The 56069-nt window shown below is 68.1% G+C and carries 52 protein-coding genes and 1 other RNA gene; 24 read left to right on the top strand and 29 right to left on the bottom strand.

Translation table 11 applies throughout. The annotated features are described in order from the left end of the window. Positions 1 to 26 precede the first annotated feature (26 nt). From AVHM3334_RS18115 to AVHM3334_RS18105, 3 genes are read left to right on the top strand one after another with little or no spacing between them, the layout of a single operon-like run. On the top strand, positions 27 to 1403 hold the full coding sequence (locus tag AVHM3334_RS18115) for an aspartate aminotransferase family protein (RefSeq protein ID WP_284414612.1): 1377 nt from the start codon (positions 27 to 29) through the stop codon (positions 1401 to 1403). Continuing rightward, a complete protein-coding gene (locus AVHM3334_RS18110) occupies positions 1403 to 2470 on the top strand; it encodes a GNAT family N-acetyltransferase (protein ID WP_284414610.1) in 1068 nt (355 codons plus the stop codon). Before AVHM3334_RS18115 ends, AVHM3334_RS18110 begins: the two co-directional genes overlap by 1 nt. Then, positions 2467 to 3378: an arginase family protein gene (locus tag AVHM3334_RS18105; RefSeq protein ID WP_284414607.1), complete on the top strand. Its 912-nt coding sequence runs from the start codon at positions 2467 to 2469 to the stop codon at positions 3376 to 3378. The genes AVHM3334_RS18110 and AVHM3334_RS18105 overlap by 4 nt, the downstream gene beginning before the upstream one ends. Here the strand turns inward: AVHM3334_RS18105 and AVHM3334_RS18100 are convergent. From AVHM3334_RS18100 to AVHM3334_RS18060, 9 genes are all read right to left on the bottom strand, one after another. Then, positions 3335 to 4630 carry a DegT/DnrJ/EryC1/StrS family aminotransferase gene (locus AVHM3334_RS18100; RefSeq protein WP_284414605.1) on the bottom strand — a complete coding sequence of 432 codons (1296 nt, stop codon included), beginning with the start codon at positions 4628 to 4630 and terminating at the stop codon, positions 3335 to 3337. The genes AVHM3334_RS18105 and AVHM3334_RS18100 overlap by 44 nt on opposite strands. Then, positions 4620 to 5045, bottom strand: coding sequence for a DMT family transporter (locus tag AVHM3334_RS18095; protein ID WP_284414603.1), 426 nt, complete (start codon positions 5043 to 5045; stop codon positions 4620 to 4622). The genes AVHM3334_RS18100 and AVHM3334_RS18095 overlap by 11 nt, the downstream gene beginning before the upstream one ends. Beyond that, a complete protein-coding gene (locus tag AVHM3334_RS18090) occupies positions 5042 to 5368 on the bottom strand; it encodes an EamA family transporter (RefSeq protein WP_284414621.1) in 327 nt (108 codons plus the stop codon). The genes AVHM3334_RS18095 and AVHM3334_RS18090 overlap by 4 nt, the downstream gene beginning before the upstream one ends. A gap of 59 nt (positions 5369 to 5427) precedes the next feature. Next, complete coding sequence (locus tag AVHM3334_RS18085) at positions 5428 to 6321, bottom strand: alpha/beta hydrolase (RefSeq protein ID WP_284414619.1); 894 nt, start codon at positions 6319 to 6321, stop codon at positions 5428 to 5430. A gap of 11 nt (positions 6322 to 6332) precedes the next feature. Further along, positions 6333 to 6986 (bottom strand): MtnX-like HAD-IB family phosphatase, encoded by a 654-nt coding sequence (locus tag AVHM3334_RS18080; protein ID WP_284414617.1) that lies wholly within the window; start codon positions 6984 to 6986, stop codon positions 6333 to 6335. A gap of 67 nt (positions 6987 to 7053) precedes the next feature. Next, on the bottom strand, positions 7054 to 7983 hold the full coding sequence (locus AVHM3334_RS18075) for an efflux RND transporter periplasmic adaptor subunit (protein ID WP_284414601.1): 930 nt from the start codon (positions 7981 to 7983) through the stop codon (positions 7054 to 7056). After that, positions 7980 to 8744: an ABC transporter ATP-binding protein gene (locus tag AVHM3334_RS18070; RefSeq protein WP_284414599.1), complete on the bottom strand. Its 765-nt coding sequence runs from the start codon at positions 8742 to 8744 to the stop codon at positions 7980 to 7982. The genes AVHM3334_RS18075 and AVHM3334_RS18070 overlap by 4 nt, the downstream gene beginning before the upstream one ends. After that, positions 8741 to 9877: an ABC transporter permease gene (locus AVHM3334_RS18065; RefSeq protein ID WP_284414597.1), complete on the bottom strand. Its 1137-nt coding sequence runs from the start codon at positions 9875 to 9877 to the stop codon at positions 8741 to 8743. The genes AVHM3334_RS18070 and AVHM3334_RS18065 overlap by 4 nt, the downstream gene beginning before the upstream one ends. Beyond that, a complete protein-coding gene (locus AVHM3334_RS18060; protein ID WP_284414595.1) occupies positions 9874 to 11325 on the bottom strand; it encodes an efflux transporter outer membrane subunit in 1452 nt (483 codons plus the stop codon). Before AVHM3334_RS18060 ends, AVHM3334_RS18065 begins: the two co-directional genes overlap by 4 nt. Positions 11326 to 11552: 227 nt before the next feature. Here AVHM3334_RS18060 and AVHM3334_RS18055 point away from each other — a divergent pair, with 227 nt between their 5' ends. The 9 genes from AVHM3334_RS18055 (at position 11553) to AVHM3334_RS18015 (ending at position 20493) form a co-directional block, all read left to right on the top strand. Next, on the top strand, positions 11553 to 12284 hold the full coding sequence (locus tag AVHM3334_RS18055; protein ID WP_284414593.1) for a response regulator: 732 nt from the start codon (positions 11553 to 11555) through the stop codon (positions 12282 to 12284). 15 nt (positions 12285 to 12299) lie between these two features. Beyond that, entirely contained in the window at positions 12300 to 13457 is a 1158-nt protein-coding gene (locus AVHM3334_RS18050) for a sensor histidine kinase (protein ID WP_284414591.1), read from the top strand. 203 nt (positions 13458 to 13660) lie between these two features. After that, a complete protein-coding gene (locus AVHM3334_RS18045) occupies positions 13661 to 14161 on the top strand; it encodes a hypothetical protein (RefSeq protein ID WP_284414590.1) in 501 nt (166 codons plus the stop codon). A 113-nt stretch (positions 14162 to 14274) separates the two neighbouring features. Continuing rightward, positions 14275 to 15324 carry a dihydroorotase gene (pyrC, locus tag AVHM3334_RS18040; protein WP_284414588.1) on the top strand — a complete coding sequence of 350 codons (1050 nt, stop codon included), beginning with the start codon at positions 14275 to 14277 and terminating at the stop codon, positions 15322 to 15324. 70 nt (positions 15325 to 15394) lie between these two features. Further along, a complete protein-coding gene (locus AVHM3334_RS18035) occupies positions 15395 to 16282 on the top strand; it encodes an NYN domain-containing protein (protein WP_284414586.1) in 888 nt (295 codons plus the stop codon). A gap of 4 nt (positions 16283 to 16286) precedes the next feature. Then, entirely contained in the window at positions 16287 to 17024 is a 738-nt protein-coding gene (locus tag AVHM3334_RS18030; RefSeq protein WP_502869935.1) for a DUF3025 domain-containing protein, read from the top strand. A gap of 134 nt (positions 17025 to 17158) precedes the next feature. Then, entirely contained in the window at positions 17159 to 18031 is an 873-nt protein-coding gene (htpX, locus tag AVHM3334_RS18025) for a protease HtpX (RefSeq protein ID WP_284414584.1), read from the top strand. A gap of 197 nt (positions 18032 to 18228) precedes the next feature. Next, on the top strand, positions 18229 to 19803 hold the full coding sequence (locus tag AVHM3334_RS18020; protein ID WP_284414582.1) for a methyl-accepting chemotaxis protein: 1575 nt from the start codon (positions 18229 to 18231) through the stop codon (positions 19801 to 19803). Positions 19804 to 20058: 255 nt separating this feature from the next. Continuing rightward, positions 20059 to 20493 (top strand): YXWGXW repeat-containing protein, encoded by a 435-nt coding sequence (locus AVHM3334_RS18015; protein ID WP_284414580.1) that lies wholly within the window; start codon positions 20059 to 20061, stop codon positions 20491 to 20493. A gap of 73 nt (positions 20494 to 20566) precedes the next feature. Here AVHM3334_RS18015 and AVHM3334_RS18010 read toward each other — a convergent pair whose 3' ends face one another. The 13 genes from AVHM3334_RS18010 to AVHM3334_RS17950 form a co-directional block, all read right to left on the bottom strand. Then, positions 20567 to 22282: an NAD(P)/FAD-dependent oxidoreductase gene (locus tag AVHM3334_RS18010; RefSeq protein WP_284414578.1), complete on the bottom strand. Its 1716-nt coding sequence runs from the start codon at positions 22280 to 22282 to the stop codon at positions 20567 to 20569. Positions 22283 to 22622: 340 nt separating this feature from the next. After that, positions 22623 to 23423 carry an amino acid ABC transporter permease gene (locus AVHM3334_RS18005; protein WP_284414576.1) on the bottom strand — a complete coding sequence of 267 codons (801 nt, stop codon included), beginning with the start codon at positions 23421 to 23423 and terminating at the stop codon, positions 22623 to 22625. Next, the gene (locus AVHM3334_RS18000; protein WP_284414574.1) at positions 23420 to 24082 is read right to left on the bottom strand and encodes an ABC transporter permease subunit; all 663 of its coding nucleotides are present in this window, start codon (positions 24080 to 24082) and stop codon (positions 23420 to 23422) included. Before AVHM3334_RS18000 ends, AVHM3334_RS18005 begins: the two co-directional genes overlap by 4 nt. A 6-nt stretch (positions 24083 to 24088) precedes the next feature. Continuing rightward, the gene (locus AVHM3334_RS17995) at positions 24089 to 24991 is read right to left on the bottom strand and encodes a glutamate ABC transporter substrate-binding protein (RefSeq protein ID WP_284414572.1); all 903 of its coding nucleotides are present in this window, start codon (positions 24989 to 24991) and stop codon (positions 24089 to 24091) included. Between the two features lie 176 nt (positions 24992 to 25167). After that, positions 25168 to 26307 carry a lysylphosphatidylglycerol synthase transmembrane domain-containing protein gene (locus tag AVHM3334_RS17990; protein ID WP_502869934.1) on the bottom strand — a complete coding sequence of 380 codons (1140 nt, stop codon included), beginning with the start codon at positions 26305 to 26307 and terminating at the stop codon, positions 25168 to 25170. 3 nt (positions 26308 to 26310) lie between these two features. Beyond that, a complete protein-coding gene (gene clsB / locus AVHM3334_RS17985; protein ID WP_284414570.1) occupies positions 26311 to 27552 on the bottom strand; it encodes a cardiolipin synthase ClsB in 1242 nt (413 codons plus the stop codon). Beyond that, complete coding sequence (locus tag AVHM3334_RS17980; protein WP_284414568.1) at positions 27549 to 28313, bottom strand: endonuclease/exonuclease/phosphatase family protein; 765 nt, start codon at positions 28311 to 28313, stop codon at positions 27549 to 27551. The genes clsB and AVHM3334_RS17980 overlap by 4 nt, the downstream gene beginning before the upstream one ends. Positions 28314 to 28638: 325 nt before the next feature. Next, positions 28639 to 29556 (bottom strand): cysteine synthase A, encoded by a 918-nt coding sequence (cysK, locus tag AVHM3334_RS17975; RefSeq protein ID WP_284414566.1) that lies wholly within the window; start codon positions 29554 to 29556, stop codon positions 28639 to 28641. Between the two features lie 77 nt (positions 29557 to 29633). Then, on the bottom strand, positions 29634 to 30314 hold the full coding sequence (locus AVHM3334_RS17970) for an RNA 3'-terminal phosphate cyclase (RefSeq protein WP_284414564.1): 681 nt from the start codon (positions 30312 to 30314) through the stop codon (positions 29634 to 29636). Positions 30315 to 30388: 74 nt separating this feature from the next. Continuing rightward, positions 30389 to 30952, bottom strand: coding sequence for a hypothetical protein (locus AVHM3334_RS17965; RefSeq protein WP_284414562.1), 564 nt, complete (start codon positions 30950 to 30952; stop codon positions 30389 to 30391). Positions 30953 to 30970: 18 nt separating this feature from the next. Next, positions 30971 to 32188: an RtcB family protein gene (locus AVHM3334_RS17960; RefSeq protein WP_284414560.1), complete on the bottom strand. Its 1218-nt coding sequence runs from the start codon at positions 32186 to 32188 to the stop codon at positions 30971 to 30973. A 70-nt stretch (positions 32189 to 32258) separates the two neighbouring features. Continuing rightward, a complete protein-coding gene (locus AVHM3334_RS17955) occupies positions 32259 to 33065 on the bottom strand; it encodes a hypothetical protein (protein WP_284414559.1) in 807 nt (268 codons plus the stop codon). A 472-nt stretch (positions 33066 to 33537) separates the two neighbouring features. Next, positions 33538 to 35091 carry a vWA domain-containing protein gene (locus AVHM3334_RS17950; RefSeq protein WP_284414557.1) on the bottom strand — a complete coding sequence of 518 codons (1554 nt, stop codon included), beginning with the start codon at positions 35089 to 35091 and terminating at the stop codon, positions 33538 to 33540. Positions 35092 to 35305: 214 nt separating this feature from the next. On the opposite strand from AVHM3334_RS17950, the gene rtcR reads away from it, so the two are divergent. Together rtcR and rnpB are read left to right on the top strand one after the other, a co-directional pair. Continuing rightward, complete coding sequence (gene rtcR, locus AVHM3334_RS17945; RefSeq protein WP_284414556.1) at positions 35306 to 36937, top strand: RNA repair transcriptional activator RtcR; 1632 nt, start codon at positions 35306 to 35308, stop codon at positions 36935 to 36937. Positions 36938 to 36947: 10 nt separating this feature from the next. Then, positions 36948 to 37387: RNase P RNA component class A (gene rnpB, locus AVHM3334_RS17940), an RNA gene on the top strand. Between the two features lie 285 nt (positions 37388 to 37672). Here rnpB and AVHM3334_RS17935 read toward each other — a convergent pair. After that, the gene (locus tag AVHM3334_RS17935; protein ID WP_284414554.1) at positions 37673 to 37846 is read right to left on the bottom strand and encodes a hypothetical protein; all 174 of its coding nucleotides are present in this window, start codon (positions 37844 to 37846) and stop codon (positions 37673 to 37675) included. Between the two features lie 14 nt (positions 37847 to 37860). Between AVHM3334_RS17935 and AVHM3334_RS17930 the strand changes: the two genes are divergently transcribed. The 8 genes from AVHM3334_RS17930 to AVHM3334_RS17895 are packed head-to-tail and all read left to right on the top strand — an operon-like array spanning position 37861 to position 47404. Beyond that, a complete protein-coding gene (locus tag AVHM3334_RS17930; protein WP_284414552.1) occupies positions 37861 to 38499 on the top strand; it encodes a hypothetical protein in 639 nt (212 codons plus the stop codon). Continuing rightward, on the top strand, positions 38496 to 39125 hold the full coding sequence (locus AVHM3334_RS17925; RefSeq protein ID WP_284414550.1) for a C39 family peptidase: 630 nt from the start codon (positions 38496 to 38498) through the stop codon (positions 39123 to 39125). The genes AVHM3334_RS17930 and AVHM3334_RS17925 overlap by 4 nt, the downstream gene beginning before the upstream one ends. Continuing rightward, positions 39118 to 40041: a hypothetical protein gene (locus AVHM3334_RS17920; RefSeq protein ID WP_284414548.1), complete on the top strand. Its 924-nt coding sequence runs from the start codon at positions 39118 to 39120 to the stop codon at positions 40039 to 40041. Before AVHM3334_RS17925 ends, AVHM3334_RS17920 begins: the two co-directional genes overlap by 8 nt. A 14-nt stretch (positions 40042 to 40055) precedes the next feature. After that, on the top strand, positions 40056 to 40454 hold the full coding sequence (locus tag AVHM3334_RS17915; protein WP_284414547.1) for a hypothetical protein: 399 nt from the start codon (positions 40056 to 40058) through the stop codon (positions 40452 to 40454). Positions 40455 to 40505: 51 nt separating this feature from the next. Next, the gene (locus tag AVHM3334_RS17910; protein WP_284414546.1) at positions 40506 to 41903 is read left to right on the top strand and encodes a hypothetical protein; all 1398 of its coding nucleotides are present in this window, start codon (positions 40506 to 40508) and stop codon (positions 41901 to 41903) included. Further along, positions 41900 to 42922: a polyprenyl synthetase family protein gene (locus AVHM3334_RS17905; RefSeq protein ID WP_284414545.1), complete on the top strand. Its 1023-nt coding sequence runs from the start codon at positions 41900 to 41902 to the stop codon at positions 42920 to 42922. Before AVHM3334_RS17910 ends, AVHM3334_RS17905 begins: the two co-directional genes overlap by 4 nt. Before the next feature lie 32 nt (positions 42923 to 42954). Continuing rightward, on the top strand, positions 42955 to 44838 hold the full coding sequence (locus AVHM3334_RS17900; protein WP_284414544.1) for a hypothetical protein: 1884 nt from the start codon (positions 42955 to 42957) through the stop codon (positions 44836 to 44838). A gap of 7 nt (positions 44839 to 44845) precedes the next feature. After that, positions 44846 to 47404 carry a CBM20 domain-containing protein gene (locus AVHM3334_RS17895; protein WP_284414543.1) on the top strand — a complete coding sequence of 853 codons (2559 nt, stop codon included), beginning with the start codon at positions 44846 to 44848 and terminating at the stop codon, positions 47402 to 47404. Positions 47405 to 47514: 110 nt separating this feature from the next. Here AVHM3334_RS17895 and AVHM3334_RS17890 read toward each other — a convergent pair whose 3' ends face one another. The 5 genes from AVHM3334_RS17890 to AVHM3334_RS17870 form a co-directional block, all read right to left on the bottom strand. Continuing rightward, positions 47515 to 48753 carry a M48 family metallopeptidase gene (locus AVHM3334_RS17890; protein ID WP_284414542.1) on the bottom strand — a complete coding sequence of 413 codons (1239 nt, stop codon included), beginning with the start codon at positions 48751 to 48753 and terminating at the stop codon, positions 47515 to 47517. Between the two features lie 25 nt (positions 48754 to 48778). After that, positions 48779 to 50020, bottom strand: coding sequence for a YjgN family protein (locus AVHM3334_RS17885; RefSeq protein WP_284414540.1), 1242 nt, complete (start codon positions 50018 to 50020; stop codon positions 48779 to 48781). 155 nt (positions 50021 to 50175) lie between these two features. After that, on the bottom strand, positions 50176 to 50979 hold the full coding sequence (locus AVHM3334_RS17880; protein ID WP_284414538.1) for an rRNA pseudouridine synthase: 804 nt from the start codon (positions 50977 to 50979) through the stop codon (positions 50176 to 50178). After that, positions 50972 to 52675, bottom strand: coding sequence for an MBL fold metallo-hydrolase (locus tag AVHM3334_RS17875; RefSeq protein WP_284414536.1), 1704 nt, complete (start codon positions 52673 to 52675; stop codon positions 50972 to 50974). The genes AVHM3334_RS17880 and AVHM3334_RS17875 overlap by 8 nt, the downstream gene beginning before the upstream one ends. Positions 52676 to 52779: 104 nt before the next feature. After that, positions 52780 to 54072 (bottom strand): flavin-dependent oxidoreductase, encoded by a 1293-nt coding sequence (locus AVHM3334_RS17870; RefSeq protein WP_284414534.1) that lies wholly within the window; start codon positions 54070 to 54072, stop codon positions 52780 to 52782. 60 nt (positions 54073 to 54132) lie between these two features. Between AVHM3334_RS17870 and AVHM3334_RS17865 the strand changes: the two genes are divergently transcribed. Further along, positions 54133 to 54681 (top strand): MarR family winged helix-turn-helix transcriptional regulator, encoded by a 549-nt coding sequence (locus AVHM3334_RS17865; RefSeq protein WP_284414532.1) that lies wholly within the window; start codon positions 54133 to 54135, stop codon positions 54679 to 54681. An 80-nt stretch (positions 54682 to 54761) separates the two neighbouring features. Beyond that, complete coding sequence (locus tag AVHM3334_RS17860; protein WP_284414531.1) at positions 54762 to 55745, top strand: Bug family tripartite tricarboxylate transporter substrate binding protein; 984 nt, start codon at positions 54762 to 54764, stop codon at positions 55743 to 55745. Between the two features lie 131 nt (positions 55746 to 55876). Here the strand turns inward: AVHM3334_RS17860 and AVHM3334_RS17855 are convergent. Next, positions 55877 to 56069 (bottom strand): hypothetical protein (locus AVHM3334_RS17855; RefSeq protein ID WP_284414529.1); only part of this gene is annotated, 193 nt, incomplete at its 5' end.

The raw sequence follows: 56069 nt of genomic DNA, 5'->3' as shown, positions 1-56069 counted from the left end.
GCCAACCCTCTGGAGCCCCTTCCGACATGAGCCAAGACAACGCCCAACTTCTGGCCGACGAAGCAAAGTACTGCTCGTTCGGCGATACCGTCCACTACGTCAATCCGCCCAAGATCTTCGACGGCTGCGACGGCAGCTACATGTACGACGGCGAAGGCACCCCGTACCTCGACCTGCAGATGTGGTACTCGGCCGTGAACTTCGGCTACAAGAACAAGCGGCTGGAAGAGGTCATGATCCGCCAGCTGCAGACGCTGCCTCAGGTCGCCAGCCAGTATCTGCACCCCACGAAGATCGAGCTGGCGAAGTTCATCGCGCAGGACGCCGAAGCCAAGTGGGGCAACGCGGGCCGCGTGCACTTCAACGTGGGCGGCGCGCAGGCCATCGAAGATTCGCTCAAGGTGGTGCGCAACGCCACCGGCGGCAAGAGCCTGATGTTCGCCTTCGAGGGCGGCTACCACGGCCGCACGCTGGGCGCCTCCAGCATCACATCGAGCTACCGCTACCGCCGCCGCTTCGGCCACTTCGGAGACCGTGCGCAGTTTTTGCCGTTCCCCTACCCCTTCCGCCGCCCCAAGGGCATGACGGCCGAGGAATACTCCGAATCGCTGGTCAAGGAGTTCGCGCGCAAGTTCGAAAACGAATACCACGCCGTGTGGGACCCCAAGACGCGCCAGTGCGAATACGCCGCCTTCTACATCGAGCCCATCCAGGGCACGGGCGGCTACGTGGTGCCCCCGGCCAATTTCTTCAAGGGCCTGAAAAAGGTGCTGGACGACCATGGCGTGCTGCTGGTGGTGGACGAGATCCAGATGGGCTTTTGGCGCACCGGCACGCTGTGGTCGGTGGAGAACTTCGGCGTGAAGCCCGACGTGCTGGTGTTCGCCAAGGCGCTGACCAACGGGCTCAACGCGCTGTCGGGCCTGTGGGCGCGCGAAGAACTGATCAACCCCACGATCTTCCCGCCGGGCTCGACGCACTCCACCTTCGCCTCCAACCCGCTGGGCACGGCGCTCGGCCTGGAAGTGATGAAGATGACGCACGAGATGGACTTCGGCGCCCAGGTGCGTACCAGCGGCGCGTACTTCCTGGACGGTTTGAAGGACCTGCAAAAGCGCCACAAGGAGATCGGCGACGTGGACGGCCTGGGCCTGGCGCTGCGCGCCGAGATCTGCACCGAAGACGGCTTCACGCCCAACCGGGCGCTGCTGGACAAGATGGTGGACATCGGCCTGGAGGGCAACCTCGAATACAAGGGCCAGAAGCGCGGCCTGGTGCTGGACGTGGGCGGCTACTACAAGAATGTGATCACGCTGGCGCCTTCGCTCATGATCACGCGCCCCGAGATCGACGAGGCCCTGGTGCTGCTGGAGCAGCTTCTCACGCGCGCCAAGCGCAGCTGATGCCCTGGCGCAACCAGCTCGAGCCGCAGGCGCTGGCCGGGCACTTCGCCGCGCACCCGCCGCAGGGCTTCGCGGTGCTTCAGGGCCTGCCGGTGCCGGCCTTCTCGGCGCCGCTGGACCTGCTGACAACGGCGGACGAGTCTCTCAAGGCGCGCGTGCGGGCCTTGCCGCTCTTTGCGCGCTGGTCCCGCTGGCTGCGGGTGCGAACGGGGTTCGTCGGCACCACGGTGACCGAATACGCCTTGCTGCCTGTCGCGGGCGCCACGCCCCAGGCCCTGGCGCAGGCCGTGCGGACCGGGCCGGGCCGGCGTTTTGCGCTGGCCATCATCAAGGATCTCCCGCAGCAGTCTCCGTTGCTGCCGGAGGCCGACAACGTTTATGCCCAGGCGGTGGCACAGGCCTGCGAGGCGCAGGGTTTCGTGCTGGTCGAAGGCCAGGCACTGGCGTATGTGCCCATCGACTTTTCCAGCATCGCCGAGTACCTGGCCCGCCTGTCCGCGAGCCGCCGCCAGAACCTGCGACGCAAGCTGCGCAGCCGCGATGGCCTCGTGGTGCGCCATGTGGCCACGGGCGAGGCGTTCGCGCAGGACGCGGTGGTGGATGCCTATTACGCGCTGTACGACGCCGTCTATGCGCAGAGCGAGGTGCACTTCGACCGGCTCACGCGCGGGTTTTTCGCGGCCGTGCTGCGCGATGCGTCCAGCGGCGGCATCGCCTTCGAGTACCGCCACGCCGGCACGGGCGAGCTGCTGGGCTGGAACCTGTGCTACGTGCACGGAGGCCGCCTGGTGGACAAGTACATCGGGCTGGCCTACCCGGCCGCCCGCGAGGCCAACCTGTATTTTGTGAGCTGGATGGAAAACCTCGAATACGCCCTGGCACAGGGGCTGACCCATTACGTCGCCGGCTGGACCGACCCGGAGGTCAAGCGCAGCCTGGGCGCCCGGTTCACCTTCACACGCCATGCGGTGTACGTGCGCCAGCCCGTGCTGCGGGCGCTGGCAAGGCGCTTTGCCGGCCGCTTCGAAAGCGATCGCCAATGGCGCGATCAGGCGGGTGCCGCATGAAAACGACCGCACTGCCGCCGGTCGTGCTCGATCTGGACGGCGCCGTGGGCCGCTTGCCGGACGAGTTGCGCATCGACCTCGGCAGCGACTGGCACGAGGCGCTGCGGTTCGGCTGCGGCCTGGGGCGCATGAACGACTTCCGCGCGCTGCTCGATGCGCAACTGCCCGCAGCGGCCGGCCATGGTCCCGTGTTCATGGGCAGCGGAGATTTCCACCACCTCAGCTGGCCGCTGATCGCGCGGTGCATCGCGGCACGCGGCTACACGGCCGCGCGGCCGCTGCGCGTGGTGGTGCTGGACAACCATCCGGACAACATGCGCTTTCCCTTCGGGGTGCACTGCGGTTCGTGGGTGCGCCGCGTGGCGATGCTGCCGCAGGTGTCGCACGTGCACGTGGTCGGCATCACGTCGGGCGACATCGGCCTGGGCCATGCGTGGGAAAACTACCTCGCGCCGCTGCGCGCCGGGCGGCTGACCTACTGGAGCGTGGGGGTCGATACGCACTGGGCGCGCTGGCTGGGCCTGGAGGCGCGGTTTCGCAGCCTGCCCAATGCCGATGCGCTGGCGGCCACGCTGTACCGCCTGCTGTCGGCGCACCGCCAGCCCACCTACCTCAGCATCGACAAGGACGTGTTCGATCCGTCCGTCGTGCGCACCAACTGGGACCAGGGCGTGCTGGGCGCCCACCATGGCGCCGCGGTGATCTCGGCACTGCGCGGGCAACTGGTGGGCAGCGACGTGACGGGCGAGGTCTCGGTGCACCGCTACCGCACGGCGTGGAAGCGCTGGCTGAGCGCGGGCGACGGCCAGCAGACGGAACTGGCCGACGAGGCCTTGCCGCAGTGGCAAGCCGTGCAGGCGGCGTTCAACCGCGTGCTGCTGGGGCAGCTGGACCGGGCGTTGGACTGATCGGTGGCTTGAGCGGCGGATTGCGCGGGCCGCAGGCGGCCCGTTCGAGCAGCCCGCAGATCTGGGCGAAGCCCGCGTCGTCCAGCCACGGGCTGTTGCCGATGGACAGCACCCGGGCCGCGAAACTGCGCGCATGGGGCAACTCCGCGCTCCGGTCTTCCACCGCCACCAGGTCTGCGTAGCGGGGATAGTCGGGCAGCACGTGCACGAACGGCAGGCTCACGCCCAGCCCAGCGCCCCACAGGGCGGCCAGCGCGGTTTCGCGAGCGGCGGCATCCGGCAGCAGCACCAGGAACGAAGGCCAGGTGCCCTCGGCCCCGTCCACGGCGGGGCTGTCGTCCAGCACCGTCAACCCGGGAATGCGGCGCAACCGGGCGAGCCGCGGCGCAGCCCGCGCCTGTCCCGCCGCGAGCCAATCCGGCAGCCGCGCCAGCGCGCGCACGCCCACCGACTGCCGCCAGCGGCCCACGCGGTGCAGCGGAATGCGCGCTGAAAAATCGTCTCCCGCCGCGCCCACGCGGTCGCCACGCGCCAGCGCGCGTCGCAGCGGCGCACCGTAGGCCCAGGGCAGGGCCGACGGGCGGTAGAGCGCTGCATAGGCCAGCAGTTCGGCGCAGCGGCGCAGTTCCCAGAACGCATGGCGCGGCACGTTGTTGCGGCTGGCGCGCGCGCAGGCGGCCCGCAGCAAAGGGTTGGCGGCAATGAGCGCACCGCCTTCGAAGAGGGTGAGGCCCTTGCCCACGGCCAGGCTGAAGAACGCGAGGTCGCTGCCGCTTCCCACGCTGGCGCCGGCCGTGCGGGCCCCCAGGGCCTGGGCCGCGTCTTCGATCACCCACGCGCCCGCCGCACGGGCCAGGGACCGCACGTTGCCGGTGTCCACCACGCGGCCTGCCAGATGGGTCGGCAGTACCGCCAGCGTCCGGTGCCCGCACAGGGGCGCGAGGTCGGGCAGGTCCAGGTCCAAAGAGTCGGGGGCCAGATCGCACAGCCGCAACCGCAGGCCGCAATGCGCCACGGCCAGCGCTACCAGCGGGCAGGTGTAAGCCGGCGCCACGACTTCGTCGCGTTCGGGGGCCAGGCTGCGCAGCGCGGTGAGGGCCACCATCAGGGCTGCGGTGCCTGAGCATTCGACCTGCACGGTGGGCACGGCGAGGAAGCGAGCGAGCGCACCGCCCAGGTCGGCATCGCCGCCGGGCAGCAGGTCCGCCATGCCCAGCGGCAGGCCCGCGGTGGGCGGGGCTTCACGCGCCATCGGGGTTGGGCGTGCCTGCGGAGCCGTTCGATGGCGCGGCCGCTTCAGGGTCGGCCTCGCTGCGCGCCAGGCAGGCGATGCCAGCGAGGATGAGGGCGGCTCCCGCCACCTGCGGCCAGCCGATGGGTTCAGCGAACAGGTAGGCCGACAGCGCCAGCACGGTGACGACTTCCAGGTGCGACGCGGCGAAGGCCGGCCCGATGGGCGCATGCTCCAGCAGCGTCATCCAGGTGAAGAACGCTCCCAGATAGCCCACGAAGGCGCCATAGATCCAAACGTGGCCGAACACCCGTGCGAGCCAGCCCACCGAAAACTCCAGCGGCAGCGCATGCTCGCCCGCGAGCTTGAAGCTGATCTGCGCCAGCGTGTCGAACGCCACCAGTGCGAAAAACCCGAGGGCATAAAAGCGCTTCATCCGTGCAGCCCCACCACCGCCACGCCGGCTGACACGAGCAGGATGCCCGCCACGCGCAGGCGCGAGAGTCTTTCGCGAAACAGCCACCGGCCCGCCACCATGACGGCGACGATGTTGATGGAGCCCAGCAGGACGCCGTCCGACAGCGGCACCAGGGACAGAAAGGCGAGCCACACCAGGAATTCGGCCACATAGCAGCCCACGCCGATCCACAGCCACGGCCGGCGCGCCATCCACGCCCACCGGGCCAGCCCGGTGCCGGCACGCTCATCGGCGGTGGCCGCGGCCTTGAAGGCCAGTTGCCCGCCGGTGTCCACCAGCATGTTCAATGCCCAGAGCCCGGCCACGAGGGGCGTGATGCCGCTGTCGGCCCCGGCAAGGCTCACGGCGCGGTCCCCCGGGCGATCTGCTCCGCGAAGGCGACGGTGCGTGCCACGACGGTGCGGCGCTCCCGGTCGATGGTGATCATGTGGTAGCTGTCGTCCAGCAATACGAGTTCCACCGGCGCATGCCGCACGCCTTGCACGATCGCCCGGGCATTGGCGGCCGAAGCGATGTCGTCGTTGCGCGCATGGAGCACCAGGCAGGGCGAACGTACTTTGCCCAGCCGGCTGCGCACGTGCGCCGCCAGGGCGCGCATTTCGATCACCGACCACCACGGGTTGCCCGGCAGGCCCGCAGCGGCGCTGTCGCCGGACTGCATCTGCGCCACCACGCGTTCGCGCAGCGCCGCATCCTTGATGCCGTAGGGCGGCTGCTCCATGAACACGCTGCGCCGCCCGATGCCCAGGGCGCGGAACAGCGGCAGCAGAAACGACAGCCGCGTGTACGCCGGCATGCTCCAGCCGTCATAGCGGAAGGTGGGCGACAGGGCCACCACGCCGGCGACCTGGCCGGGGCGGTCTTGGGCCAGCGCCAGCGCCAGCACGGCGCCCATCGACAGGCCGCACACCACCAGTCGGCCGCCCGTGGCCTGGGCCAGCCGGTCGGCGCCGCGCTGTACGCTGGCGTGCCAGTCCTGCCAGCGCGTGGCGACCAGGTCGTCCTGCGTGCCGCAGTGGCCGGCCAGCTGCACGGCCAGCACGGTGAAGCCGGCGCGGTGCAGCCCCTTGGCCAGCAGGCGCATTTCGTTGGGCGTGCCGGTCAGGCCGTGGATCAGCAGCACGCCGGTGGTCGCGTTCGTACCGTGCCCGCGCAGCAGGTATTCGTGGCGGGTGTCGGCGCTGCTGGCGCTGGCAACGGCCTCGCCGTGCGCCGTGGCGGATTCTCGGGGCATCACGGCGGCATTCATGCCGCCAACTCCATCGCCATCGGCTGTGGCAGCAGGGCCACGGCCTGTGAAAAATCGGTGAACGCCGCGTGGGCGATGCCGTGGTCCACGCAGTGCTTGATGAGCTTGTACTTGGCCAGCACGAAGTCCGCCTTGCCGGACACGCAGAAGTCCGAGGTGCTGTCGCCCACGTACAGCACGTGGCCATGCCGTTCGCGTTGTTCGGCCAGCCGCTCGCATTTGCAGTTGCCGCTGGCGCGCGCGCAGGCGGCGCTGGCCCATGGCGACTGCAGCTGCCAACTGCGCGGGCCGGTCTGCACCAGCCGGTTGGCGATCACCGGCAGGTCGCCCAGGCCATGGCGCTGCAGCACGGCATGGATGGCGTAGTCGATGCCGTCGCTCACGACCTGCACCGGCATGCCGCGCTCGCGTGCCGCGTGTACGAAGGCGCCGAAGTGCGGGTCCACGGCGATGGTGGCCAGATGGCTGTCGAGTTCGTCGCGGTCCATGTCGAGCAAGGCCACCTGGCCTTTCATGCATTCGCGCGAGCCGATCTCGCCGCGCTCCCAGGCGGCCTCCAGCGCTTCCCAGCCGTCGCGGCCGAAACGCTGCAGCAGCGAGTCGGTCACGTCTTCGGTGCTGATGGTGCCGTCGAAATCGCACTGCACCATCCATCCGGCGCCGAGGGCCGGCTGCCGGGTGTGGCGGGCGTCTATCAGGGGCAGGTATCCGTTGGCGTCATTCATGGAAGCTCACTCTCACGTTCTGTCCGACGCGGGCCGTGGGCGCCTGGTCGAACTCCAACAGACATTCGACGATCCGTACGGGGCCGCGCTGCAGGTCGTCCTGCAGCCTTCCGGTGCCCAGGACGGGACTCACGCGCACCACGTGCGCCGGGGGCAGCGATGTGGAGACGGTGTCGCCATCGGTCGTGACCGAGGCGCGCTGGCCCACATGGACCTGGGCCGCATAGCTTTCGTTGAGCTCGGCCCGCACGACCAGCGTTCTGCGCGGCAGCAGCGTGACGGCGGCGCCGCCGTTGGATGCCAGCGGTGCACGCTGGCCGGCCTGGGTGCCCACGCGGACCACGGTGCCGTCTTCCGGCGCATGCAGTTCGAGGCGAGACCGCTGGCCCTGCACCTGGGCCAGCCGGCTGCGGGCCACGTCGGCCTCGGCTTGGGAGATGGCGAGTTCGGACTCGGCATCGCGAACGGCCTGCTGGGCTTCCTCGGCGCGCTGAGGCTCCGCAGCACCGGCCGCCACGGCTTCGGCCAAGCGCGCTGCGGTGCGCCGCAGGGCCGGCAGGCGCTGTGCGCGCGCCTGGTGGCGGGCCTGCGCCAGGCGCAGTTCGGATTCCGCCACCGCCGCCTCGGCGCCCGTGGCCTCGCCGGCCAGGCGCAGCAACAGCTGGCCGCGCCGCACTTCCTGCCCTTCCTGCACGGCCACGGTCTGCACCATGCCTTCCTGTGCCGGCGAAAGTTCCAGCAGCCCGCCCGGCACTTCGATCTTGCCCCGGGCGACGGCCACCTGGGCCGCGCTGGCGCGCTCGGCCGCAGCCGCGGCGGGCAGGGGCAAGGGCTTTTCGTTGCAGGCCGAAAGCATCAAAGCCGCGGCGAGCGTCGCCAGAGGGACGAGCCAGGTGGAAGGCGTGAAGGGAGTGCGCATCATGAGGTCGTCGTGGTCGGGGGCGCGTCGGGCTGGCGCCAGTCGCTGCGGATGGCGCCGTCCTCCATGCCCAGCACCCGGTCGGCATGGCGCACCAGCCGGGGGTCGTGGCTCACGCACAGCACGGTGGTGCCGTGCACGTGGGCGATGCGGTGCAGGATGTTGATCACGCGCTGGCCGCTGTCGGCATCCAGCGCACTGGTGGGTTCGTCGGCAAAGAGAAGCTGGGGTTCCTTGGCGATGGCCCGCGCGATGGCAACGCGCTGCTTCTCGCCGCCCGACAGCTGTGCGGGGCGCATGTTCGCCCGGTGCGACAGGTCCACTTCGTCCAGGGCGCGGCGGGCGCGTTGCTCGCTCTCGCGGTCGCTCATGCCAAGATAGCCCAGCGGCAATTGCACCTGCTCCAGCGCCGTCAGCGCCGGAAACAGGTTGAATCCCTGGAAGACGAAGCCCGTGTGGTGCAGCCGAAAGCGCTCCAGGGCCCGAACGCTCAGAGCGCCCAGGTTTTCGCCCAGCGCGATCGCGTGGCCTGCATCGGCCTGCTGCAGGCCGGACAGCAGCGATAGCAGCGTGCTCTTGCCGCAGCCCGACGGGCCGGAAATGAGCGTGAGTTCGGCCGGGTACACGGCCAGCGTGAGGCCTTCGATCACCTGCACCCGCACCACGCCCGACACGAAGGATTTGTGCACCTGCACGGCCTGCAGGTTGGGCGTGAGGCCATGGGCCGCAGCGGTGGCGGCAGGGGTCGCAGCAGCGTTCTTCATCGCAAAAGCAGGGCCGGGTCGGCCCGCAGCAAGCCGCGGATGGCGAAAAAGCCCGAGAACAGCGCCACGATGCCCACCAGCACGGCGCAGGCGGCGGCCACCCGGGGCGTCATGGCGACCGGCACGCCATAGGCAGCGGCCAGCCCCAGCAGCGCGGCGCTGGTGGCCCCGGCGAGCAGCAGGCCCAGCCCTCCGATCCAGCAGGCCTGCTCCACCACGAGCCGGCCCAAGGCGCCTCGGCTGGCGCCCAGGGCGTTGAGCACCGCGTATTCGCGCGCCGTGCCGGCCACCACGCCCATGAGCGATTGGCTGGTGACCACGGTGCCCACGAGGCAGACCACGATCACCATGAACAGCACGGCCACGCCGGCACCCGTGTCGAACATCCAGTAAAGCTGCGAGCGCCGGGCGAACTGCCTGGCCGACCATACCTCGAACGGGCCGAAGCCGGGGCCGCCTTGCGACAGGCGCGCCTGGGCGGCAGAAGCGTCTGCCGGGCTGCGGGTGCGCGCCACCACATAGGTCGCGCCCGATGCCGCGTCGTTGCCCGCGATCTCGCGCGCGGTGTCCAGCGAGGCCAGTACGTTCACGCCGCCCAGGCCGCGAATCCCGTCCACCGCGGCCACCACGCGCACTGGCCGGCTGTTGATCCAGGCGGTCTGGCCGACCTGCACGCCCAGGGTGTCCAGATCGGCGCGGTCCACGATCACCGCACCCGGCTCGCGCAGCGATTCACGCTGCCACGGCGCGATCAGGCGCGCGAAAAGCATGCCGTCCGGCGCGCTGCGGATGCCCGAGACGTAAACCGACACGCCGCCCGCGCCGGCCTCGGCGCTGCGCCAGTCGCCATCCACCCAGAGGTAGGACTCGGCAGCGGTGACGGCAGGGTCCATGCGGACCCTGCTTTCCACGTCGCGGCCGATGGCGCGGCCGAAGTTCACGCTCTGCGTGCCGGGGTAGCCGGCCCAGAGGTCGGCCGTGGAAGCCCGCACGTACACGGCCGCGCTGCCGAAGATGCCCAGCACCAGCGCGGCCTGCACCATCAGCAGCAGGCCGGAAAAGCCCACGGCGAACACGGCCGGCACGAACCGCCGCCACTCGTAGACCAGCGTCTTGCGTGCCAATGGAATCATGGCGCGCTCCCTGCGGCCGTTGCCAGGGTGGCGGCGGATGCGCCTGCCGCCATCGTGTCCGCCGCCGGAGGTAGCGGGGCGCCGCCCAGTGCCTTGTAAAGCGCCACGAAGGCCAGAGCGCGTGCATCCTGCGCCGTCCCGCGCTCGGCAGCGGCCTGCAGCGCGGCGCGCTGCTGCGGCAGACCGTCGTACTCGCTGGCCAGTCCCAGGCGGCGCTGCGTCTGCCCGGTGGCGATGCGCTCCTGCAGCAGGCCCGATGCCTGGGCGAGCGCATCGGCACGCGCCTGATGGGCGGCAAGGGCCGACAGGGCGCCTTCGGCTTCGGCCACGCCGTTGTTCACCGCGCGCTGGTAGCCGATGAGGGCCGCATTCAGCGTTTCCTGCCGGGCATCGACCTGCAGCTGCCGGCGGCCCCAGTCGAACAGCGGAATGTCGATGACCGGGCCGAGCGCGGGCGCGTTCTCGCTGCGCGTGCGGAAGTGTTGGGTGATGTTGTATGAATAAAGCAGCGAGCCCATGAGCGCGATGCGTGGGTACATCTCGGAGCGTGCCAGCCCCAGCGCCGCAGCAGCCTTGTGGACCTCGGCTTCGGCGGCGTGCACATCGGGCCGCGTGCGCAGCAGGTCGGCTGGCAACTCAGCCAGCGCGAAGGGGGGCAGCTTCGGCCCGTTGCCGCGTTGTGGCGCGCTCCAGGCCGGGTCGGGCGAAGAACGGCCCAGCAGCACGGCCAGGGCCTGGGCGGCGCGGGCGCCCGCTTCGCGCGGAGTGGATTGCGTTGCACGGGTTTGTGCGGCCCGCACGCGGGCTTGCGTGATCTCGTCGGCCGGGCCCAGCCGCGTGCGCAGGCGCACCTCGGCCAGGCTGGCGCTGCGGTCGTCCAGCGCCGCCATGTCGGCCAGCCACTGAACTTGCCGGCGGGACGCCTGAAGATCGAGGTAGTTGCGCACCACATCGGCCACCACGGCCACGCGGATGCCCTGCGCATCGGCGCTGGCCGAGTCCAGCTCGGCTTCGCCGGCGCGCCGGGTGCTTTCGGCAGCACCGAACAGGCCCAGCTCCCACACCATGTCGATGCTGGCGTGAAAGTACGTGTCGGTGGCGGAAATGTCCTGCAGCGAGCGGGCGCTGGCGCTGAGCGATGGCCGGAACTGCAGGGCCGCGCGCCCCGATTGCAGCCGCGCCTCGCGCAGCCGGCTGGCCGCCTGCGCCAGATCGAGGTTGCGGGCCAATGCCTCATCCACCAGGGCATCGAGCGCCGGATCGCCGAAGGCCTTCCACCAAGACCGCAGGTCGGCGGGCGCAGCACCGGCCGGCACCGGCTGGGTCCAGGTGGCAGGCACCGGCGCCACGCCCTGCAGCGAGGGGGCGTCGGCGCCCCCCAGCCCTGCGCACCCCGCCATCAGAAACGACAGGGCAGCGCATGGCAGGAGGCGGGTGGAGCGGTTCACGCGGACGGGCAAGGCAAGGGAGAGGGGGGAGGGCGGGAAGAAAAGGCCGTCAGGGGGCCCGATGCAGGCATTGGGCGCGCCAAAATTCGCGCGGCCGTGAATACCGTGTGGAGAAAACGTGGAGACGAATGCGGCCCTTCGCCGCTGGCGGCGCATGGATAATTGCCCCGCGATGCGCCGCCCTGGCCCCTTCGGGACCTTCGGCCGTTGCCTTTGCCCCTGCTGCCATGAACAGTCCCGCTCCCTTGCCCGGTCCGCTTGTCCTCGTGGTCGAGGACGAGCCCGCAATCGCCAGCATTCTCACGGCCTATCTTCAGCGCGATGGCCTGCGTGCGCAGCAGGCCGGCAACGGGCTCGATGCCCTGCGGCTGTTTCGGCAATTGCGGCCCGACATGGTGCTGCTGGACATTCACCTGCCAGGCATGGACGGCCTGGATGTGCTGCGGGCCATCCGCGAAGACGGCCAGACCCCGGTCATCATGGTCACGGCCCTGGCGGACGACATCGACAAGCTGCTCGGCCTGCGGCTGGGCGCCGACGACTATGTCGTGAAGCCGTTCAGCCCTCCGGAAGTGGTCGCCCGCGTGCGCGCCGTGCTGCGCCGCACACGGTCGCAGGAGGCACCCACGGCCACGCCGATCCGCGTCGGCCGGATCGAGATCGACCAGCAGGCGCACGCCGCGCTGGCCTACGGCGAGGACGGCCGTGCGGTGCCGCTGCCGCTCACGTTGACCGAGTTCCGGCTGCTGGCCTGCCTGGCGGCGCAGCCCAAGCGCTGCTTCTCGCGCGGCCACCTGATCGAAAACTGCCTGCCCGAGAGCGATGCGCTCGACCGGGTGATCGACTCCCACCTGTCCAAGCTGCGCCGCAAGCTGCAGCAGGCCGGGCAGGGGGAATTGATCGAGACGGTGCGGGGCATCGGCTACCGGCTCTGGCCCGGTGAATCCCACGAAGGCTGAGCCCTGCGCCGCGCCATGCAAGGCTCCATCCTCGATCGCATCTGGGTCCGCTTCGGGCTGTACATCGCCGGGACGCTGCTCGCCACCATGGGCCTGCTGGCGGCCAGCGTGGCGGTGTTTTCCGAAATCCAGTACCGCGACTTCTACCGCAGCCTGCCGGCCAGCGTGCAGCAGGAGCTGGACGAACTCAACGACAACGACCAGGAGGACAGCCCGAAGGCCATGGCGATCTATGGGCAGTACTGGCGCGGCGACCTGCTGTTCGGCGAGAAGTGGTCGCTGGTCGTCGGGCTGGTGGTGTGCCTGCCCTTCGGGCTGGCGGTGGGGTTCTGGGTGTCGCGCCTGGTGACGCAGCCCGTCGCTTCCATGGCCGAAGCGGCCACGCGCGTGGCCATGGGCGACTTCACCGTGCGCGCCCGTCCGGGGCGCTACAAGGGCGAGATGGCCGAGATGGTGGGCCACTTCAACCAGATGACCGACGCGCTGGAGGACATGGCGCGCGAGCGCCGCGCCACGGCCGCCTCCATCTCGCACGAGTTGCGCACGCCCCTGACCGTGCTGCGCGCCCGCCTGCACGCGATCTGCGACGGCGTCATCGAGGCCGATGCGGCCGAGTCCCGCGCCTTGCTCGAACAGGTCGAATACCTGGGGCGGCTGGTGGGCGATCTGCACACCCTCTCCATGGCCGAGGCGGGCCAGCTTTCGCTCAAGATGGGGCCGCAGGATCTGGCCGAACTGGTACGCGAGGCGCTGGCCAGCCATGCCAGCCGCATCGCCGAACACGGCGTGGTGCTCGATCTGCAGGTGCCGTCCACGCCACGCGCGGCCATGGTCAACGCCGATCCCGACCGCCTGCGCCAGGTGCTGTTCAACCTGGTCGAAAACGCACTGCGGCATGCGGGCGACGGTGGCTGGCTCGGCGTGGTGGTCGAGGCGACTTCGGCGGGCGTGGTGCTCCAGGTGAGCGACGCGGGCGCTGGCCTGTCGTCTGAAATGCTGGCGCGGCCCTTCCGCCGCTTTCCGCATGCGCCGGGACACGGTGGGGAGGGCTCGGGGCTGGGGCTGTCCATCGTCCATGCGCTGGTGGCCCGCCAGGGCGGCACGGTGGACGTGGAGAACCGGCCCGAGGGCGGCTCCCGATTCACCGTGCGGTTTCCGCCCTCAACGGCTTAGCACGCACGGGCAGGGCTGGATTGCGCCGTCGGGCAGGCCGCCGGGCCGTGTCAGATTGCCAAGAATCTGTCCTACGGCCCGCGTTGCCAACCGCCCACAAAACCCGCTGCAGGCCCTTCCTAGGATCGGTGCTCGTTGCAAAAGGCCGGCGAATACCGCCGGGCTGCCACATCCCTTATTGACCCGATCTGTCTGCACGCACCATGAATGCTTTCTTGAAGACCTGTTCCGCCGTCGCCTGCACCGCCGTGCTGCTCACCGCCTGTGGCGGGGGCAATGACGATGATCCAACCCCGAGCGACCAGCCGGGCGTGCTCACGGTGAGCAACGCCACCGTTTCGGGCCTGAACGGCGTGTATGGCGACGGCACCATCAACCTGACCGACGTGGAAAAGAAGAATCCCGTGGGCTCCTCGCCCGAAGTCTGCAGCTTCCGCTTCGACGGCGCCAAGAAGGTCGGCGCGAGCGACCAGGCCTCCGGCGACGTGCGCTACCAGCCCAATGCCGGCAACCTGTACGTGGCCTTCCTCACGTTCTCGCAACGCGAATTCAGCGCTCCCGACTGGAGCGACACCACCGTATCGCGCGACTCCGACCGGGTGCGCATTCTCAACAAGACGCTCACCGCGACCGACGGCTCGGGCGACCGCATCACCGTCTCGGGCATCGTGCCGATGCGCGGCAGCCGGCCTTCGGGCTGCTGACCCCGGGGCTGACCCAGCAACCCCCTCGCCCCAAGTTTTTGGGGTTTACCCTGTCCACCTTCGCGGGTGGGCAGGGTTTTTTCATGGGCCGGTGCGATGGGAGAATGGCGCCCATGACCGCTGCCCAATCCCCCGACATCCTCACGATCACCCGCCCGGACGACTGGCACCTGCACGTGCGCGATGGCGAAGCGCTGCTCACCGTCGTGCCGCACACCGCGGCCCAGTTCGGGCGGGCCGTCATCATGCCCAACCTGCGCCCGCCCGTGACCACCGCGGACCTGGCCACCGCCTACCAGGCGCGCATCCAGGCGGCCGTGCCGCCAGGCGCCAGCTTCGAGCCGCTGATGACGCTGTACCTCACCGACAACCTGGCGCCCGAGGAAATCGTGCGCGCCAAGGAAGCGGGCGTGGTCGCGCTCAAGCTCTACCCCGCAGGCGCCACCACCAACAGCGATGCAGGCGTGACCGACCTGCGCAAGACCTACAAGACGCTGGAGGCCATGCAGAAAGCCGGCCTTTTGTTGCTGGTGCACGGCGAAGTGACCAGTAGCGACATCGACCTGTTCGACCGCGAGGCCGCGTTCATCGAGCAGCAGCTCATCCCGCTGCGCCGCGACTTCCCGGAGCTGAAGATCGTCTTCGAGCACATCACCACCAAAGACGCCGCGCAGTACGTGCAGCAGGCCGATCGCTTCACCGCAGCCACCATCACGGCGCACCATTTGCTCTACAACCGCAACGCGATCTTCACCGGCGGCATCCGTCCCCACTACTACTGCCTGCCCGTGCTCAAACGCGAGACGCACCGTGTGGCGCTGGTCGAGGCCGCCACCAGCGGCAGCGACAAGTTCTTTCTGGGCACCGACAGCGCACCGCACCCCGCGCACCTGAAAGAGCACGCGAGCGGCTGCGCCGGCTGCTACACCGCGCATGCGGCCATCGAGATGTATGCCGAGGCGTTCGACAACGCGGGCGCGCTGGACCAGCTGGAAGGCTTCGCCAGCTTCCATGGACCCGCCTTCTACGGCCTGCCGCGCAACCAGGGCACCATCACCCTGCGCCGCGAATCCTGGACGCCCCCGGACAGCTTCGCGTTCGGCGAAGCCGTACTCAAGCCGCTGCGGTCGGGCGAGGCGCTGCCGTGGCGGGTGGTGGGGTGACCGCCACCGCGTACCCGGTGTGCTCGTCCGCCTTGGCGGCCGTGCTGCGGTATTTCCTGCGAGGCCACGCATGACCGCCTTTTTCATCGACGCCGACAACCTGTGCGCGCCCGCCTGGGTGGAGGAAGCCTTTCGCACCTTGGAGCAGCATGAGGGCAGCGTGTCCCTGCGCCGCGCGTACGGCAGCGCCGACAAGCTCAAGGGGCTCGGGGAGGTGCTGCGCACCCGCATGATCCGGCCCTACATGAACCTGTCGCTGACCAAGAACACGACGGACGTGGCCCTGGCGGTCGATGTGATGGAGCTGTCCTATGCGCCATCGTGCCCGTCCACCATCGCGATCGGGTCGGGCGATGCCGACTTCGTGCCTCTGGTGCTGCGATTGCGCGAGCGCGGGTTCCGGGTGGTGTGCCTGTCCGACCGGGGCAAGATGGCGCCCGAGGCCGTCAATGCCTACGACCAAGTGTTCCTGGTCGGGCAGGAGACCGAGCCGGTGACCGAGGCCCCCACCGCCATGGCGGTGGCTGCACCGCCAGCCCCCCAAGCCCCAGCAGCCAAGAAAACGCCCGCGCGTAAAACCACCCCCCGCAAGGCCGCTGCGCCCAAGGCGGCGGAGCAGGCGGCCCCAGCCAAGAAGGCGCCTGCCAAAAAAGCCGCTGCCAAGAAAGCGACTTCTGCCACGGCGACCAAAGCAACGGGTGGGACCGCGGCTGGCCGCAATGCTGCGGGCTCAAGCGCTGGCAAGTCCGTCAGCGTCCGGCAAATCCTGGACCACGCCCCAGCCCTGAAGGCCGGGCAGTGGCAGCCGCTGGGCGCCATCGTGAAGCTGCTGCACGACGCCAAGCTGCTGGGCAAGAACACGGCATCGACCAAGCTGTTCAAGAAATTCCCCGACCAGTTCGAGCTGAGTCCCCAGACGCAGCCCAACGCGGTCCGCTACCTGTCTGAGGGCCGCTGAATCCGTGGACCCTGGCGCGTTCGGCGCGGCAGCGCCCTGGCTGCAGCCATTCGAAGGACTGGGCCCCGAGGTCCGGGCCGCATGGCAGGGCGGAACGCCCCTGCCGGACGCCCTGAACCGCATGCCCGGAGCTGCCGTGCGGTTCGTGCCGCATTCGGCGTTGCCGGCAGACGTCGCCTACGAGCAATTCATCTTCGACACCGGCACCGTTCCCACGCGCGACAACCTGCACGACTGCTTCAACGGCCTGGTCTGGTTGCGCTATCCGCAGGCCAAGCGCCGGCTCAATGCCTTGCAGGCCCTGGCCATCGCTGACACCGGGGTGGGGGCGGTGCGCGGGCCGCTGCGCGATGCGATCACGCTGTTCGATGAAAACGGCGCCATGCTGTTCGCCCCCGCGCCGCTGCGGGAGGCGCTCGCGGCGCGGGACTGGCGGCGGCTGTTCGTGGATCTGCGGCCCTTGTGGCAGCAGGCGCAGCTGGTGCTGTTCGGCCACGCGCTGCTGGAAAAACTCGAATCGCCACGAAAACCGATCACGGCGCATGTCTATCAAGCGCAGCATGCTATTGATTCGGTAGCAGATGTGGATGCATGGCTGGCGGGTGCGCTCGATCCGTCGCACCTGGCGACCAAGCCCTTCCTGCCGCTGCCGGTGCTGGGAGTGCCCGGCTGGTGGCCCGAGAACGAGAACTTTTGCTTCTATGATGACTCCCTCGTATTCCGCAGCGCGCGCCCCGCATAAGAATCCACACCAGGGCCATCGCACCGCTGCGAACACGGCTTGAACGCCTGCGCATCACCCCCACTTTCCGGTTTGTGACAGCGCGTTCCAGCCGCTGGTCACACCCCCCGTATCCCTTCGTGGAGAACCCTTCGATGAAACGAATCGCGCTTTTCTTGTTGACCAACGTCGCCGTCGTGGTGGTGCTGGGCATCGTCGCCAGCCTGCTCGGCGTCAACCGCTTCCTCACCGCCAATGGCCTGAACCTGGGGGCGCTGCTGGGCTTTGCCTTCATCATGGGGTTCGGCGGCGCCATCATCTCGCTGCTGATCAGCAAGCCCGTCGCCAAGTGGAGCGCGGGCGTGCAGATCATCGACGGCACCGGCTCCGCCGATGAAGCCTGGATCGTCGAGACCGTGCGCAAGTTCGCCGACAAGGCCGGCATCGGCATGCCCGAGGTCGGCATTTTCCCCGGCGACCCCAACGCGTTCGCCACCGGCGCCTTCAAGAACAACGCGCTGGTGGCCGTGTCCACCGGGCTGCTGCAGGGCATGACGCGTGAAGAGGTCGAGGCCGTGATCGGCCATGAGGTGGCCCACATCGCCAACGGCGACATGGTCACCATGACGCTGATCCAGGGCGTGATGAACACCTTCGTGGTGTTCCTGTCCCGCGTGATCGGCTATGCGGTGGACAGCTTCCTGCGCAAGAACGACGAGAACAGCTCGGGCCCCGGCATCGGTTATTACGTGACCACCATCGTGCTGGACATCGCCCTGGGATTCCTGGCCTCGATCATCGTGGCCTGGTTCAGCCGCCAGCGCGAGTTCCGCGCCGACGCCGGTGCCGCGCAGCTGATGGGCCGCAAGCAGCCCATGATCGACGCCCTGGCGCGCCTGGGCGGTGCCCACCCTGCCGAACTGCCCAAGAACATGGCGGCCCTGGGCATTGCCGGCGGCATCGGCAAGCTGTTCAGCACCCACCCGCCCATCGAAGAGCGCATCGCCGCGCTGCAGTCGAAGGCCTGAGTCCGCGGGTTCGGCTGCAGCCCTCGGGGCTGCCGGCCGCTGCCAATGCCATGAAAAGCCGCTGGAGCGATCCGGCGGCTTTTTTTTTGCCGTTGTATCAAGTTGTCAGATTCGACGCCGATACTGGGAAACAAACTCCACGCGCGTCGGCGGCCACTGGCTGCCCGCTGGTGGCTTCGCTCTCACCGGTAACTGCCATGACCTTTCAAAATGCCCGCCTTTCCCTGCGCCTTGCCCTGGCTTTCGGGGTCATCTGCCTGGTCATGTCGCTGGCCGCTGCGGTGGGCATCTGGCGCCTGATGGAGTTGCAGGACATCGCGGACGGCCTGGGCGGCCCCTCGGCGGAGCGCGCGCTGCTGGCTCGGGAACTGCATGCGATCGTCGTCCTGAGCTCGGCACGCGCCGAAACGTTGCTTGAAATCGACAATCCCGCCTATGCCGCGCGCATCGATGCCGACCGCAAGGCGACGTCCGCCCGCTCCACCGAAGTGCGCAAGCGACTGGAAGAACTGGCGGTGGACAGCGAGTCCAAACGCATCTTCGAGGCCATCGACGCGGCGGGCAACGCCTTTCGCGGCGCGCGCGACGATCTGGTGAAGCGGCGCAAAGCCGGCGAGACGCTGCCGCCCGATGCCGTCGGCAAGCAACTGCGTCCGGCGGCCGACCGGTACGCCGCGGCGGTGAACGACATGGCCGACTACCAGCGCAAGCAGGTGGAGGAAGACCGCGCCGCTGCGGCCGCCAGCGAGCGCCAGGGCATCGTGCTGCTGGTGAGCGGGTCGGTGCTGGGGCTGCTGCTGGCGCTGGTGTGCGCCGTGGCGCTGTCGCGCTCCATCCTCAAGCCGCTGTCGCATGCGTCCACGGTGGCCGACCGCATCGCCGAGGGCGATCTGACCTCCGCCGTGCCGCCCGTCGAGCCCGGCAACCGCGACGAAGTGCGTGCCATGCTGGCGAGGCTCGATGGCATGCAGGCGCGCCTGGCGGGGCTGGTGATCGGCATGCGGCAGGCCAGCACGTCGGTCGCCGGGGCCAGCGCCGAGATCGCGGCCGGCAATTCGGACCTCTCCGCCCGCACCGAGCAGACCGCCTCCAACCTGGAGGAGATCGCCGCCAGCATGGAAGAACTGCTGTCCACCGTGCGCCACAGCGCCGATGCGGCCCAGCAGGCCACGCACCTGGCGGTTTCGGCCAGCGAAGTGGCGCGCAAGGGGCGCGATGCGGTGGAGCGCGTCGTGGGCACCATGGACGGCATCGCCCAGTCCTCGCGCCGCATTGCCGACATCACCAGCGTGATCGACGGCATCGCGTTCCAGACCAACATCCTGGCGCTGAATGCCGCAGTGGAAGCGGCCCGCGCCGGCGAGCAGGGCCGGGGCTTCGCGGTGGTGGCGAGCGAAGTGCGGAGCCTGGCACAGCGCTCGGCGACTGCGGCCAAGGAAATCGGCGGGCTCATCGGCGACAGCGTGCGCCAAGTGGGAGAGGGCTCCCAACTGGTGCATGCGGCAGGCGGCACGATGGGCGAAATCGTCGATTCGGTCCAGCAGGTGGCCACGATCATCGGCGAGATCAGCACCGCCACGCGCGAGCAAAGCACGGGCCTGGGCCAGGTCGGCGAAGCCGTGAACCAGCTCGATCAGATGACGCAGCAAAACGCCGCGCTGGTGGAAGAATCGTCCGCGGCCGCGCAGGGGCTGCGGGTGCAGGCCGAACAACTGGCCCAACTGGTGGAAGCCTTCCGCCTGCCCGCGGGCACGTCGCTCACGGTGCGTTGACCGCAGGCGCCGGGCAGGCAGGGCCGCTGCGGCGGCGGCGACTGGCTGCATCGCTGCCTGCCTGCGGCGCATGCCGGGGTCTGGCCTGCAGGTCTGCTGTCCTGCGAGGAGATCAGGGCCACCCGGTTGATGGGGTGCTTGCCCTCGTGTCAATCGGGTGCAGGCGCTTTACCGGGCGTTTACCGCCAGGCGTCAACATGCCCCCGGGCCACGGGCGTTGAGCACGCATCTTTCACTCTTCCCGGATGGGTGCCCATGCCTTCCGTTTCGCGTCCTTCTTCTTGTCTTTCACCCAGGCCCGCCGTCGGCGGCCTGCTGGCTGCCCTGGCGGCAGCCGCTTCCCTGTCGGGCTGCGTGGTGGCTCCGCCGCCCCGCCACGTGGTGGTGGAGCCCCGCGCCGTCGTCGTGGAGCCGCCACCGCCGGCCCGTGCCGTTCTGGTGGAGCCCGCGCCCACCGTGATCGTCGCGCCCACCGCGCCGCCCGCGCCGTATGCCGAGACCCTCACCGTCGCGCCTTCTTCGGCGCATGTGTGGGTGGCCGGTTTCTGGGAATGGGGCGGCGGGCGCTACGTCTGGCGGCCCGGCCACTGGACCACGCCGCCACGCCCGGGCGTGGTGTGGATTCCGCACCATTGGGAGGCAGGCCCCGGCGGCTGGCACTTCCGCCCCGGGCGCTGGGCGGTGCGCTGACCGCGGTGGCGATGCTGGCTGGCCGGTGCCTCGACGGGGCACGCACTGGCGCGCAGCGGCCGAATCGGGCCGATCAGCCGAGCAGCGCGCGCGCCACGGCTTCGCCGACCTTGATGCCGTCCACCCCGGCCGAGAGAATCCCGCCCGCGTAGCTCGCGCCTTCGCCAGCGGGGTACAGGCCGGCGGTGTTCAGGCTCTGATAGGCCTCGTTGCGCCCGATCTTGAGGGGCGACGAGGTGCGCGTTTCCACCCCCGTCAGCACCGCATCGTGCATGTCGAAACCCTTGATCTTCTTGCCGAAGGCCGGCAGCGCCTCGCGCAGCGCCTGGGTGGCGTAGCCGGGCAGGGCGGCGTCCAGGTCGGTCAGCGTGACGCCGGGCTTGTAGGAGGGCTCCACGGTGCCCAGCGCCTGCGATGCGCGGCGTGCGAGAAAGTCGCCCACCAGTTGCGCGGGGGCGTTGTAGTTGCTGCCGCCCAGCACGTAGGCGTTCGACTCCAGCTGGCGCTGCAGCACGATCCCCGACAGCGGGTGGGGCGTGCCGCCGCTCGCCAGGGCCTGCACCCCGTAGGTGCCGCCCAGTGCGGCGTCGAACGCGGCCGGGTCGTGCGGATAGTCGTGCGGGTCGATGGCGACCACCATGCCGGCATTGGCGTTGCGCTCGTTGCGCGAATACTGGCTCATGCCGTTGGTGACCACGCGGTTCGGCTCGCTGGTGGCGGCCACCACGGTGCCGCCCGGGCACATGCAGAAGCTGTACACCGCGCGGCCGTTGCCGGCGTGGTGCACCAGCTTGTAGTCGGCCGCGCCCAGCAGCGGGTGGCCGGCGTGCCGTCCCCAGCGTGCGCGGTCGATGAGCCCTTGCGGGTGCTCGATGCGAAAGCCCACCGAGAACGGCTTGGCCTCCATGTGCACTCCGCGCTCGTACAGCATGGCGAAGGTGTCGCGCGAGCTGTGGCCCAGCGCCATCACCACATGGTCGGCCCGCAGCGCATGGGACTGGCCCGTGGCCTGGTCCAGCACCTGCAGGCCGCGCAGGTGGCGCTGGCCGGCCGCGTCCCGCTCGATCACCACGTCGGTCACGCGCTGCTGAAAGCGCACCTCGCCGCCCAGCGCGATGATCTGCTCGCGCAGCGTTTCCACCACTTTCACGAGCTTGAACGTGCCGATGTGCGGGTGCGCCACCGAGAGGATCTCGGGCGGCGCGCCGGCCTGCACGAACTCCTCCATGACCTTGCGGCCCAGGTGGCGCGGGTCCTTGATCTGGCTGTAGAGCTTGCCGTCGCTGAACGTGCCGGCGCCGCCTTCGCCGAACTGCACGTTCGACTCGGCCTGCAGTTCGCGCCGCCGCCAAAGGCCCCAGGTGTCCTGCGTGCGCTCGCGCACCGCGCGGCCGCGCTCCAGCACGATGGGCTTGAACCCCATCTGCGCCAGCACCAGCGCCGCGAAGATGCCGCAGGGCCCGAAACCCACCACCACGGGCCGGTGCGCCAGCCCCGCTGGCGCCTGGCCCACCGGCCGCCAGGCCATGTCGGGCGTCGGCTGGATGTGGGGATGGCCGGCATGGCCCGCCAGCAGCGCGGCCTCCTGCGCCGGGTCGGCCAGGGTGATGTCGATGATGTACACCGCCAGCAACTCGGCCTTGCGCGCATCGAAGCTGCGCTTGAAGACGTGGACGTGGGCGATGCCCTCGGGCGGCACGGCGAGAATGCGGGCGGCCGCTGCATGCAGCGCGGGCTCGGGGGTTTCGGCTGCGCCGAGCGGCAGCTTGATTTCTGACAGGCGGATCATGGCTTGCGGGCCCGTGTCGATCGGGCGAAGGGCAATGTCGTGGGGACCGGGATGATAAGGGAGGCCTGCGACGCCGGGCAGGCAGGGCGCAGGCGCCCTGGGCAGGCTGTCGAGATGGTTGCTATTAAAAGAATAGCAATACCCCCTAGTTTTGATTGCGCTGGAGGCCTTTTTGGCTGGTATCCCTGGACGCCGGGCCAGCATGGCTCCGAGGTGCATGGGTTCGGAGCGGGCCGGTCGCCGCAGGTCTGCCGATGGCCGGATCCGGCACCCTTCGGAAAGCCCGTCTTTTGGCTTTCGCCAAAGCCGCTTTACCGGCGACCGGGACGCCGGCCGGCGGTCAATGCACGGGCCGGCCGAGCCGCTGGCTGGCCTTGGAGATCGCGTAATTCACGAGGCAGTAAAGCGCGGCGACCACCAGATAGACAGGCACCAGGGAGTGGTAGTTGGCGATGAGCACCTTGGCGTTCTGCATGAGTTCGCCATAGGTGACGACGTAGCCGAACGTGGTGTCCTTGACCACGATGACCAGTTGCGCGACCAGTGCCGGAACGATGTAGCGAAGGGCCTGGGGAAAGACGACGACGGAAAAGACCTGGGCTTCGGTCAGCCCCAGGCTTCGGGCCGCATCGGTCTGGCCGCGGGGAACGGCGAGCACGCCCGCGCGGTACACCTCGGCCACCACGGCGGCGGTGCTGAGGCCGATGGGCAGGGTCAACATCCAGTACGTGCTCAGCTTGATCCCGGCCGACGGAAGCACCAGAAAACACACGTAGATGAGCAGCAGCGTCGGCGTGCCGCGCAGGAACTCGATGACCGCGATGCTCGGCCAGCGCACCAGGCGCGAGCGCGCCAGGCGCCCCACCAGCAGCACCAGCCCGAAAACCAGCGCGATGAGGGCAGCCATCGCCGCCGAAGCCAGCGTGCCGAGCAGCCCTTTGGCCAGGAAGGTCCAGGTCGTGGGCCAGGCGAAGAAGTTCCAGAACCGGGCATCGAGCTGCCCTGCTAAGTGGAACCGGAACACGACCGCTGCCGCCAGCACGAGCAGCAGGGCCGCTGCCGCCACGCTCACCACCCGCGTCACGGCCCGGGCCCGGGGGCTGGGCGCACCGAACAGGATCTCTTCCAGGGGACGGCTCATCGCAGGATCCGCACCTTCTTTTCCAAGGCGGCGCCTGCCCAGGCGATGAGCAGTCCGGTCGCCACGTACATCGCGGCGGCCACCGCGAATGCGGCCATGCCGGCGGCGGAGTCGGTGGCGATCTTCGATACGAGCGTGGTGAGTTCCCGGCCCGGAAACGGCACCTGCGACGCCAGCGAGGTGGACAGCATCAGCGCGATCAGCAGCGAGGTCATCGGCTGCACCACCGCACGCAGCGCCTGCGGCAGGATCACCGCCGTGATGACGCGCATCGGCCCCATGCCCAGGCTGAGCGCCGCCTCCGCCTGGCCGCCGGCGACGGTGTTGATGCCGGTGCGCAGGTAGTCCGCCGTGAAGGCGGAGCACACCAGCGTCAGCGTCAGGATGACGGCGGGCTCATAGTCGATCAGGACATTGAGATCGGGCAGCGCGAACACGATGAAGATCAGCAGCGCGACGCTGGGAATGTTGCGGAACACCTCGACGTACACGGTCAGGCCCAAGCGCAGCGGCGGCAGCGGCAGGAGCCGAAGCACCGTCACGACCATCCCCAGAAGGAAGCCGGGCACGAACGACAGGACCGTGAGCTTCCAGGTCAGAAAAAGGGCCTGCCCGAAGGCAGGCCCATGGTCGGCCAGCAGCCTGGAAACCTCGCCCATCGTCGATCAGGGCAGGGCGGGCGGCGTCGGCACGGCGGTGCTGCCGGTGCGCTGGCCGATGGAGACGGTCCAGAGCTTGGCCCAGGTGCCGTCGGCTTCGATCTTCTTCAGGAAGGCATTGATGAAGGCCACGCCGTCCGAGCCCTTGGGCAGGCCGATGCCGTAGGGGTCCTGCGCACCGAAGGGCGCGCCCGCCAGCTTCGCGTCGCCGGTGCCCAGGCTCAGGGCGTTGAGCAGCAGCGTGTGGTCGGTCACGTAGGCATCCACGCGTCCCTGGCGCAGCGAGTCGAGGGCTTCCTGGTGCGTCTGGAACTCCTGCACGGTCGCCTTGGGCGCGAATTGCGCCAAGATTGCCGGCCCCGTGGAGCCCGCCTGCGTGGCGGTCTTCTTGCCCGCCAGATCGTCGTGCGACTGGATCGCCTTGTTGTTGGCCTTGACCAGCACCCCGGCCTGCGAGGTGTAGTAAGGCCCTGCAAACGAGATCTTCTCGGCGCGCGCAGGGGTGATGGAGTAGGTGGCGAGCACCATGTCCACCTGATCGTTCAGGAGCACCTGCTCGCGCGTGGACGAATTCACCTGCGTGAACTGCACCTTGGCCGCATCGCCCAGGATGTAGCGCGTCAGAAGCTGGGCCACGCCTGCGTCGAAGCCGCGCATCTTGCCGTCTTTCTCGTTGAGCAGCGAGAACAGATTCGAGGTCTGCGTGCCGCCCAGGCGCAGCGTGCCGGCCTGCTTGATCTTGCTGGCCCAGGTGCTCGACGCGATGGTCGCCGCATCGGCGACGGGGCCTTGCGCCACCAGGGCGTCGAACGCCGCTGCATTGATGGGCGTGCCCTGTGCGAAAAGCGAACCGCTGGTGACGATTGCCAGTGCCACCACGGTGGATTTCAGAAGGGATTTGATCGGCATGCGGTCCTCTTGAATGGTGTGTTGCATCCGTCGATGTATAGCACGGTTGGAAGGCGCGACCGGGCTGCGGCTCGCCCTCGCATTCGTTCGGCTGTCGGGGTCGAGCGCTGGTGCAGCCTGTCGAAAAACGACGTGGGGTACTTCTCGATTTGCTACTTTATTCATAGCAATATGCCCTAGTATTGATTGCGCTGGAGGCCTTTTTGAGCCTTGGCCTTCGCAGGGGCCGCTGCCGCAGCACCCGCCCGGCGCCTGCCCAGCAATTCCACCCCGCCGAACGCCAGCGCGGCCAGTCCCAGCGGCAGGAAGAAGTACAGCGTGCGGTACGTCAGCACCGAGGCCAGCGCCTGCGGTGCGGGCAGGTAGGCGGACAGCACCGCCACGCCCACGGCCTCCAGCACGCCCAGCCCGGCAGGAATGCGCGAGATGAGGCCCGCCACCGCGCCCAGCAGCACCGTGGCCAGCGCGGCCGCATAGGGCACCCGCTGCTGGGTCAGGGCCCACAGCGCCGCGCCCATCACCATCCAGTTCAGCGCCGACACCGCCACCTGCAGCAGGCCCACGCGCCAGTCGGGCATGGCGAACTTCTGCCCGCGCACCTGCAGCGGCTGGCCCCGGCGCAGCAGGCAGGCCAGCACGTACAGGAGGCTGATCGCCGCCAGCGCCGTGCCGATCCAGCGCAGGTGCTCCGGCCCGACGTGCCAACCCTCGGGCAACTGCGGTGACCACAGCCAGAACACCGCGCCCGCGAGCACGAAATAGCCCAGCCAGTTGGTGAGGATGCTCATCCCGATGACCTGCCCGATCGCCGCGACCGATACGCCCTGCTGCGAATACAGCCGGTAGCGCACCGTCACGCCGCCGATGATCGACCCCAGGTTGAGCGTGAACGGATACGCGATCAGCGTGATGCCGACCGTGCGCGGCACCGGCAGCCCGTGCCGGGTGTAGAAGCGTCCGAACAGGTCGAAGGTGCTGTACAGCAGGTGGCTGGCCAGGGCCAGCGCGCCGCCCAGCAGCAGCACCGGCACCGGCAGCGCCAGGAACGAAGCCCACACGGCTTGCCAATCCACCGTGCGCGCCTGCCGCACCAGCAGCGTGATCACGAAGACGATGAAGGCAATGCTCACCGCCGTCATCGCCCAGGGCCACCATCGGTGGCTGGTCAGGCGCCTCCAGCGGCTCGCGGGGGGCTTGCGGTCGGTGGCGAAGGCGGAAGGCGGGTCACCGCTGCCGCCTGGCGATGCCGTCCTGGCGGCCTCCTGGCCGGCAGGGTAGCCACCGGGCACGGACAGCGGGGACGGCGCGGCGGCCATGGCTCAGGTGGCCGATGGCCGGTGGTTCGCGTCGGGCGATGGCGATGCCGGGTCTTCGGCGCCTACCAGGGAGATCTTGGGCTCGTGGCGTGGCAGCCACCCGGCCCACGACGGAAACCAGCGCATCAGGTGAAAGAGGAAGTAGCTGCGCAGCAGGCGCAAGCCATCCCAGCGCGAGGGGGGCGTCGCTTCGACCTGGCGGCAGCTGTGCTGCATCAGGTGATCGAGGCGCTCGTACAGCGTCGCGTTGAAGTCCTTGTCGCGGATCACCACATTGGCTTCGAGATTGAGCGACAGGCTCAAGGGGTCGAGGTTGCTGGAGCCGACGGTGGACCATTCTTTGTCCACCAGCGCGACCTTGCCGTGCAGTGGCCGGTCGCAGTATTCGTAGATGCGAACGCCGCCGCGCAGCAGGTGGTCGTAGAGCATGCTGGCGGCGGTCCGCACGATGGGCATGTCGGGCTGGCCCTGCAGGATGAGCCGCACGTCCACGCCGCGCCGCGCGGCACGGCGCATTTCACGGATGAAGCGGTAGCCGGGGAAGAAATAGGCGTTGGCGATCACCACGCGCTCGCGCGCGGCGCGCAGCGCCACGCGGTAGTGCCGCTCGATGTCGTTGGTGTGGTTGTGGTTGTCGCGCGTGACGAAGATGGCGTCCGCCGTGCCGGCACGCGGCAGCTCTGGGGGGCTGTCCGCACCTTGGCGGCGGCGGCGCGCCTTGGGCGGCATGACCGCATCGCGCGCGAAGCGCAGCATGTGGGCCACGACCGGGCCGCGCACCTCGACCGAATAGTCCTGCTTGGCCTCGGGCCCGAAATCGGCCACATGGTCGGCCGAGTAGTTGATGCCGCCGATGAAGCCGATCTCGCCATCCACCACCACGATCTTGCGGTGCATGCGCCGCAGCACGTTCAGGCGCTGGCCGAACAGGCGGCTGCCGGGGTCGAAGATGCGAAAGCGCACACCGGCATTCACCAGTTCGCCCACGAAGTCCTCTGGCAGATCGGGCGAACCGAAGCCGTCCACCAGCACGTGCACCTCGGCCCCGTTGCGAGCGGCCTGCAGCAACGCGGCGTGCAGGCCCTGGCCGATCTTGTCGTCGAAGAGGATGAAGGTCTCCAGGATCACCTCGCGGCGCGCCTGGGAAATGGCCTCGAACACGCGGGGAAAGAACGCCTCGCCGTTCTCCAGCAGCGTGAATTGGTTGCCCGGCACCCAGCGGGGCGAACGGCGGTGTTCTCTCACAGCGAAATCTCCGCGGCCAGTGGCGCATGGTCCGACAGCTTGTGCCAGGGCTTGCGCGGCAGCACCACTGGCGCATGCACCGACGCGTTGCGCACATAGATGCGGTCCAGCGCCAGGAGCGGCATGGAGGCCGGGAACGTGCGCACCGCCTTGCCCCGCGCATGCATGAACACCTCGTGCAGGCCCGCGCCGGCCCGCAGCACTTCGTGCGCACGGCCGCGCCAGTCGTTGAAGTCGCCCGCCACCACCACCGGATCGTCGGCGGGGAAGGTGGCGACCAGCTCGCACACGCGTTTGAGCTGGCGCTGGCGGTGCGCCTCCTGAAGGCCCAGATGCACGCAGATGGCATGCACCTGCCGTGCGTGGCCCGGGGGCTGCAGCACGCAATGCAGCATGCCGCGCCGCTCGGGGCCGCTCACGGAGATGTCGTGGTTTTCGTAATGGACGATGGGAAACTTGGACAGCAGGGCGTTGCCGTGGTGCCCGTTGTCGTACACCGCATTGCGGCCATAGGCGTATTGGCCCCAGATGGTGTCGGCCAGGAATTCGTAATGCGGCTCTTGCGGAAAGTTCGCCACGCGCCCGGCATGCCGCTGGTGCGTGCCCAGCACTTCCTGCAAGAACACCAGATCGGCCGAGACGCCGCGAACGGCCTCGCGCAGCTCATGCAGCATGAAGCGGCGGTTGAAGGTGGTGAAGCCCTTGTGTACGTTCACGGTGAGCACCTTGAAGGCAACGGGAGAGGCGGTGGATGGTTCCATGGGGCAATCAGTGAGCGCGGGGCGGGAGCGAAAGCCCGGTGCAAATACCGGTTTGAGGCAGGGCCCCGCATGGGCTTTGATTGTTTCGACGGCGGTCCCGCCGCGCTGTAGGACGGCTGGCCGAACCCTTGTGCCCCGATGCCGGTCAGATCTGCGGGCTGCCATCAAGGCCTCGCGCGCCGTGGGGAAATCACGCCGTGCTCTGCGCCGTTCGCCAACCGGTGCCCTGTGCGAGCCGGTTTGCAGCCTCCGTACAACGACTGCGTTCTGATCGCTGGCTGCTGGCCGGTCCCCCACACGGGGCCGGCCAGCAGCCGGCCAATGGTCAGGAGGGCAGGAAGCCTTCGACCGACAGGTAGCGCTCGCCCGTGTCGTAGTTGAAGCCGAGCACCTTGGCACCGGCCGGCAGCTCGGGCAGCTTTTGCGCGATGGCGGCCAGCGTGGCGCCGGAAGAAATGCCGACCAGCAGGCCTTCTTCGCGCGCGGCGCGGCGGGCGTACTCGCGGGCCGGCTCGGCATCGACCTGGATCACGCCGTCCAGCAGGCTGGTGTCCAGGTTCTTGGGAACGAAGCCCGCGCCGATGCCCTGGATCGGGTGGGGCGCTGGCTGGCCGCCCGAGATCACCGGCGAGGCCACGGGCTCCACCGCGAAGATCTTGAGCTGCGGAAACTTCGCCTTCAACACGCGGCCCAGGCCCGTGAGGTGGCCGCCCGTGCCCACGCCCGTGATGAGCGCATCGATGCCGTCGGGAAAGTCGGCCAGCACTTCCTGGGCCGTGGTGCGCACATGCACGTCGATGTTGGCGGGGTTCTCGAACTGCTGGGGCACCCAGGCACCGGGCGTCTGCGCGCGCAGTTCCTCCGCGCGGGCGATGGCGCCCTTCATGCCCTTTTCACGCGGGGTGAGGTCGAACTGCGCGCCGTAGGCCAGCATGAGCCGGCGGCGCTCGATGCTCATGCTGTCTGGCATCACCAGGACCAGCCGGTAGCCCTTCACGGCCGCCACCAGCGCCAGGCCGATGCCCGTGTTGCCCGAGGTGGGCTCGATGATCGTGCCGCCGGGCTTCAGCGCACCCGTGCGTTCCGCGTCTTCCACCATCGACAGGGCGATGCGGTCCTTGATCGAACCGCCGGGGTTGCTGCGCTCGGACTTCACCCACACGTTGGCGCCCGCCCCGAACAGGCGGTTGATGCGCACATGGGGCGTGTTGCCGATGGTTTGCAGGATGTTCTCGACTTTCATGGCGTCTCCAGGTTGGACAGGTACGGGACAGGCAAAAAAACATTTTGGCCCACTCCTACGACCCTGCGCGCATATGGTTATGCCGGGAATGCGGCTTTCTCGATGTCGATGTCGATGTCGATGCGCGTGGCGCCCTGGCCCGGCGACAGCATGATGCGCACGGGCAGGCATTGCGCGATCACCTGGGCGTTGGTGCTCGTGTGCGGGGTGACCGCCTCGGCCGTGTAGCTGGCCCGCTGGCCGCTGCGCCATACGGCCAGGGCCAGCGGCAGCATCCACTGATCCGCCAGGTGCGGGCCGACCGCGCCCTGGCTGCGCTCGAATGAAAGCACTTCGCCGGCCAGCTGGTCTGCTACCTGCTCTGCGCGGACGCCGCGCTCGCCCAGCGCGCAGAACACCTCGGTCACCTGGTCGTATTCGAGCACGGCCAGCAGCGCGTTGCCCGGGCCTTCGTTCTCGCGCGCGGGCGGCACGCGCAGCTGTTCGGCCGTGCCGGCCCAACCCAGTAGCTGGCGCAGCGCCTCCAGCTCGCGCGCCGCGATGCCGCGCGCCAGCCCGGGGACCAGCGCCTGCGCCCAGGCAGCCCGGCGGGGGCCGCGCTCCAGCAGATCGAACGGTGCGAGCATGCGCCCCGGTTTGGGCCGGCCCGCGCGGAGGCGGTCGATGCGCAGCGGTTGCCCGGTGACCATGGACAGCGCCAGCCCGGTGCGCAGGATCTGCCCGCCGCCTTCGCCTTGGGAGCCGTCGAGGGTCAGCATGGCGCGGGCCAATTCTTTTGTTTCCGTGTACTGCATGAAATGCTTTGCGCATGCGCTTTATTCGCCGATGTCTGTCAAGGGACTGATGCCTGCGAGTGGTTGGACGCGGCTGGCTTGGCGTGTTGCTGGATGGCTTGCCTCATGCGCAGAGCCCTGCCCCGGGTCCAGCCATCTTCCTGGTGGCAGAGGTGGTCCAGCGCTGATAAAAAGCAAGAGTCCGACACTTGGATGGCCAAGCGGCAGTCGTGAACGAAGTGGCCTGTGGAAGGCCTTCTTGGCAGCGCGCTCAGCAGGCTCGCCTGGACTGCCTCGCGTTCTGACGCGAGCAAATCGGCTTGTTTGAGCCGATGCGCTACGGCGTCGCGAAGGTAGCCGGAACGAAAAAAACGGGGACTCAGTTCCAGGTACAGCAATGCCACGCGCCTCCAGTAGCCACTGCTCTGCACGATGCTGGCTTGCGCCGGCGCAGTCCAAAGCTCCCAAAGCGGGCTTTGGTAACTTCGGAATTCCTCCCAGGCCTTGATTCTCGCGTTTTGTTCGGACGGGGTGGATGAACGATGCGCAGACGCCTTCCAGCAATTGGCGTACAGACGGTTCACGTCTTTTTCAGTGGTTCTGATCGTCCGTGCATCAATCATTGCGTTTTCCTCCTTGCGCTACCCCTTCACGCACACCACTTGCTTGAGCGTGTAGACGATCTCCACCAGGTCTTCCTGCGCGGCCATCACGGCGTCGATGTCCTTGTAGGCCATCGGTATCTCGTCGATCACGTCGGCGTCCTTGCGGCACTCCACGCCCTCGGTGGCGGCGATCTGGTCGGCGATGGTGTAGAGCTTCTTGGCCTTGGTGCGGCTCATCTTGCGGCCCGCGCCGTGGCTGCAGCTCATGAAGCTTTCGGGGTTGCCCTTGCCGCGCACGATGAAGCTCTTGGCCCCCATGCTGCCGGGAATGATGCCCAGCTCGCCCGCCTTGGCGCTCACCGCGCCCTTGCGGGTGACGAGCACGTCTTCGCCGAAGTGCGTCTCGCGGCTCACGTAGTTGTGGTGGCAGTTCACGGCTTCCACGTGCGCTTCGAACGGCTTGGCGATCACCTTGCGGGCGGCCGCGATCACGCGCTGCATCATCACCTCGCGGTTGGCGCGGGCGAACTTCTGCGCCCAGCCGACAGCGCGCACATAGTCGCCGAAGTATTTGGCGCCTTCCTCGAAGTACGCCAGATCCTGGTCGGGCAGGTTGCGCTGGTGCAGCTCGGCATCTTTCTTCGCCAGCTCGATGAAGTGCGTGCCGATGGCATTGCCCACCCCGCGCGAGCCCGAGTGCAGCATGAACCACACGGTGCCGTGTTCGTCCAGGCACACCTCGATGAAGTGGTTGCCGGTGCCCAGCGTTCCCAGGTGCTTGTAATGGTTCGTGCCGGCAAAGCGCGGGTAGTCCTCGCAGATCGCATCGAACTCGCCCTTCAGCGCTGCCCAGGCCACGTCGGTCTCGTCGGGCGGCGTTTCCCACGAGCCCTTGTCGCGGCCCATGCGGCGCGGGTTGCTGCCGTGCGGCACGGCCTTTTCGATGGCGGAACGCAGCGGGCCCAGGTTGTCGGGCAGGTCGTTGGCGTGCAGCGTGGTCTTGCACGCCATCATTCCGCAGCCGATGTCCACGCCCACCGCGGCCGGGATGATGGCCTTGAAAGTGGGGATCACCGATCCCACCGTGGCGCCGATGCCGTAGTGCACATCGGGCATGGCGGCCACGTGCTTGAACACGATGGGCAGGCGGGCCGCGTTTTCCAGTTGCTTCCGGGCTTCGTCTTCCACGGGAACGCCTTGCGTCCACATCTTGATGGGCACGCCGTTTTCCACATTGCGTTGCAGGTAGGTCATTTCGTTGTTTCCTTCTTGTGTTGTCGTTGTCGTTGTCGTCGTCGTTTCGTTGTGGGTCTGCGGGTGGCCGCTATTCGCTGATCACGTCGAACACGGCTTCGAGAATCTGCCGCGGTCCCATGTGGGACCCGCAGCCACAGGGCTTTGGATCTTCCAGGGACTGCGCATCGATGGCGAGGATCTTCCGGGCAAAGCGCTGGCGGTGGTCCGCATCGAGCAGCCAGTCCGCCATCGTGGCCTGGAACGCCGGCCGGTCTCCGGCAAATGCGTTCCGAATCCGCTGCGTTCCCCAGAAATCCCAGTAGCTGCCGTCGGCGTAATGCAGCACGGCGCTCGCCCGGTCATCTTCCAGCCAGTGGGCCAGCAGCGGTGCGATGGCGATGCCGCCGATGTGGAGCATCAGCAGGATGTCGAACGCGTTGGCTCCGTTGAAAGGACTGGGCTTTCGCGCGCCGTGGCCCAGCCCTTCGCGAAAGAAGGCCAGGGCGAACGCATCGACGGCAGCGCGCTCCTGGCGCGACAGCGCATCGGCGGGGCAGCGGCCCAGGCGGTCCAGGTACAGCTCGGTCGAGTGGTGCAGCTCTTCGCCCTGCGCCAACAGCTCCAGCAGGCGGGGAAGAAGGTACAGCAACTCCTCAGGCGGCTGCACGCTGCTTTTGGCAGAACTGTTGTATTCGTAGAAGTGGTGCGCCGTGATCTTGCGCAGCGGCAGGCTGCGCATTTCGCGCTCCAGGGCGACGTCCATGCAGCAGCCCGTGCACACGTCCAGCGTCTGCGGTGCGCGGTGGCGCTGGAAGGCCGCATAGGCGGCCTCCACCGCCGAGCGCAGTGCGGCAGGCACCGTGGCGGCCTGCGCTGCGTGGGCTTTCGTGGTCATTGCTTCCTTCCTGTTCTTCTTGCGGGAGGCTCTCGGCCTCGCCGGCGGATTCAAAAATGAGGTGACAAGGGGGTGGCGGGTCGTGTCGTTGAGCTACCTGCCGAAGCAGGCCGGGGATCAAACCCGGAACCTTCAAAAGCCCGAGGGCCTCGACGCTCTACCTGTAAACCCGCCCGCATTCACCGCTAAAACACGCCAAAAAAAAGCAGCGACAAGGATCGACGAAACGTCGTGCTCTACCACTGAGCTACGGCCTTTCGACCGGCGGGATTCGAACCCGCGACCCCGAGAGTGACAGTCTGTAGTTCCGTCAGCATTCGCTGCAAAAAACAGTGCGACAAGGGTGGCAAGACATTGACCACGCCGCATTGCGGCGCCGGGACTCGAACCCTGGTCGTTCCAGATGTAGTCCTGCCTGCATTCGCACATCAACCTGCATTCGCCGAACGACGACATCGTTCTGGACAGCCGTTCAGATCGCGGTGTCCTCGATCACACCGACCCAGTGCGCCGCGCCCATGCCCCCGGCGGCATACACCGCCAGCAGCTTGAACACCTCGTCGCTGAAGCCGCCGATGTTCAGCACATCGGGCTGCTCCGGCGCCTGGGTGGTCGCACCGGGCTGGATGTCGATGCACACCAGCCGAGCGGCCGGATTGCGCCGCTTGAAAGCCGCCCATTCCTGCATCGTCGCGGAGCCCTGGCCCCGTGCGCGGTCGGCCCACGATTCGTTGTCCGACACCAGCACCACCAGATCCGCCTGCGCTTTCTCCTGGTTCAGCAGTGCCAGCGGCGCGCTGCACGAGGTTCCGCCTCCGCCCACGGCGGCCAGCTTGGCCGCGTTGGTCATCACCGAATCACGGGGATTGAGCTGCATCGGAACCACCTTCGTCTCGAAAGGCAGCACACGCGCATCGGCATTGCGGCGCAGCACGGCGGCAGCCACCAGGGCGGCCACGTCGATGCACCGCACCGCCGAACTCGCCGAACCGCGGTAGCCCGTCACTGGCGAGCTCATCGAGCCCGACACGTCGGGGCACACCACCACGCGGCCTTCGAACTGCGGCACGTTGGCCAGGGCCAGTTCCATCGCGTCCTGCAGCGCTTCCTTCACCGCTTGCGGCACCTCGGCGCCGCAAGCGGTGTACGCCGCCATCAGCTGGTAGGGCAGCACGCGGGCCTTCGCCACGGCTTGCGGATCGCGCAGCTTGGCAGCCACGGCCTGGGCCATGCCAGGCAGAGCGAACACGCCGTGGCGGGCGAAGGTGTTCAGGTTCTGGCGCACCATCTGCCACGAACCGCGCTGCGCGATCTGCGCCCAGGCCGCGGCGTCCAGCTCCAGCGCGGTCAGCATCTGGAACGGCACATCGGGCACCGGTTGCGTGCGGTCCTGCTTGAAGCGCTCGAAGGCTTGCGTCAGCGGCGGCAGCGCCTCGCTGTCATAAGGGCGACCGATCAGCCAGGCGAGCCACGCGGCGCGCCAGGCTTCGGCGGGCTTGGGGTGCACCATCTTCACCACATCGGCCAGCGAGGGCGTGTTGCCCACGGCGGCGTTCAGCAGTTGCGCTTCGGTCGCCTCCAGCAGCCATTGCTGCACGAGCTTCTTGGGGCGCGTGCCCAGCGACTTGCGGCCCACCGCGCCGGAGCGCAGCATCTGCACGAAGTTGCGCAGCATCTTGCCGTTGTCGATCACGCGGCCGAACACCTGGGCCAGCAGCGAGACATCGCGCACGGCCAGCGTGGTGGCCAGCAGGGCTGGCATGTCCTTCATGTAGCCGGTGCGGCGTGCGTACAGCGCCGTCTTCGCAACGAATATGGGGTCGATTTCCAGGGCCAGCGCCTTCACGGCGTCGAGCTGGTCCTGTGCCTGGGCATAGAAGGTGCCGTTCAGGCAGCCGGTGGCTGCCAGTTGCGCCAACTGGTGCTTGGGCGACAGGGCGTAGGCGGCGCCGCCCGCCTGGTTGCGCACGGTGGCGGCGGGGGACGGGGCGCCGCGCAGCGTCTGGAAGAGTGGGTGATTGGCCATGTGGGTCGCTCCTTCGATTTCTTCTTTGTCGGGTTGTCTTTCTGACTTGTCCTACTCATTGCAATGGGTGTGCCAGCGAATCGATTGCTGGAGCGGGTTGAGGAATAAGGCCATGATTTGATTGAATATTTTTTGATTTTCAGTGCATCTGTAGAATGTGATGGCAGGTCATAATTGCGCCAATTTTTATAACTTGAGCTAGTTTTTTATCCAGATGGCAACCCGGCAAAACGTGGTGATCGGTTTCCTGGGCACCCAGCTCGACTCGGGCAAGGGCGCAGGGCGGTGGGAGAAGTGGCGGCCGACGCTGTCGCTGGTGCAGCACGACGACGTGGTCATCGCCCGGATGGAGTTGTTCTATACGCTGCCCCATCGCGAGCTGGCTGAGCGGGTGTGCACCGACATCCAGGCGGCCTCGCCGGAAACCACGGTGAATCTGGTGCCGCTCGATATCGCCGACCCGTGGGATTTCGGCGAGGTCTACGCCAAGCTCTTCGACTGGACGCAGAGCTACGCCTTCGATACCGAGCGCGAGGAGTACTGGACGCACATCACCACCGGCACCCACGTGGCGCAGATCTGCCTCTTTTTGCTGGTGGAGTCGCGCCGCATTCCGGGCGTGCTCGCGCAGACCTCTCCGCCCAAGCGCCAGCAGGTGGGCGACCCTGGCAGCTACGCGCTGATCGATCTCGACCTGTCGCGCTACGACGTGATCGCCCAGCGTTTCGGCGCCGAGCAGCGCGATGCGGTGGACTTTCTCAAGAGCGGGATCGCCACGCGCAATGCCCGGTTCAATGCCCTGATCGAAGAGGTGGAGCGGGTGGCGGTGCGGTCGCGCGCGCCCATCCTCTTCACCGGGCCCACTGGCGCAGGCAAGTCGCACCTGGCGCGGCGCATGTATGGGCTGAAGAAGGCGCGCCACCAAGTGGAGGGCGAATTCGTCGAGGTGAACTGCGCCACGTTGCAGGGCGAGGGGGCGGCTTCCACGCTGTTCGGGCACAAGAAGGGCGCGTTCACGGGCGCCGCGGCGGACCGGGCCGGGCTGCTGCGCACGGCGCACAAGGGCGTGCTGTTTCTCGACGAAATCGGCGAGCTGGGCCTGGACGAGCAGGCCATGCTGCTCAAGGCCGTGGAGGAAAAGCGCTTCTACCCCATGGGCAGCGACCGCGAGGTGGCCAGCGATTTCGAACTGATCGCCGGCACCAACCGCGACCTGCGCACCGAGGTGGCCGCAGGCCGCTTTCGCGAAGACCTGTACGCCCGCATCAACCTGTGGAGCTACCGGTTGCCGGGCCTGGCCCAGCGGCCGGAAGACATCGAGCCGAATGTGGACCACTTGCTGGCCCGGTCCGGCGCTGAACTGGGCCGGGCCGTGCGCCTGTCGGCCGAGGCGCGTGCCGTGTACCTGCGCTACGCGCAGTCGCCCGAGGCGCTGTGGAGCGGCAACTTCCGCGACCTTTCGGCCAGCATGACGCGGCTGGCCACGCTGGCCGAGGGCGGCCGCATCGGCCTGCCGCTGGTCGAGGCGGAAATCGCCCGGCTGCGCTGGCTGTGGGAGCCCATGGGCACCGCAGGCGGCACTGGGAGCGCTGGTGGCGACGACAGCGTGGACCTGGCTGAACTTCTCGGCGAGGCGCAGTTGGAGGCGATGGACCGGTTCGACCAACTGCAACTGGTCGCCGTGCTGGGCGTGTGCCGCAGCGCGCGCACCTTGTCCGATGCGGGGCGGCAGCTGTTTCAGGCGTCGCGCGCGCAGCGCACGGTGGTCAACGACGCGGACCGCCTGCGCAAATACCTGGCGCGGTTCGGCCTGGACTGGGAGCAGGCCCGCGGCGGTGGACGATAATCGCCCCCGTGAAGCGCGCCAGACCGCCGCTGGTGCAATCTGGGAAACCAGGCACTGGAGGAACGTCCGGACTGCACAGGACAGCGTAGCAGCTAACGGCTGCCCACCGTGAGGTGAGGATCAGAGCAACAGAGACGAGTCGGAGCAGGCACAAGCCACCGAAGGTGTTCTATCGGTCACCCGCGCAAGCGGGTACGGCTGGCGCAAGCCAGACGGTTTGCGGCGAAAGCCGCAGAGACCATAGCGACCCGAAGCGGGCGGCGCCCGCTTCGGGTGAAACGGGCAATCTCTGCGCGCAGCAATACCAAGTAGGCCAGCGTTGATGTGGTTCCGCAGAGCTGGCGGGTAGGTAGCATCGAGCCGTGGTGGCGACACCCGGCCCAGAGTAATGGCGGTCACGCCGCGGGCAACCGCGGTGCACAGAATCCGGCTTATCGGCGCGCTTCACACTTTTCCCCATCCCCCAAGTGCCCCCATTCCCCGGTTGCAAACTCGCAGCCCGGCGGACCACGCCCGTGCCATGGCGCAGCACCCATAGGGCAATGAGTGCTTGCTATTTATTTAATAGCACAATGCCCTAGTGTTTATTGCGGTGTAGCCGCATTCGATGCCTATCGCCCTGGCAAGCACCCGCACCCGGCGTCTTTTCCGGCTGCCGCTCGCTCGAGCCGATCACTCACGGTTCCAGGCATTTTCAGAAGTCTTCAGGAGGCTTCAGGCGGATTGGCCTGTCCTTCACACCGCGCGTTGGCTGGTCCCATCAGAATGGCCAAGCCGCTGCGCAAAAGATTTCCAAAAAGGCGAATCGACCACCAACGCATTGCTTGGAAGCGCCCGCAGATCACCGGCTTGCCAAAAGGTCCTAAATGAATCGCGCTGCCGACGCAGTGCGATGCCGTTTTCTTTCATCGAGGGAGTCAGACATGAGCAGTGATCCGTTCACCGATATCATCAATGAAATCCTGCAGGGCCTCGTCACGCAGTTGAATGGCGAAATCGGGCCTGCCATCCAGGGCGCCGGCTACGACCCCTATCCCAAGGTAGCCTTCGGCTCTGCGAGCATCGGCGTCGGCACCGCCTCCTATTCGGTCACCAATCTCACGGGCATTTCCTCGTTGCAGATCCAGGACATGGTGGTCGGCAACATCACGGCTTCGGGCGCCAACCTCTCGGGGACGGTGAACTTCCACGCCGTGCTGAACAGTTCCCTGAGTGCGCAGGCCGGTGGTGACTTGCACGTTCTGTTCATCGATCCAGGCATCTCCGGCAGCCTCCGGATCGACAGCCCCAGCATTTCCGGCACGGCTCAGTTCCAGGCGGGAACGACCGGCGGCAAGCTGTGCCTGAACCAGTTGTCGGGCATGAACGCCAACTTCAATTACGGCAACGCTTCGGTCTGGATCGATGGGCTGGGGCCGCTCAACGACCTGCTGCAGCCGGTGGAAAACCTGATCCTGGATGCCGCCAAGGGCGCCATCAGCGGGCTTATCTCATCGCAGATCAACAGCATCGTCAGCGAGGAACTGAACCGGGCCATGCCCCAGTGCGTGTCCTTTCCATGAAGATCCGGATCGAGCCGCTCGCCCGGACGACGCGGCGCATCGGCCCGGTGTTTCCGACCCGGCACGAGGCTGAGGACGGCACGGAGCAGGTGCTGAACCTGCCGCTTCAAGCGCAGTTGCGAGCCAACTGGTGCTGGGCCGCGGTGACTTGTGCCATCGCCGCGCACTACGGCGATACGTCTTGGCGGCAGGACACGCTGGCCTGGCGCATCCTCGCGCCGGACGACGTGCTTCCCAACAGCACGCCGCCGCCGGAGCTGCTGGAGGCGCAGCGCTTTGACCAGCAGGCTGCCATGGAGCGCACCTTGCGCTACGTGAACTGCCTGGCCGGCTGGAGCAGCGGCAGGCCGCCGTTTCGCCGCCTGATGCGCGAGCTGGACGATGGCCGGCCGGTGGCGGTGGCGATCCGCTGGCATGCGGGCCCGCAGCACTACGTGCTGGTGGACGGCTATTGCCGCACGCGGCGCACCGTCTCGGTGGCCGACCCGCAGTGCGGCCGCACCACCGTCGATTTCGATGACTTCCCTCTGCACTACCGCCACGGCGGCGAGTGGATGGAGACCTACTGGACACACAACCCGCGTTCGGCAAATCCGACACGCAAAGGAGAGGTGGAATATGAGTAGCTACGACGTCGCGCTGGTGCTGGATGCCGGCACCCTCAACCAGGGCATGACCCAGCTCTATGCCAATGCCCAGGCCAAGCAGAAGCTGTTCCAGGGCGTTCAGGACGTGAACCAGATGGGCATTACCACGGTGGACTGGAGCATCGATGCGGCGCCCGTCTTCGTGCTCGCCCCGCCGACCACGGCGCAGTGGAACGACCCGAACACCTTCGTGCCATCGGGCGGGACCAAGCCGAAAGATCCGACCAACCAGATGTTCCAGGTGCAGCTGTCGTCCGTGTCCACCACGTTCCACATGCAGAGCGGGCCTCCATCCCCGCTGCCGTTCTCGTTCACGCTGTTTGCGCAGGTGACGGTGGTGGGCGACCAGGTCCAGCTGGGCTCGGTCGCGGTGCTGCCAATCAATCCGAGCGGTGCCTCGGAGTTCATGCTCCAGGTGATCTGCGGAATCGTCTATACCAAGGTCCAGACGCTGCTGCAGGGCTACAAGATTCCGCCCAGCATCACCGTGGAAGGGCAGAGCTTCACCCCGCCGGTCATGACCGTCACGGGCTCGCACCTCGTGCTGGCCAGCAACCTGGTGGCCAACGGCACGCCGGACATCAGCGGCGTGCAATGGCCGCAGCAGGCGTTGGGCGTGCTCGCCGGCCGCAGGCTGCTGTCCGCGCTGGTGGCCCAGTACAGCGGTGCGATCGTGCAAAAGATGGATGCCGCCCAGGTCAACCAGAGCGACAGCAACTGGACAGGAAGCTATTCGCTCGACGGGGGCATCAGCAACGCCTCCATCGCAGTGGCATCGACGCTGCCGAACGTCGATATCACCGCCACATTCGCCGCCACTGCCTCCGTGGGCGTCTCGTGGTGGCTGGTGCCAGCCGCCTGCGCCCTGGAAGCCGCCTCGAACCTGCTGCCCTGAACTGGAGCCACACCATGGTTGACTTTGCCAAAGCCGATTTCGCCACCAGCCCCACGCCTTTGACCTTCACCGTCGCACCGGTGGTATCGGGGTCGAACACCGTTCAGTTGCAACTGCAGCCGCTGCCCAGCTTCACGATCACCTACACCGCGGACGGTAGCGGGTGGGAGAAGTTCAATGCGGGACTGCTCCAGCACGTGGCGACCACCATCATCGGCGTGGCCACGCCCTTCATCAGGTCCACCCTCCAGACCAAGGCGCAGGCCTACCTGACCGACAAAGCCTCGTTCACCGTGCCGCCCATTCCCATCGCGTTCGACGGCATCAGCCTGAGCCTGACAGCCTCGAACCTGAGCATTTCCACTGCGGATGCGGACCACGTGCTGGTCACGGCCACCGTCAATGTTTCCTGACCTGCCGTCCCCGCCCATCGGACCCGGTCACATCGTACGAGGAGAATTTTCATGAGCGCTGCAATGCAAGCTTTTCAAGCCGGCTGGACGAATCAACCCGCCGCCACCCTGACCGCCGCCTTGCCCCGCAGCATCGGGTTTGGCGACATCCCGACCTTGCCGCTGGCCCGCGCGATCGACATGCCCGCGCAGGCCGGATTCATGCGCGGTTCGCTGGGCATCGACCTGTCGGGCATGCAATTGGCGCTGGCTGGCGACGTGCCGCTCGCGGTCGAATGCAGCAGCGATTCGCAAGGCCGTTGCGTGCTTGCCGTGCGTCTGCAGAACATCGAGCTGCAGGGCATTCACACCCTGAAAGGCACGCAGATCTGGGAAACCGGGCTGGACGGTGCCGGCACAGCCATGCCCATCGGAGCCCGCCGCCGCGGCGGCAGTGCGGACGACAACGCGCATCCCACCTGGATCCAGACTGCGAACTGCCAGCGCGAATCGCTGCAGAACTTGCCTGGCACCAACGGTCCGACCCTGTTGAGCACCTACTCCAATCACCGGGCGGCCTTCAACGACGTCTTCAATGAAAACAACTTCCAGGCGTACGCGTTCCAGCAAGGCTGGGGCAACTCCGCCGTTTCCGAAATGGCGGGCGACACCAATACGGCGCTGACCGAGGGCGGCGTGGTCAACGATCCCGTCAAGACCTACTACAACTCGAGCACGGGCATCACCACCAACTACAACGGCCATGCCCAGAACCAGAAGCTGGCCTTGCTGACCACCCTGACCGCCATGGCCGAGGGCGCCGATCCCAACAACCCCAAGGACGCCACCAACCCCTACAACCAGGCGGCGGCCGCGACCTTGGGGTTCGGCACGAGCATCGTGCAAAACACCAACGTGACCCAGATCACCGACGTGCCCGCGCAGACCAAGGACAGCGTCTATGGACTCGTGCAGACCGGTACGCCAGCGACGCCGCCTTCGGTGGAGGATGTGCACAACTTCCTCAACGGCAGCCCGATCGGTGGCCGCGATGCGCAGGGCAACAGCTGGACATGGTCGCTGAGCGAAGACGAGCGTGCCTTCGTGCGCAAGCTCCAGGCTGACATCGCCGAGCACACCGCACGGGTGGCGGCGCAAAAGCCGATGGCCTTGGTGAAGGGGGCGCTGCGAGCACGCCTTGCCTGCCATGTGTATCTGCAGTTCGGCGGGCAAGGCGCTGACGGTGCGCCAGCGCTGATCGACGGGCGGGTCGAGTTGGACGGTTTCGACCTGCACTTCGACGATGACGCATGGAACGGTGCGTTGGGCGACAGCGTGGCGCAGACCGCGCGCGATGCGTTGTCCGAGGCGCGCTTCATCAAAAGCCTCGTGCACGACCGCATCGCCGATGCACTGGAGCGAGCACTGGTTCAGCCGCTGGCCAAGGCGCTGCTGGATTCTCAGCCGTGAAGATTGCCGAGGCGGCGCCGGACCCGGTCAACGCCATTCTGCAGGGGCTGATGGCGCCAGACATGCAGGGATTCGAGCGGGAATTGGCGCACGCGCTGCAGCCGCAGCAGGGCTATCTGACCGAAGCGGAAATGTCGCTATACCGCGGCGGCAAAAAGCTGCGGCCGCTGATGCTGCTGATCACCGCGCGCCTGTTCCGGCCCGAGGGCGAGTTGCCGAACAAGGTGCTGCGCGCCTCCGCGTCCCTGGAGATGCTGCACGTGGCGAGCCTGATCCACGACGACATCATCGACCATGCCTCGCTGCGCAGGGGACACGCCAGTGTTAACGCCGCGCGCGGCACCGAGATGGCGATCATGATCGGCGACATGCAGTTCCTGCAGGCCGTGCGCTGCTTCGTCGATGCGATCGAGGACGAGAACGACATGCAGCTCGTGAAGTGGGTGCTGGACTCGGCGTTCGACATCTGCCGAGGCGAGATCGACGAGATGACCACGCAGCCCTACTGGCATCCGGATTCGCTGATGAGCCGCTATCTCACCACGGTGGACCGCAAGACCGCCGTGCTGTTCGGCCTGGCCTGCGAGTCGGGCGCGGCGCTCATGCGTGCGCGCACCTCGGAGCTGCGCCGCCTCGGCTCCTTCGGGCGCTACATGGGCCGCGCCTTCCAGATGATGGATGACATCTTCGACCTCGCGCATTCCGATGCGGAAGCGGGCAAGTGCCGCGGCATCGACCTGCACCAGCGGCGCATCACCCTGCCCATCATCCATGCGATGAAGCTGTTCGGTGACGCGCACCCCATGGTGCGCTACCTGCGCGACACGCAGACCCCGCCGCCGGAGCAGATCAACGCCTGGGTCGATGAGATCCGCCGATCCGACGCCTTCGCGCTGGCCTATGCGCAGGCACGGGACACCGCGCTGCAAGCGGTGCAGTACTTACAGAACCTGCCCGCAGGACCGCACCTGCGGGCATTGCACGACATCACGCTGCATGTCGTGAACCGACCCTACTGACCGACCGCAACATCTTTCGAGAGGACACCACCATGGGCTTGCAACTATTTCATTTCGTGTACGACACGCTGATGCAGAAAGCCAACGACAACGCGCCGAACAACAGCCTGTTCCTGCCCGTTGCGCTGTCCGGCATGAAGGATTCGAACGGCAATCCCTATCTGCCGCTGAAAGGCACCCAATGGGACCTGGACAACATCGGCGGCGCGCAGGACATCTCGGCCGACATGGCCACCTCCTGGTTCCAGGCCCTGTTTCCGCTGGTCGGCCAACTGAGCGTGCTGACCAACCCCACGCTTCCCGTCACGCAGCAGATGGTCAATGATGCCAAGGCGGCCGTGACCTACATCATGTCGCAGCACTTGAACGTGATTCCGTACCCCGGCGTGGGTCCGGACCTGGACGTAAGCAGCATCGAGATCCAGGGCCTGGCGAACATCCAGGTCAGCGGGCAGCCACCGGCGGTCACCACCAGCAACGCTGGCTACACCGCGGACATCACTCTGAATCTCAACGCCTATCCGTCCACGGGACAGGCGTGGAACCAGCCGCTGGCGCTGGTCGGCCCGGACAAGGGAGTCGACAGCACGACGACGCCACCCACCGCGTTCGACGGGCTGGGGTTCACGCTGAAGCAATGCCTGTGCTTCGTCGACAAGCAAATGAACATCGTCGCCCCGCCGCCGACCCTGGGGCTCACGCTCTCGACCGAGCATGCGAACGGTTTCGACTGCCTTGCCACCGGCATCGCGCTGCTGACCTTGTCCAACGCGAAGGTGGTGTCGGGAACCACCGTCACGGTGGACGGTACGGGCAGCAGCGCGGCGCTGCACATCGGGCTGGACACCGTTCAACTCGTCGCGGTGCAGGGCGCCTCGCCCACATTCACACTGCAGAACCTGCAGTACCAGAGCATCTCGCCGGTGCCGTTTCCGGCCTACATCGACACCAGCGTCTTCTATGCGCCGTGGAGCCAGTTCTTCAAGCAGGTGCTGTCCACGGGGGATGCAGCCCAGTTGCTGAGCACCCAGGTCAACAATGCGCTCAAGGATCCGGACAACATCCGGCAGGTCGCGACCCTGCTCAACCAACAGTTGAAGAGCGCTTTCGACGACATTTTCGGCAGCACCCAGGTGGCAGGCAGCACGGTGGACACCGATGCGAACGCGGTGGACCAATACCTGTTCAACCGGGCACGTGCCGCACTGAACGACCCGGGCAGCTACGTCTATCTGCCGACCATGGTGCTGGGTTCGACATCGCCTGTGCTGGAGCCTTACACCGCCGTCAACCTGAGCATTCCTGGCCCGTTCCAAACGCAGGTCTCGAAGAACGTGAACATCGCGCTGTCGGACATCGTGCTTCAGAGCCTGGCCATCACGGGCCTGTCGAACCTGGTCGCACCGCCGGACAACATCGTCTTCGGCACCAACCAGCAGGCCAGCGCCACATTGCTGCTGGGGAAAGTAAAATCCGGGACGACAGTGAACGTGAAGGGCAGCCCCCGCAAAGTGCCCTCGCCACCGGCCACGGCCAGTACCCCGTTCACCCTGAACGTGCAGGTGAATCAGAACCAACCGATCCCGCTGAGCGGCACCCTGAACCTCAGCCTGCAGAACAACAGCAACAAGCTCGGCATCCAGACCACGCTGAACGCATCGGGCGACACGCCGGATGATTTGGTGCTGACCTACAGCCAGATCCTGCTGGTGGCCGGTGACCAGGATGTGGTGCTGACCGTCACGCTACCGCCCGACGAGGAGAAATTTGCGGGGTTCATCAATGCGTTCCTGAGCCAGTCGCAGTTGATCGAGCAGGTGGTGTCTGCCCTGAACGGCTACATTGCGGGCAACCTGCAGCAGATCAGCGACGCCGCGACCCAGTTCGCCCGTTCGGCGTTGAAAAACCTGGGGTAGTGACGCCATGAGCAACGACATCTACAGCACGCTCCAGGGCGCCTTGAAGTCCGACGCGGCCGGCAAGGTCCTGCAACTGGCGCAGGACCAGTTCCCCGGACCGATTCAGACGGCGATCGGCGACTACCTGAACGGCATCACGCTGCAACTGGGCCCGTCCGCCAGCTTGAAGGTCGATCCCGCCAGCAAACAGTTGGAGGTGCAGGCCCGGATCGACGGCGCCGACCTCGACCTGCAGGCGACCGCCAGCGGCGCCACACTGACGCTGACCAGCACGCAGTACACCGATGCAAAGGTGGTGCTGACCTTCGCCAAGCTCGACACCGGCGTGGAGCTGACGCTGGATGCCACCATGGGCGCCAGCCTGCAGTGGCCGCTGCAGAGCCTGTGGCCCGCCGAGCTGGACTGGGCCCCGGCCAACCAGATCGCATTCGCCAACGGGCAATTGAAGCTGGGCTACGCATCGGGCTCGTCCGTGCAGTTCAACGGGCAGGGCGGGCTGCTGTATTCCGGGCAGCCGTTTCTGAACGCGGCGCTCAGCGTGCAGCGCACCGACCAGGGCGCCGGCATTTTGTTCGGCGCGGTGGTGCAGCAGTGGTCGCCGGGCTCGCTGTGGGCGCCGCTGTCGGCGCTGACCTTTCGCGAAAGCGGTGTCGTCGTCTCCACCATCGCCGGCCAATCCGGCAGCCTGGCTTCGCTGGGGTTGCTGAGTGCGGACGACGTTCCCGCGATCGCCGCCGATTTCGACATCGCTCCCGGCTTCGTGCTCTTTTCGTCGCTGCAACTGACCGATTCGCTGGCGGCCATCGCCCAATTCATGGGCGACGTGTCGCAGCTCGATCTGTTCGCCACCTATGCCAGGGACAGCGGCGACAAGACGCTGAAGGCGGTGCTGAAGAACTCGTTCAGCGCCAAGGGCAACGGCGTCTTCGAATTCGATGGCTTCACGCTCGACTGGGAGAACCCGGCCCAGGGCAGCAGCACCGTGAACGCCACGGCGTCCGGCACCTTTCGGCCCGACGGCAATACCCAGGTCGCGCTGGCCCTCACCGGCAGCATCATTCCCTCGCAGGGCGATCTGAGCCTCACGCTGGCCCTGCAAAACTGGAAGCAGCCCTTCGGCCTGCAGACCGTGACCATCGTCGAGCTGCAGGGCACGGTGACGGTGGGTGCCGAGGCCGCCGGGGTGACGCTCAGCGCGGGAGGGGCGCTGAAGCTTCAGAATCCCGCCAAGCCGCAGTACGAGTTCGACGTGGGCTTCGAAGTCGAGGTGGTGGATTTCGAGGTGCCCAACGGCATCGCTGTCTGGACGCAGGCCGATCAGCAACCGATGCAGTTGTCCAATGTGTTCGACGCGGCTTTTGCGCTCGACTTCTCTCCGCAAACGCTGGACGACGACCACCAGCCCGAGATCGCCGACGTGGTGCGCTTTCTCGACGAGATCATCAGCATCAAGCAGTTCGTTTTCTGGTTCGTGGAAGGCGCGCAACTGCAGAAGATCGGCGATCGCGGCCCGTTCCCGGCCGGCTTCGGTCTGCAGGCCGAGTTCAGCCTGCTGGGCCAGGACGACGTGCAGGTGCTGGCCACGCTGGCCGAGTCGGCCGACGCCAAGGCGGGGTTTTCCGGCTACGTTCTGGTGCAAAAGGCGATTGCCTGGGGCAGCGTCTTCGCGCTGTCCGGATGGGATCCGACGACCAGCAAGCCGAATGGCCAGGGCCCGATGCTGGCGATCGCCGCCACGCCGGACGGCATCGTGGTGCCGCAGATCAACGGTGGCAAGCCCGTGCGCTTTTATTCCTCGCTGTACCTCAAGTTCCTGGACGTGGTGGAAGATCACCTCTACGCCCTCGCCACCACCGACAACCAGTTCCAGCTCGACTATGCGGTGCAGAACGGCCAGCCGACCGGCGGCTGCGGCGCCTGGGCGGGCGACCGCATCACGTTCATGCTCAGTCCGCAGGACAAGCTGCTCAGCGCGTCGTTCGGCTTCAATTTTGGTTGGAACAACATCGAATGGGACGGCATCACGCTGTGGGGGGTGACGCTGGTGCCGAAAATCCAGTTGCCCAACTTCAGCGTGGCGGCGGGGCTGGGCTTCTCGGCGTCATTGCAGGAACTGGTGGTGACCGGCTACTTCGATTTCAGCCTGTTCGGGCTCGACCTCCACCTGGGCGACCAGGGCAGCCCTTACACGCTGGTGCACGTGAACGTGGCCGGCGTCATTGCGCAGCTCAAGGATGTGGCGGGCCATCTGCTCACCGCGTTGAAGGAGGAGGCGTCGGCCCTGATCCAGGCCGTGCTGTCCGGCCTGAGTGCCTTCGTGGACTGGGTGAAGAACCAGTGGCGCAATTTCGTCAATGGCCTGCAACTGGTCGGCCAGATCCTGCAAGACCAGTTCAAGCAATTGGGCCAGGACCTCGCGGCGATGCTGCAAAGCCTCGGGGCCCTGGCGGCCGAAGTGCAGCAGGCCATGGTGGCGCTAGGCTATGCGCTGGAGCAGGTCGTGGACTGGCTGGGCGACCTGTTCGGCTGCCCGGTCAGCCATGCATCCGATGCCCTGCCTTGACGGTGGTTGAAGCCCTGCGCACGGGGCGTTGAAGCGCCTTCGTCGGCCCGGTTTTGCGGCGAGCCGGCCTGCCCGTGGCGGGCCACTGGCTGCGAACGGCCGAGCCGCCTTCAGCGAGCGCAGTGCGGTGCCCGGCCCTCGCGCAGTTCGGTGGCCCGCTGCACCGTGCCCGGGTGGCTGTTCAGCAGCGACATCAGCCCTTCGCCGCCGTGTTTCAGGTCCGGCCGGGGGGCCGTGGAATCGCCCGCGCCTTGGCCGCCGTTCTTCTGTGGGCCTTGGCCGGACGCCTTGGCTTTGGTGTCCGCGTCTGATTTTTCCTGGTCGCGTGCAATGGCCAGCAACAGGTCGGCCATGGGCGCCGTAGGCAGGCGGGCCTGGTCCATGAGTGCGATGGCGTAGCAATCGGCTTCGCGTTCGTGGTCGCGGCTGTAGGCCAGGCCGGTGAGCAGTGCGCCGCCCGTGGACAGCAGGCCCGATACATCCCCCAGCGCCAGCCCCAGGCCGATGTTGAGCACGCCTTGTTCGACCACCGTGCGCGTGGTGTGGCGGTGCACGACGTGGCCGATTTCATGGGCGAGCACGCCGATCAGCGCGTCGTCGCTCATGCCGTTCCTGGCGGCCGCCAGGGCCAGCCCGTCGGTCATGACGACGCGGCCGCCTGGCAGCGCGAAGGCGTTGGCGCCCATGCCCTGGCGAAAGTCGAGTTGCAGCCGCGGCGCGTAGCCGCCGTAGCGCGGTGGCATGGCGCGCGACTGCATGGCCAGCGCATCGAAACGCTCGCGCAGCTGTGCCTGCCGCGCGGCGGGCAATTGGCTGGGCTTGAGCGTGCGCTCGTCCATCTGCCGCATCGCGTTGTCCGACAGCGCCGTCTCCCAGCCGATCGGCACATGGCGCGTGAGCTGCGTGGCGGCCCAGGGCGTGCCGTAGCGGTAGAACAGCACCAGCGCGAGCACCGACGCCAGCACCATGGCGGCCAGCACGGTCCAGCGGGTCTGCATGCGCTGTGCGATGCCGGGGCGGTGGCCGGCGGACCGCATGGCGGCCTGCCAGGCATCGACCGCCTCGATCTCCAGGCTGCCGTGGTCGCGCAGGTCCACCACCACGCGGGGCGGCGGGCGGTCCGCGCTCCAGGCTTCGGGCCAATCGACGTCGCGAAAGCCGAACACCCGGGGCGCGGCGCCGCCGGGGCCGAGCGGGTGCAGGGTGAGCGTAGGCCCGCGCGCGCCGGGCGCCAAGCCCACCAGCGCGGGCTGGCCCTTGCTGCTCAGCCCGTCGTACCAGCGCGCCGGCACCAGGGCCGATGCGTCGGCGGCTAGGGCTGCAGCGCGGGGCGCGGAAAGGTCGGCCATCGGCGGGCGCTGGTCGGCCAAGCCGTCAGCCGATCAGGTCGAGCCCGGCCGCATCGGCCAGCGCATCGCCCACGCCGCCTTGCTGCTGGCGCTCCAGGCGGCCCGCCACCTGGTCCACGCCGCCCTTGATGTGCAGGGTGACCGATTCGAGTTTCATGCGGTACTCGCTCACACGGGCGAACGGGCGGTAGAAACCGAGCGTGATCACGGTGAGCAGCATGTTCTTGAGGCGCAGCCCCACGTAGCGGCCCGCGCGCAGATCGCACTTGAAGCGGGCCATGTGGCTCACGCCGATGTTGTTCCACATGAGCTGGAACATGCGGGCTTCGCGAAAGGCGCGCGCCGGCGCCGATGCGAGCAGGAACACCACGAAGAACAGGATGAAGCCGAGCACGATGAACACGAAGAGCCACAGCCCCATGCGCTGCGTGGAGGCGGCCAGCAGCGCCCACGAGCCCTTCAGCACTGCGCCGATGATGGCGCCGAGCACGGCCGACGACAGCAGGAACACCGCCACGGTGGCGAGCCAGACCTTCACGAAATCCATGTACTCCGGCTTCCAGCGTCCGGGTTCGTTGCCGATCCGTGAGCGCAGCACGAGCAGGCTGCGGTAGTTGTATTCGAGCCGGATGAAGCACAGCACCATGAGCACCAGGCCCACCGCCAGCAGGCCCCACATGGGTGGCGTCACCTGCGGCAGCTTGCGGCCGCTGGCCTGCAATGCCGCTTGCGGCGCCAGGGCCTGCAGGCCGAAGAACACCGCCAGCCCGATGAGCGCGATGGCGAAGACGGGCCAGCTGGCCTTGTACACCTCGCGCCAATTGGCAGTGAACTGCAGGCGCAGCCCCTTCCAGCGCGTGTTGGCCAGCCGAAAGCGCATGGCGCTGCCCCAGATCAGCGGGGCGAGTGCGGCGCCGCCGATCAGGAACAGGCCCACGGTGGCGTCCTGGCCCGTGCGCACGGCGATCTGGTAGGCGACGGTGAGGCCCAGCAGCACGATGAAGCCGAAGACCATGCGGCGCTGCTGGGCGGTGAATTCGAGGGGGCTGCCAGCCACGAGGGTGTGGCTGTAGAAGTATTGCGCGGTGCGCCGCCGTGCCCAGGGCGTGTACAGGCCGAGCGTGAGAATGCCCAGCAGCACGTTCACGATCCACACGCGGAAGTATTCGCCGCCGCTGCCGGTGAAGACCAGGCCATGCGGTTCGATGCCTTGCGATGTGAAGGAAGAAGACACCTGGCTGTCGCCGGGCGGTGTGGTCAAGTCCATGGGCTGCGCTCCTCAGTGCGGCGGAGTGTAGCGCAGCCTTTTTGCGAAAGGGGCGCAACGCATCGGCCTGTAGCGCAATACCAACTTGCGCTGGCAGCTATTGTTTTGGTAGCGAAATGGGCTGCCTCGCCGTGGCGGCTTTCAGGTGACGGAGGTCAGAACTTCTCCCAGGGCTGCAGGTAGCGCCACTGGCCCTCGGGCACCTTGGCCAGCGGCACGCGGCCGATGCGGATGCGCTTGATCGCCACCACCGAAAGGCCCACGGCCTCGCACATCGCCGGGATCTGCCCGGGGCGGATGCCCTTGAGCGCAAAGCGCAGGCGCGTCTCGTTCTGCCAGCTCACCTTGATGGGCGGCAGCGGGCGGCCGTTGAAGCTCAGGCCATGGCAGAGCTTCTTGAGGCCGCTGTCGGACAGCGTGCCCTGCACCTCGACGATGCATTCCTGCTCCAGCGATTCGATGTCCTCGGCCAGCTTGCGGGCGATGCGCGCGTCCTGCGTGTAGACGACCAGGCCGCTGGCCGGCGTGGGAAGCGGGGTGAAGCATTCGAGCGCGCGAAAGTGCCGCTGCAGCACGCGCGTGCCGCTGGCGTCGTCGGCCGTGTGCGATTGCGCGCTCAGCAGGGTCAGCGCCGAGGGCTCGCCCTGGCTGCGGCTGCCGTGGCTGCCATGGCCCGGCGGCACCGCGCCGCCTGCGCCCTGCGGTGCGCCCAGGCCCGCCTCGTAGCCCACGGGCTTGTGCAGCAGCAGCGTGACGGGCGTGAGCTCCATCAGGTTGGCGTTCTTGTCCATCACCACCGTCTGGTGCGGCGACACGCGGGCGCCGGGCGCTTCGACCACGCGGCCGTCCACGCTCACCCAGCCACCCTCGATGTATTGCTCGGCCGTGCTGCGCGAGCAGCCCAGTTGTTCGGCCAGGCGCTTGGCGAGGCGAATGTGTTCGCGGGTGGGATCAGACATGGGGCTCCAGAAAAAGATTCAATGCGCGGATGCGCTCGACATGGGCCAGCAGCGAGCGCTGGGCCACCGGCCACAGGCGCTCGGGCACGTCGCCGTAGGCGTGGCGCACCCAGTCTTGCACGCTGCCTGCGGGCTGCGCCCGCATGGCGGCCAGCACCTTGGCCTCGCGCGCCAGGCGGTGGGCCTTGAGGCCCGCGATGGCGCCGCGCGTGTCACCCAGCACGTAGCCGTGCGCGGGCAGGATGAAATCGATGCCGTGCTGCCCGCACAGCGCGTCGAGCCGGTCGAGCGAATCGAGGTAGTCGGCCATGTTGCCGTCCGGCGGGTCGATCACCGTGGTGCTGCCGTTCAGGATGTGGTCGCCGCTGAACAGCAGGCCGTCTTCGATGAGCAGCAGGCACAGGTGATTGGCCGCGTGGCCGGGCGTGTGAACCACCTGCAGCGTGTGCGTGGCCTCGCCATCCGGCGATGGGCCGGCCAGCACCAGCCGTTCGCCATGCGCCAGCGTGCGCTCGGGCACGAAGTGGCTGGCCGCGCGGGCCGTGGGGGCCGATGGCAGGCCCAGGATCGGCGGCGCCGGGCGGCCCCGCGCGGCCACCAGGGCCTGCAGCGGCTGTGCGCCGGGCGAGTGATCAGGGTGCGAATGCGTGCACACGATCATGCGGATGTCGCCCCCGGCCGCGCGCCACAGGCGCTCCAGGTGGTCGGCATCCTGCGGGCCGGGGTCGATCGCGATGAACCCCGTGGCGGGGTCGCCCACCAGGTAGCTGTTGGTGCCGGGGCCGGTCATCATGCCGGGATTGGGCGCGGTGAGCCGCTGCACGTTGCGCAGCAGCGGCACCGCGCGTTCGCTCTGCCAGTCGAGCGGGTGAACGATCTGGCCGTCCGGGCACACCAGGGCCAGTTCGCCGAACGGCGGCTCGTGCTCCATGTGGCGCGATTCCCTGCCTGCGAGCAGGCCTGCGCGCGGGCAGCTGGTCCACAGCGGCGCCTCGTGCGCCACGGCGGCGAGCACCGCATCGGTGCTCTCGAAGCGCGCCAGCCGCTCCAGCGTGCGGATGGTCGGGTAGATCATGAAGAAGCGGCCCGCGGCGTGGCGTTCCAGCGCATCGGCCGGGCGCACCCACACGGGCTCGAACTGCTCGGCCTCGTCGGCCACGGGCTCCTGCCCCTCGGGCATGCGCGCGACCAGAAACGGCACGTCGAAGCGGCGGGGCAGATCGCGGTCGGCCGTCCAGTGGGCCAGCAGGAACACGGCATCGGCCGCCAGCCGCAGCCCGCGCGCCTGGCACTGCGCCACGAACGGCGCGTGCCGGTCGAGCGCGGCGATGTCCGCGGCATCGGCGAAGCGGCCGTCCGCATGGCGCGCCAGCAGCACGCCCAATTCCTCGAAGCTCTCGCGGATGGCGGCGATGGCCTGGGTCACCCGCAGGTCGTTCTGCGTGGCGCGCCGGTCCGCGGCGGCGTGCGTGGCGGGCGCGGCATCCAGCGCGTCGATGCCGCCGCCGGGGAACACGTACGCATCGGGCGCGAAGCTGGCGTTCGGCGAGCGCCGCGTCATCAGCAATTCGAGCTTGGCGCCGCCGCCGGCCAACACGTCGGCGTCGGGCGCATCGCGCAGCAGCAGCACCGTGGCCGCGGCCCGCGTGGCCACCGGTTCGCGGTGGGGATGGAGTTGTTGGGTCGTGCGGGGCATCGGCCGATTATCGGCAGTGGGCGCCCTCGTGCCGGCGGCCGCTGTGCCGCCGTGACGTATTCCTGTGGTTTGCTATGAAAATAATAGCTATATCCCCTAGATAATCATGCGCTGGAGGCCGATTTGGCTTCAACCCTGCTGTGGGCGGCGGCTTGCTGGTGGCCGGCGGCGGCCTTGTATTCCTGCACCCAGCGCGCGAGCACGGCCGGGTCCATCACGTCCTCGATGCGCGCGAAGCCTTCGGGCGCGCGTTCTTCGACCATGTCCAGGATGGCGTCCAGCCCTTCCTGGCGGTTCAGCGCGACGATGCGGGCGGTGGCGGGCCGGCGGGCGGCCTCGTAGTGTTCGAGCGCGGCGACGGGGCCGGGCTGCGTGTGCAGCGCATCGGCCAGCGCGCGCGCGTCCAGGATGGCCTGCGTGGCGCCGTTGGAGCCGATGGGGTACATCGGGTGCGCGGCATCGCCCAGCAGGGTGACCCGGCCGTGGCGCCAGCGGGGCAGGGGGTCGCGGTCCACCATGGGCCATTCGAGGATCTGCGTGGCCGCACGGATCACGCCGGGCACGTCCAGCCAGTCGAAGCGCCAATCACCGAAGGTGGGCAGCAGGTCGTCCACCGAACCCGGCCGGCTCCAGTCGGCACGGTCGGGGGCCTTCAGCCCGCCGCCGAAGCCGTCCTCGCGCAGGCGGCGGTCGGCGACCCAGTTGATGAGCTGCGTGCCGTCCGGCGCGGGCGGCGCGATGGGATAAACCACGAACTTCGCGCGGCGGTGGCCGGCCTGCACCATGGTGCGCCCGTCCAGGAAAGGCCGCGCGACCGTGGTGCCGCGCCACATCATCATGCCGTTCCAGCAGGGTGCGCCTTCGTCGGGGTAGAACTGGCGCCGCAGCGCCGAGTGGATGCCGTCCGCGCCGATCAGCAGGTCGCAGCGCAGCGCCTCGGTGCCGCCATCGGCAGGGGTGATGAGGGCGGTGGCGCCGTCGTCGTCCTGCGTGCTGCCGGTGACGCGCGCGCCGGTGCGCAACTGCGCCGCGCCCAGCCGCCGCACTGCCTCGTCCCACAGGAACATCTGCAGCTGCCCGCGGTGCACGCTCAACTGCGGGTGGCTGTAGCCGGCGGCCACGCCGCGCCGGTCCTCGTGGATCGGCTGGCCGTGGCGGTTGGCGAAGACCAGCGCACCGGTCTCCACCCCCATCGTGCGCAGCGCGGGCAGCAGCCCCAGGCCGTCGAGCACCGCCACCGCATGCGGCAGCAGGTTGATGCCGACGCCCAGCGGCTTCAAATGGGCGCAGGCCTCGCACACGGTGATGCGGTGGCCTTGCGCGGCCAGGGCCAGCGCCGCCGTCAGGCCGCCGATGCCGCCGCCGGCGATGACGATGTGGAGCGATGCAGAGGGCATGGGTGGGTCTCCGGGTTGTCCTGCTTGACGCCATGCGTTGGCGCCGCCTATTGTTGCGCAATGCAACAAAAATCGGCACGCGCGAAAACCCTGCCCTCCCCCGCCTCCCGCAGGGCACCGGCACCGGACGCCCCCGAGGGTGCATTGCGCCACCTGCCGGGCCTGGACTACGGCGTGCTCGACCTTCTCATGGGCTACGCGCTGCGGCGCGCGCAGAACGCGCTGTATCTGCACTTTCAGCGCGCGGTCGCTTTTCAGCCCGACATGAGCCCGCAGCGGTTCGCCGCGCTCGCGCTGGTGGTGGGCAACCCCGGCCTGCGCCAGGGCGTGCTGGCCGAGGCGATGGGACTGCACCGCAGCGGCGGCATGCGGCTGGTGGACTGGCTGCACGCCCAGGGCTGGGTGCGGCGCGCGGACGACCCGCTCGATGGCCGCAGCTGGACCCTTCACCCCACGCCCGCCGGCCGTGCGGCCCTGCGGCGCCTGAGCGAGGCCGTGCAGGCGCACGATGCGGCGCTGGTGCAGGCGGTGGGCGAGGGCGGCGATCGGCTGCACCCGTTGCTGGGCCGGCTGGCCGAGGCGACCCCCTCCATTCCCCCGCCGGCATGAATCGGTGCCATGCCGGCCGGTCGGGTCTGGCATGCTCCGCGGTCCTTTTCCCCGCATCCCAAAACACCAGGAGACAACGCATGACGACCATCAATCGACGCCAGGCCGGCATGGCGCTGGCAGGCCTGGCCGCCACGGGCCTGGGCATGCCGGCAGGTGCTCAGCAGGGCGTGCCGCGCATATGGGTGGGCTTTCCTGCGGGCGGCTCGATCGACGTCGTCGCGCGTCGCCTGGCCGAGCAGTGGCGCGGGCGCACCGGCACCGCCACGGTGGTCGAGCAGAAGGTGGGCGCTGGCGGCCGCATCGCGCTGGCCGCGCTCAAGGACGCGCCGCCCGACGGGCTCACGATGGTGCTCAGCCCGTCGTCCATGCTCACCATCTACCCGCACGTGTACAAGCGCCTGCAGTACCGGCCGGCCACGGACTTCCATGCCGTGACGCCCGTGGCGCTGTCCACCTGCGGCTTCATGGTGGGGCCCAAGGTGCCCGAATCGGTGAAGACCCTGCGCCAGTTCGCCGACTGGACGAAGGCGCGGACGGAGCCCGAAGGCTACGCGTCGCCCGCTGCCGGCGCCATGCCGCACTTTCTGGGCAACCAGTTCGCCCGCGCGGCCGGCATCCAGCTCACGCACGTGCCCTACCGGGGCGCCGCGCCGGGCCTGCAGGATCTGATGGGCGGGCAGGTCGCCTCGGGCTGCTTCAGCGTGGGAGACTGCCTGCCGCACCTGCCCACCGGCCGGGTGCGCGTGCTGGGCGTGACCGACACGCGGCGATCGCGCTTTCTGCCCGATGTCGCCACCTTCGGGGAACAGGGCTTCGCCGGCATCCACGGCGTCGAAAGCTACGGCCTGTACCTGCCCGCCAGGACGCCAGCCGCGCAGGTCGATCGGCTGCTGGCGATGGCGCAGCAGGCGATCCGCGATCCGGCCGTGGTGGAGGCGCTCGCCAAGCTGGGTTTCGAGCCCTTCGGCAGCACACCCGAAGAGTTCGCCCGCCAACTCGCCCAAGAGCGCGAACGCTGGGCGTCGGTCGTGGCGGCTTCGGGCTTTTCGTCCGAGGAATAGCAGCGGACGGATACCGGCACCGAGCCGCCGGGCGATAGCCAGTGGATCAGGGCGAGCTCCACCCTGGATTTTTTGCGCAAGCTTTGCACAAGCGGCTGCAGGGGGAAAAGGTGGGTGGGGTGCGGTTCAGGCTAGGTAGTCGCCCCTGCAAAACCCTGGCAACCCGCATGAACACTGGGTTTTCGCCAGTTCCGCTGGTTGCTTGATCCCCTGAGAATCAACAAATCAGATTTTGTTTTCTGGGAGTTTTGCAGATGTCCGAGACCGATTTCTGGCGCCAGCCGCTGGCCGAGATGATCGATCCGCACCACCCGCTGGCGGTGC

This window comes from Acidovorax sp. SUPP3334, from assembly GCF_030159055.1.
GTDB lineage: Bacteria > Pseudomonadota > Gammaproteobacteria > Burkholderiales > Burkholderiaceae_C > Paracidovorax.
The sequence above is the reverse complement of the archived record's forward strand: the minus strand, read 5'-3'. Positions and strand labels throughout refer to the sequence as shown.

Bases quoted from the DNA above. Each gene is read 5' to 3' on its own strand.
- AVHM3334_RS18115 (WP_284414612.1), top strand. From the start codon at position 27: ATGAGCCAAGACAACGCCCAACTTCTGGCCGACGAAGCAAAGTACTGC.
- AVHM3334_RS18110 (WP_284414610.1), top strand. From the start codon at position 1,403: ATGCCCTGGCGCAACCAGCTCGAGCCGCAGGCGCTGGCCGGGCACTTC.
- AVHM3334_RS18105 (WP_284414607.1), top strand. From the start codon at position 2,467: ATGAAAACGACCGCACTGCCGCCGGTCGTGCTCGATCTGGACGGCGCC.
- AVHM3334_RS18100 (WP_284414605.1), bottom strand. From the start codon at position 4,630: ATGGCGCGTGAAGCCCCGCCCACCGCGGGCCTGCCGCTGGGCATGGCG.
- AVHM3334_RS18095 (WP_284414603.1), bottom strand. From the start codon at position 5,045: ATGAAGCGCTTTTATGCCCTCGGGTTTTTCGCACTGGTGGCGTTCGAC.
- AVHM3334_RS18090 (WP_284414621.1), bottom strand. From the start codon at position 5,368: ATGCTGGTGGACACCGGCGGGCAACTGGCCTTCAAGGCCGCGGCCACC.
- AVHM3334_RS18085 (WP_284414619.1), bottom strand. From the start codon at position 6,321: ATGCCCCGAGAATCCGCCACGGCGCACGGCGAGGCCGTTGCCAGCGCC.
- AVHM3334_RS18080 (WP_284414617.1), bottom strand. From the start codon at position 6,986: ATGGTGCAGTGCGATTTCGACGGCACCATCAGCACCGAAGACGTGACC.
- AVHM3334_RS18075 (WP_284414601.1), bottom strand. From the start codon at position 7,983: ATGATGCGCACTCCCTTCACGCCTTCCACCTGGCTCGTCCCTCTGGCG.
- AVHM3334_RS18070 (WP_284414599.1), bottom strand. From the start codon at position 8,744: ATGAAGAACGCTGCTGCGACCCCTGCCGCCACCGCTGCGGCCCATGGC.
- AVHM3334_RS18065 (WP_284414597.1), bottom strand. From the start codon at position 9,877: ATGATTCCATTGGCACGCAAGACGCTGGTCTACGAGTGGCGGCGGTTC.
- AVHM3334_RS18055 (WP_284414593.1), top strand. From the start codon at position 11,553: ATGAACAGTCCCGCTCCCTTGCCCGGTCCGCTTGTCCTCGTGGTCGAG.
- AVHM3334_RS18050 (WP_284414591.1), top strand. From the start codon at position 12,300: ATGCAAGGCTCCATCCTCGATCGCATCTGGGTCCGCTTCGGGCTGTAC.
- AVHM3334_RS18045 (WP_284414590.1), top strand. From the start codon at position 13,661: ATGAATGCTTTCTTGAAGACCTGTTCCGCCGTCGCCTGCACCGCCGTG.
- pyrC (WP_284414588.1), top strand. From the start codon at position 14,275: ATGACCGCTGCCCAATCCCCCGACATCCTCACGATCACCCGCCCGGAC.
- AVHM3334_RS18035 (WP_284414586.1), top strand. From the start codon at position 15,395: ATGACCGCCTTTTTCATCGACGCCGACAACCTGTGCGCGCCCGCCTGG.
- htpX (WP_284414584.1), top strand. From the start codon at position 17,159: ATGAAACGAATCGCGCTTTTCTTGTTGACCAACGTCGCCGTCGTGGTG.
- AVHM3334_RS18020 (WP_284414582.1), top strand. From the start codon at position 18,229: ATGACCTTTCAAAATGCCCGCCTTTCCCTGCGCCTTGCCCTGGCTTTC.
- AVHM3334_RS18015 (WP_284414580.1), top strand. From the start codon at position 20,059: ATGCCTTCCGTTTCGCGTCCTTCTTCTTGTCTTTCACCCAGGCCCGCC.
- AVHM3334_RS18010 (WP_284414578.1), bottom strand. From the start codon at position 22,282: ATGATCCGCCTGTCAGAAATCAAGCTGCCGCTCGGCGCAGCCGAAACC.
- AVHM3334_RS18005 (WP_284414576.1), bottom strand. From the start codon at position 23,423: ATGAGCCGTCCCCTGGAAGAGATCCTGTTCGGTGCGCCCAGCCCCCGG.
- AVHM3334_RS18000 (WP_284414574.1), bottom strand. From the start codon at position 24,082: ATGGGCGAGGTTTCCAGGCTGCTGGCCGACCATGGGCCTGCCTTCGGG.
- AVHM3334_RS17995 (WP_284414572.1), bottom strand. From the start codon at position 24,991: ATGCCGATCAAATCCCTTCTGAAATCCACCGTGGTGGCACTGGCAATC.
- AVHM3334_RS17990 (WP_502869934.1), bottom strand. From the start codon at position 26,307: ATGGCCGCCGCGCCGTCCCCGCTGTCCGTGCCCGGTGGCTACCCTGCC.
- AVHM3334_RS17980 (WP_284414568.1), bottom strand. From the start codon at position 28,313: ATGGAACCATCCACCGCCTCTCCCGTTGCCTTCAAGGTGCTCACCGTG.
- cysK (WP_284414566.1), bottom strand. From the start codon at position 29,556: ATGAAAGTCGAGAACATCCTGCAAACCATCGGCAACACGCCCCATGTG.
- AVHM3334_RS17970 (WP_284414564.1), bottom strand. From the start codon at position 30,314: ATGCTGACCCTCGACGGCTCCCAAGGCGAAGGCGGCGGGCAGATCCTG.
- AVHM3334_RS17965 (WP_284414562.1), bottom strand. From the start codon at position 30,952: ATGATTGATGCACGGACGATCAGAACCACTGAAAAAGACGTGAACCGT.
- AVHM3334_RS17960 (WP_284414560.1), bottom strand. From the start codon at position 32,188: ATGACCTACCTGCAACGCAATGTGGAAAACGGCGTGCCCATCAAGATG.
- AVHM3334_RS17955 (WP_284414559.1), bottom strand. From the start codon at position 33,065: ATGACCACGAAAGCCCACGCAGCGCAGGCCGCCACGGTGCCTGCCGCA.
- AVHM3334_RS17950 (WP_284414557.1), bottom strand. From the start codon at position 35,091: ATGGCCAATCACCCACTCTTCCAGACGCTGCGCGGCGCCCCGTCCCCC.
- rtcR (WP_284414556.1), top strand. From the start codon at position 35,306: ATGGCAACCCGGCAAAACGTGGTGATCGGTTTCCTGGGCACCCAGCTC.
- AVHM3334_RS17935 (WP_284414554.1), bottom strand. From the start codon at position 37,846: ATGAAAGAAAACGGCATCGCACTGCGTCGGCAGCGCGATTCATTTAGG.
- AVHM3334_RS17930 (WP_284414552.1), top strand. From the start codon at position 37,861: ATGAGCAGTGATCCGTTCACCGATATCATCAATGAAATCCTGCAGGGC.
- AVHM3334_RS17925 (WP_284414550.1), top strand. From the start codon at position 38,496: ATGAAGATCCGGATCGAGCCGCTCGCCCGGACGACGCGGCGCATCGGC.
- AVHM3334_RS17920 (WP_284414548.1), top strand. From the start codon at position 39,118: ATGAGTAGCTACGACGTCGCGCTGGTGCTGGATGCCGGCACCCTCAAC.
- AVHM3334_RS17915 (WP_284414547.1), top strand. From the start codon at position 40,056: ATGGTTGACTTTGCCAAAGCCGATTTCGCCACCAGCCCCACGCCTTTG.
- AVHM3334_RS17910 (WP_284414546.1), top strand. From the start codon at position 40,506: ATGAGCGCTGCAATGCAAGCTTTTCAAGCCGGCTGGACGAATCAACCC.
- AVHM3334_RS17900 (WP_284414544.1), top strand. From the start codon at position 42,955: ATGGGCTTGCAACTATTTCATTTCGTGTACGACACGCTGATGCAGAAA.
- AVHM3334_RS17895 (WP_284414543.1), top strand. From the start codon at position 44,846: ATGAGCAACGACATCTACAGCACGCTCCAGGGCGCCTTGAAGTCCGAC.
- AVHM3334_RS17890 (WP_284414542.1), bottom strand. From the start codon at position 48,753: ATGGCCGACCTTTCCGCGCCCCGCGCTGCAGCCCTAGCCGCCGACGCA.
- AVHM3334_RS17885 (WP_284414540.1), bottom strand. From the start codon at position 50,020: ATGGACTTGACCACACCGCCCGGCGACAGCCAGGTGTCTTCTTCCTTC.
- AVHM3334_RS17880 (WP_284414538.1), bottom strand. From the start codon at position 50,979: ATGTCTGATCCCACCCGCGAACACATTCGCCTCGCCAAGCGCCTGGCC.
- AVHM3334_RS17875 (WP_284414536.1), bottom strand. From the start codon at position 52,675: ATGCCCCGCACGACCCAACAACTCCATCCCCACCGCGAACCGGTGGCC.
- AVHM3334_RS17870 (WP_284414534.1), bottom strand. From the start codon at position 54,072: ATGCCCTCTGCATCGCTCCACATCGTCATCGCCGGCGGCGGCATCGGC.
- AVHM3334_RS17865 (WP_284414532.1), top strand. From the start codon at position 54,133: ATGCAACAAAAATCGGCACGCGCGAAAACCCTGCCCTCCCCCGCCTCC.
- AVHM3334_RS17860 (WP_284414531.1), top strand. From the start codon at position 54,762: ATGACGACCATCAATCGACGCCAGGCCGGCATGGCGCTGGCAGGCCTG.